At 73.0% G+C, this 57,671-nt stretch carries 39 protein-coding genes and 1 pseudogene (2 of these 40 cut by a window edge); 19 read left to right on the top strand and 21 right to left on the bottom strand.

Features of this window, described 5'->3' with window-relative positions; translation table 11 throughout:
- A protein-coding gene (gene pyrF / locus LXN57_RS36660; protein WP_251802811.1) for an orotidine-5'-phosphate decarboxylase crosses the window boundary here: on the top strand, window positions 1–827 show its 3' portion. It extends 25 nt beyond the left edge of the window; 827 of the gene's 852 nt are visible here — the last part of the coding sequence; its start codon lies off the left edge, out of view; it ends in the stop codon at window positions 825–827.
- On the opposite strand, the gene LXN57_RS36665 is transcribed toward pyrF, so the two are convergent.
- The 12 genes from LXN57_RS36665 to LXN57_RS36720 are packed head-to-tail and all read right to left on the bottom strand — an operon-like array spanning window position 824 to window position 18,888.
- Window positions 824–4,246, bottom strand: a complete 3,423-nt coding sequence (locus tag LXN57_RS36665) for a condensation domain-containing protein (RefSeq protein WP_251802812.1) — start codon at window positions 4,244–4,246, stop codon at window positions 824–826. The two genes, pyrF and LXN57_RS36665, sit on opposite strands and share 4 nt — an antisense overlap.
- Entirely contained in the window at window positions 4,243–4,893 is a 651-nt protein-coding gene (locus LXN57_RS36670) for a class I SAM-dependent methyltransferase (RefSeq protein ID WP_251802813.1), read from the bottom strand. The genes LXN57_RS36665 and LXN57_RS36670 overlap by 4 nt, the downstream gene beginning before the upstream one ends.
- On the bottom strand, window positions 4,890–6,212 hold the full coding sequence (locus LXN57_RS36675; protein WP_251802814.1) for an MFS transporter: 1,323 nt from the start codon (window positions 6,210–6,212) through the stop codon (window positions 4,890–4,892). The genes LXN57_RS36670 and LXN57_RS36675 overlap by 4 nt, the downstream gene beginning before the upstream one ends.
- A gap of 13 nt (window positions 6,213–6,225) precedes the next feature.
- Window positions 6,226–7,266 (bottom strand): ATP-binding protein, encoded by a 1,041-nt coding sequence (locus tag LXN57_RS36680; RefSeq protein ID WP_251802815.1) that lies wholly within the window; start codon window positions 7,264–7,266, stop codon window positions 6,226–6,228.
- On the bottom strand, window positions 7,263–8,513 hold the full coding sequence (locus LXN57_RS36685; RefSeq protein WP_251802816.1) for a DegT/DnrJ/EryC1/StrS family aminotransferase: 1,251 nt from the start codon (window positions 8,511–8,513) through the stop codon (window positions 7,263–7,265). The genes LXN57_RS36680 and LXN57_RS36685 overlap by 4 nt, the downstream gene beginning before the upstream one ends.
- Entirely contained in the window at window positions 8,510–9,262 is a 753-nt protein-coding gene (locus tag LXN57_RS36690) for a thioesterase II family protein (RefSeq protein WP_251802817.1), read from the bottom strand. Before LXN57_RS36690 ends, LXN57_RS36685 begins: the two co-directional genes overlap by 4 nt.
- A 55-nt stretch (window positions 9,263–9,317) precedes the next feature.
- On the bottom strand, window positions 9,318–10,238 hold the full coding sequence (locus LXN57_RS36695; protein ID WP_251802818.1) for a TauD/TfdA family dioxygenase: 921 nt from the start codon (window positions 10,236–10,238) through the stop codon (window positions 9,318–9,320).
- The gene (locus LXN57_RS36700) at window positions 10,235–11,272 is read right to left on the bottom strand and encodes a GntG family PLP-dependent aldolase (protein ID WP_251802819.1); all 1,038 of its coding nucleotides are present in this window, start codon (window positions 11,270–11,272) and stop codon (window positions 10,235–10,237) included. The genes LXN57_RS36695 and LXN57_RS36700 overlap by 4 nt, the downstream gene beginning before the upstream one ends.
- Complete coding sequence (locus LXN57_RS36705; protein WP_251802820.1) at window positions 11,269–13,545, bottom strand: pyridoxal-phosphate dependent enzyme; 2,277 nt, start codon at window positions 13,543–13,545, stop codon at window positions 11,269–11,271. Before LXN57_RS36705 ends, LXN57_RS36700 begins: the two co-directional genes overlap by 4 nt.
- An 8-nt stretch (window positions 13,546–13,553) precedes the next feature.
- The gene (locus LXN57_RS36710; protein WP_251802821.1) at window positions 13,554–14,456 is read right to left on the bottom strand and encodes a GHMP family kinase ATP-binding protein; all 903 of its coding nucleotides are present in this window, start codon (window positions 14,454–14,456) and stop codon (window positions 13,554–13,556) included.
- Window positions 14,453–15,961: an argininosuccinate lyase gene (locus LXN57_RS36715; protein ID WP_251802822.1), complete on the bottom strand. Its 1,509-nt coding sequence runs from the start codon at window positions 15,959–15,961 to the stop codon at window positions 14,453–14,455. Before LXN57_RS36715 ends, LXN57_RS36710 begins: the two co-directional genes overlap by 4 nt.
- Entirely contained in the window at window positions 15,958–18,888 is a 2,931-nt protein-coding gene (locus tag LXN57_RS36720; protein WP_251802823.1) for an amino acid adenylation domain-containing protein, read from the bottom strand. Before LXN57_RS36720 ends, LXN57_RS36715 begins: the two co-directional genes overlap by 4 nt.
- A gap of 199 nt (window positions 18,889–19,087) precedes the next feature.
- Between LXN57_RS36720 and LXN57_RS36725 the strand changes: the two genes are divergently transcribed.
- Genes LXN57_RS36725 through LXN57_RS36735 form a run of 3 tightly spaced genes read left to right on the top strand, consistent with a single transcriptional unit; the run spans window position 19,088 to window position 23,482 of the window.
- Entirely contained in the window at window positions 19,088–19,783 is a 696-nt protein-coding gene (locus tag LXN57_RS36725; RefSeq protein WP_251802824.1) for an FkbM family methyltransferase, read from the top strand.
- On the top strand, window positions 19,780–21,009 hold the full coding sequence (locus LXN57_RS36730) for a cytochrome P450 (RefSeq protein WP_251802825.1): 1,230 nt from the start codon (window positions 19,780–19,782) through the stop codon (window positions 21,007–21,009). Before LXN57_RS36725 ends, LXN57_RS36730 begins: the two co-directional genes overlap by 4 nt.
- A complete protein-coding gene (locus LXN57_RS36735; protein WP_251802826.1) occupies window positions 21,002–23,482 on the top strand; it encodes a non-ribosomal peptide synthetase in 2,481 nt (826 codons plus the stop codon). The genes LXN57_RS36730 and LXN57_RS36735 overlap by 8 nt, the downstream gene beginning before the upstream one ends.
- A gap of 48 nt (window positions 23,483–23,530) precedes the next feature.
- Here LXN57_RS36735 and LXN57_RS36740 read toward each other — a convergent pair whose 3' ends face one another.
- The 5 genes and pseudogenes from LXN57_RS36740 to hppD all read right to left on the bottom strand — a co-directional run bounded on the left by LXN57_RS36740 (window position 23,531) and on the right by hppD (window position 29,151).
- Entirely contained in the window at window positions 23,531–24,262 is a 732-nt protein-coding gene (locus LXN57_RS36740) for a thioesterase II family protein (RefSeq protein WP_251802827.1), read from the bottom strand.
- A gap of 4 nt (window positions 24,263–24,266) precedes the next feature.
- Entirely contained in the window at window positions 24,267–25,766 is a 1,500-nt protein-coding gene (locus LXN57_RS36745; protein ID WP_251802828.1) for an amino acid adenylation domain-containing protein, read from the bottom strand.
- Window positions 25,763–27,088: an aminotransferase-like domain-containing protein gene (locus LXN57_RS48670; protein WP_251802864.1), complete on the bottom strand. Its 1,326-nt coding sequence runs from the start codon at window positions 27,086–27,088 to the stop codon at window positions 25,763–25,765. The genes LXN57_RS36745 and LXN57_RS48670 overlap by 4 nt, the downstream gene beginning before the upstream one ends.
- Window positions 27,083–28,135: pseudogene (locus LXN57_RS48675) on the bottom strand (alpha-hydroxy acid oxidase); the annotation flags it as partial. The pseudogene LXN57_RS48675 and the gene LXN57_RS48670, both read right to left, overlap by 6 nt.
- On the bottom strand, window positions 28,132–29,151 hold the full coding sequence (hppD, locus tag LXN57_RS36760) for a 4-hydroxyphenylpyruvate dioxygenase (RefSeq protein WP_251802829.1): 1,020 nt from the start codon (window positions 29,149–29,151) through the stop codon (window positions 28,132–28,134). The pseudogene LXN57_RS48675 and the gene hppD, both read right to left, overlap by 4 nt.
- 114 nt (window positions 29,152–29,265) lie before the next feature.
- On the opposite strand from hppD, the gene LXN57_RS36765 reads away from it, so the two are divergent.
- The 9 genes from LXN57_RS36765 to LXN57_RS36805 are packed head-to-tail and all read left to right on the top strand — an operon-like array spanning window position 29,266 to window position 40,020.
- A complete protein-coding gene (locus tag LXN57_RS36765) occupies window positions 29,266–30,405 on the top strand; it encodes a Glu/Leu/Phe/Val dehydrogenase dimerization domain-containing protein (protein WP_251802830.1) in 1,140 nt (379 codons plus the stop codon).
- A complete protein-coding gene (locus tag LXN57_RS36770; RefSeq protein ID WP_251802831.1) occupies window positions 30,402–31,373 on the top strand; it encodes an NAD(P)-dependent oxidoreductase in 972 nt (323 codons plus the stop codon). The genes LXN57_RS36765 and LXN57_RS36770 overlap by 4 nt, the downstream gene beginning before the upstream one ends.
- The gene (locus LXN57_RS36775) at window positions 31,370–32,524 is read left to right on the top strand and encodes a sulfotransferase family protein (protein ID WP_251802832.1); all 1,155 of its coding nucleotides are present in this window, start codon (window positions 31,370–31,372) and stop codon (window positions 32,522–32,524) included. The genes LXN57_RS36770 and LXN57_RS36775 overlap by 4 nt, the downstream gene beginning before the upstream one ends.
- Before the next feature lie 12 nt (window positions 32,525–32,536).
- Window positions 32,537–33,775, top strand: a complete 1,239-nt coding sequence (locus LXN57_RS36780; RefSeq protein WP_251802833.1) for an ABC transporter substrate-binding protein — start codon at window positions 32,537–32,539, stop codon at window positions 33,773–33,775.
- Entirely contained in the window at window positions 33,772–35,412 is a 1,641-nt protein-coding gene (locus tag LXN57_RS36785; RefSeq protein WP_251802834.1) for a thiamine pyrophosphate-dependent enzyme, read from the top strand. Before LXN57_RS36780 ends, LXN57_RS36785 begins: the two co-directional genes overlap by 4 nt.
- The gene (locus tag LXN57_RS36790) at window positions 35,409–36,812 is read left to right on the top strand and encodes an FAD-binding oxidoreductase (RefSeq protein WP_251802835.1); all 1,404 of its coding nucleotides are present in this window, start codon (window positions 35,409–35,411) and stop codon (window positions 36,810–36,812) included. Before LXN57_RS36785 ends, LXN57_RS36790 begins: the two co-directional genes overlap by 4 nt.
- Entirely contained in the window at window positions 36,809–37,951 is a 1,143-nt protein-coding gene (locus LXN57_RS36795; RefSeq protein ID WP_251802836.1) for an aminotransferase class I/II-fold pyridoxal phosphate-dependent enzyme, read from the top strand. Before LXN57_RS36790 ends, LXN57_RS36795 begins: the two co-directional genes overlap by 4 nt.
- Window positions 37,948–38,724 (top strand): maleylpyruvate isomerase N-terminal domain-containing protein, encoded by a 777-nt coding sequence (locus LXN57_RS36800; protein ID WP_251802837.1) that lies wholly within the window; start codon window positions 37,948–37,950, stop codon window positions 38,722–38,724. Before LXN57_RS36795 ends, LXN57_RS36800 begins: the two co-directional genes overlap by 4 nt.
- A 21-nt stretch (window positions 38,725–38,745) precedes the next feature.
- Window positions 38,746–40,020 (top strand): cation:proton antiporter, encoded by a 1,275-nt coding sequence (locus LXN57_RS36805; RefSeq protein WP_251802838.1) that lies wholly within the window; start codon window positions 38,746–38,748, stop codon window positions 40,018–40,020.
- Here LXN57_RS36805 and LXN57_RS36810 read toward each other — a convergent pair whose 3' ends face one another.
- Complete coding sequence (locus tag LXN57_RS36810) at window positions 40,021–40,389, bottom strand: acyl carrier protein (RefSeq protein ID WP_251802839.1); 369 nt, start codon at window positions 40,387–40,389, stop codon at window positions 40,021–40,023.
- A gap of 98 nt (window positions 40,390–40,487) precedes the next feature.
- Between LXN57_RS36810 and LXN57_RS36815 the strand changes: the two genes are divergently transcribed.
- Genes LXN57_RS36815 through LXN57_RS36830 form a run of 4 tightly spaced genes read left to right on the top strand, consistent with a single transcriptional unit; the run spans window position 40,488 to window position 44,943 of the window.
- A complete protein-coding gene (locus LXN57_RS36815) occupies window positions 40,488–43,151 on the top strand; it encodes a condensation domain-containing protein (RefSeq protein ID WP_251802840.1) in 2,664 nt (887 codons plus the stop codon).
- Window positions 43,151–43,408 (top strand): acyl carrier protein, encoded by a 258-nt coding sequence (locus LXN57_RS36820; RefSeq protein WP_251802841.1) that lies wholly within the window; start codon window positions 43,151–43,153, stop codon window positions 43,406–43,408. Before LXN57_RS36815 ends, LXN57_RS36820 begins: the two co-directional genes overlap by 1 nt.
- Complete coding sequence (locus LXN57_RS36825; RefSeq protein ID WP_251802842.1) at window positions 43,405–44,547, top strand: winged helix DNA-binding domain-containing protein; 1,143 nt, start codon at window positions 43,405–43,407, stop codon at window positions 44,545–44,547. The genes LXN57_RS36820 and LXN57_RS36825 overlap by 4 nt, the downstream gene beginning before the upstream one ends.
- Window positions 44,548–44,562: 15 nt before the next feature.
- Window positions 44,563–44,943 (top strand): hotdog domain-containing protein, encoded by a 381-nt coding sequence (locus LXN57_RS36830; protein WP_251802843.1) that lies wholly within the window; start codon window positions 44,563–44,565, stop codon window positions 44,941–44,943.
- A 10-nt stretch (window positions 44,944–44,953) separates the two neighbouring features.
- Here LXN57_RS36830 and LXN57_RS36835 read toward each other — a convergent pair whose 3' ends face one another.
- Complete coding sequence (locus LXN57_RS36835) at window positions 44,954–52,960, bottom strand: non-ribosomal peptide synthetase (RefSeq protein WP_251802844.1); 8,007 nt, start codon at window positions 52,958–52,960, stop codon at window positions 44,954–44,956.
- Between the two features lie 338 nt (window positions 52,961–53,298).
- On the opposite strand from LXN57_RS36835, the gene LXN57_RS36840 reads away from it, so the two are divergent.
- The gene (locus LXN57_RS36840; protein ID WP_251802845.1) at window positions 53,299–54,321 is read left to right on the top strand and encodes a zinc-dependent alcohol dehydrogenase family protein; all 1,023 of its coding nucleotides are present in this window, start codon (window positions 53,299–53,301) and stop codon (window positions 54,319–54,321) included.
- A 943-nt stretch (window positions 54,322–55,264) separates the two neighbouring features.
- Here the strand turns inward: LXN57_RS36840 and LXN57_RS36845 are convergent.
- Window positions 55,265–56,752 carry an ATP-dependent 6-phosphofructokinase gene (locus LXN57_RS36845; RefSeq protein WP_251802846.1) on the bottom strand — a complete coding sequence of 496 codons (1,488 nt, stop codon included), beginning with the start codon at window positions 56,750–56,752 and terminating at the stop codon, window positions 55,265–55,267.
- Window positions 56,753–56,821: 69 nt separating this feature from the next.
- Here LXN57_RS36845 and LXN57_RS36855 point away from each other — a divergent pair, with 69 nt between their 5' ends.
- Window positions 56,822–57,181: a recombinase family protein gene (locus LXN57_RS36855; RefSeq protein ID WP_251802847.1), complete on the top strand. Its 360-nt coding sequence runs from the start codon at window positions 56,822–56,824 to the stop codon at window positions 57,179–57,181.
- Between the two features lie 79 nt (window positions 57,182–57,260).
- Here LXN57_RS36855 and LXN57_RS36860 read toward each other — a convergent pair whose 3' ends face one another.
- Window positions 57,261–57,671, bottom strand: partial view of an Ltp family lipoprotein gene (locus LXN57_RS36860; RefSeq protein ID WP_251802848.1) — the final stretch only. It continues 411 nt past the right edge of the window; 411 of the gene's 822 nt are visible here — the last part of the coding sequence; its start codon lies beyond the right edge, outside the window; its stop codon occupies window positions 57,261–57,263.

A 57,671-nucleotide genomic window follows, 5' to 3' on the forward strand; every position in this document is an offset into this window, starting at 1 on the left:
TCGGCGAACGATGGGCCGCGCTGCGTACTCGTCATGGGCAGCTCTGCCTCGGTGTCGCACCCTCTCCCGCCTGGCTGGGCCGCTGGGGGCTCGGCGACGACGTCGCCGGCGCCCGCGGCTGGTGCCGCATCCTGCTGGACGCGGCCGCCGACCGGGTCGCGGTGTTCAAGGTCCAGGTGCCGTTCTTCCTGCGCTTCGGGGCGGCCGGCAGCGCGCTGCTGCGCGAGTTCCGCGACCGGGCGCAGGAGGCGGGCGCGCTGGTGCTGCTCGACACCAAGCTGTGCGACGCCGACGACACCATGGACAGCTGGGCCGACTTCTACCTCGGCCCGCGCAGCGTGCTCGGCGGCGACGCGATGACCGCCGTGCCGTACATGGGCTTCGGCACGTTCGCGCCGTTGCTGCGGCGCGCGGAGCAGCTGGGCGCGGTGGTCTTCGTGCTGGCCCGCACGTCCAACCACGCGGCCGGCCCGGTGCAGACCGGCCGGGGCGAGGACGGCCGCAGCATCGCGGAGAGCGTTGCCGACGAGATCACCGCGTGGAACGCCACCGCAGGGCACCGGATCGGACCGGCCGGCGCGCTGATCGGCGCCCGGCAGCCCGAGTCGGCCGAGCTGATCCGCCGGTTGCCCCGCTCGCTGCTCGAGGTGCCCGGCCTGGGCCGGGCGGACCGCGCTGACGCCGAGGTGGTCGCGCCGCTGCGGGGCTGCCCGGAGCGGGCGCTGATGACGGTCACCACCGGGGTGCTCCGGCACGGCCCGGACGTGACCGCGCTGCGCCGCTCGGTGGCCGGCTGGCAGGAGACGATCGGCGGGCTACTCGGCTAATGGCCCACGGTGGCGACCGCCGCGTTCGGGTCGGCGAGCATCGCCGTCAGGACGTCCCGGATCTCCTCGAGCAGGCCGGTCGCCGCTTCCCCGGTCCAAAGGTTGGTGTTGAGCTCGACGGCCAGCTCCAACCGGTCGCCGCGCGGCGAGGTGGTGAAGTAGAGGTCGTTGCGCGCCGTCCCGGTCACCCCGAAGCTCCAGTCCGCGCGGCATCCGGTCAGGTCCCACCCGGTCGCCTCAGGCTCGTGCCACTCGGTGCCGACTTGGAAGAGCGGCAAGCGGCCCGGGAGCCGCGGTTGCCCGGCGGCCCGGACCAGCTCGGGGAAGGGCAGGCCCTGATGGGCGTATGCCTCGGTGACCGTCCGTTGCGCGGCCTGCCAGAGCGAGCTCACCGCCTGGTCGCCGCGGCAGTCCAGGCGTAGTACGGCTGTGTTCACGGTGCAGCCGATCAAGCCGGATCCCCCGGGCAGCCGCCGGTTGTCGGTCACCGCCCCGAGCACCCCCTCGTCCTGCCCGGCCCGGCGGCCCAGAACCAGGGCCTGGGCGGTGGCGAGCACGGTGAACGGGCTGACCCGGAACGCCGCGGCGGCGGTGCGCAGCAGGCGGGCCGTACCCGGCTCGGTCAGCAGGCTTCGCTGCGCGCCGTCGAAGGTGATCGAGCTCGGTCGGACCAGCGGGGTCGGCACGTCGAACACGGGCAGGTCGCGCAGCTGACGGCTCCAGTAGTCGCGGAGCGCCTCCGGCTCCGGTCCGGCCGCCCACTGCATCTCCCAGCGCGCATAGTCGCCCCAGCTCATCGGAAGGTGCGGCAACCGTGGTTCGCCGCCGACGACCACGGCGTTGTAGGCGGCGCTCAGGTCGCGGCTGAACACCTCGAAGCTGACGCCGTCCATCACCATGTGGTGCACCGTCAGCAGCAACAGATGCGCGGCCCGGTCGTGCCCGGGCACCAGGGTGGCGCGCAGCCCGGGCTCGGTGGCCAGGTCGAACGGGCGCAACACCTGACGCAGGGCCAGTCGGTCGATCTCGGCGGCCCTCTCGGCGGACGGCAGCCCGTCGAGGTTCACCGTCTCCAGCCGGGGCCCGGTGGACCCGGGGTACTGCACCGGACGGTCCACCTCGAACCGGATCAGGGTACGCAGCGCATCGTGCCGCTCCACCACGGCGGCGAAGGCACGGCGCAACGCTCCGATGTCGAGCGGGCCGTCGATGCGAACCCGGATCGGGCTGTGGTAGGTCGGTCTGCTGGGCGCGAGGCGGTCCAGCACCCAGATCTGCGACTGGGCAGCGGTCAGCGGGGCGCCCGCGGCCGGGTCGGCCGCGACCGGCGCCGGCGGGGCCTCAGTGGTCCGCCGGGCCGGGCCGGGGCGGGCCAGGCGCAGGGCCAGCTCGCGCGGGGTCGGGCACTCGAACAGCCAGCGCAGCGGCACCGGGCGGCCCAGCCGGTGGCGCAGCTCGTCGGTGGTGCGGGCGGCGAGCATCGAGTGGCCGCCGAGCGCGAAGAAGTCGTCGTCGGGGTCCACCTCGGACCGGTCGATCACCGTGGCCCAGACCTCGCGGACCAGGGCGAGCAGGTCGTCGCCCGGGTCGTCGGCGGCAGCCCCGATGATCTCGTCCGGCACGCAGTAGCGCGGGAGGCGGGCCTGCAGGAACGCGCTCAGTTCTGCGACTTCCGGCGGGAGTGGTCCGGCCGGGACGACCCGCGCGGTGACCGGACCCGCGGGACCGGCGGTGGTGACGGTCGCCGCGCGAACCCCGGGGTGCACCGACAGCGCGGCGGCGACCTCGTCGAGCGGGACGGTGAGCCCGCCGATCGCCGGCAGGCGCTCGGCCGGCCCGAGGTTCGTGACGACCCCGTCGGGCTCGTAGCGGCCCAACTCCGCCGGGCCGGCGGGCAGCGTGGTGCCGTCGGTGGTACACAGGCGGTCACCGTCCAGGCGTACATGGCGCGGGTTGACGGTGACGAGCCGGCCACGAACGCCGGTCGGGGCGACCAGATCGCCGTCGGTGAGTACGACCTCGCGGGCGGAGGACGGCGCCCCGAGCGGCGGGACCTCGAAGATGACCCGGGCGCGCTCGGCGACCGTGAGCATCGGGATCGCGGCCAGCGGCAGGTGCTCGTCCTCGAGCACCGCGGCCACCACGTTGCGCAGGTGCTCGAACAGGCCCTGGACGAAGCCGGGCGGCAGCAGCACGTCGTCGTGCTCGACCCAGAAGGTGATCGCGCCCGGGTCGGTTTGCGCCTCGACCACCAGGTCGAAGCGGGACCGGCCGCGGGGAACATGCTTCTGGGTGACGGTCAGCCCGGCGCCGGTGATCGTCGTCGCGGCGGTCTCGGCGTGCGAGAAGGTCAGCTGGACGAGCGGGCTCAGGCTGCGGTCCCGGTTCGCCCCGACCGCGTCCACCAACCGCGCGAACGGCAGCCGGTCGTGGTCAAGCGCGTCCAGGCTGACCTCCATCACCTGGCGCAGGAAGCCGGCGAAGGTCTGCTCCGGCGCGGGTCGCAGGCGCAACGGCAGGGTGTTGGCGAAGAAGCCGATCAGCGGTTCGTACTGCTCGTCCGGGCGACCGGTGTTCGCGGTGCCGATCAGGAAGTCGTCGCGCCCGGTGTAGCGGTGCACGACCACGGCGAACGCGGTCAGCAGCACGGCCGCGGGCGTGCTGCGGGTGCGGACGGCGAAGGCACGCAGCTTCGGCGCGAGGGCCGGGGGGAGGTCGATCCGGGTACGCCGGCCGGTCGCTGCCTTGACCCGCGGGCGGATCACCGACGGTCCGAGGTGGACCGCCGTGGTCACGCCCGCGAGCTGCTCGCGCCAGTACGCCTCCTCCTCGGCGAGCGAGCCGTCCCCGGCCTCCGCCCGCTGCTCGCGGGCGAAGTCGCTGTACTGCGCCGGCAGCTCCGGCCAGCTCACCGGCCGCCCCGCGACGATGTCGCCGTAGGCGCCGAGCAACTCGTTGAGCAGTACTCGCAGCGACCACCCGTCGGCGATCATGTGGTGGGTGGCGAGCACGAGCACGTGCTCGGCCGCGTCGTGGCGCAGCATCGCCGCGCGCAGCAGCGGCCCGGTGGACAGGTCGTACGGCGGGTCCGCGACCGAGGCGACGATGCCGGCGACCATAGCGTCGCGCTCGGCCGGCTCGACCGTACCTAGGTCGACCGGCTCGCCCAGGGCGAGGCGCAGGTGCGGCAGCGGCCGGCAGACCGCCACCTGGTCGGCGACGTGGAAGGTGGACCGCAGCACCTCGTGGCGTGCGACCACTCCGTCGAGCGCCTCCTGCAACGCGTCCAGCCGCAGCGGGCCGCGGATGCGCAGCACCCAGACCTCGTTGTAGGTGCCGGGCGCGAGCTTCTCCAGCAGCCAGAGCTGTTCCTGCGGGAAGGACAGCGGCAGGCCCGCCGTGACCGGGCCGGCGGTCACCCCTCCCCCACCGGGCGCCGGGCGATGAACCGGGTCACCGAGTGGTTGTGCGGGATCGGCTGGTCCGCGTGCGACGAGGTGATGTCGTCGTCATGCACCTCGACCAGCTGCCACGGCTGCGGGTAGAGCGCCACCAGGGTGGTGTGCGGCAGCACACAGCGCGGCGGGTTCACATGGTTCTCGAGTTCCTGGTGCCGGTCGTTGAACGAGCAGACGACGTGGAAGCCGCCCGGGCGGGTGGCCCGCCGAAGCCGGTCCACCGCCTCGCGCACCCGGTCGAGCCCGGTCAGCCAGTGCGCCACGCTGTCGAAGACGACGATGTCGTACGCCTCAGCCGGCGGCTCCTCGAGTAGCAAGTCGGCTCGCCGCCAGGTGATGCCCGGCTCGTCCGGCCAGGCCGCGGCGGCGTTGCGCAGGGCCAGTTCGGAAACGTCGGTGGCGTCCACGAGCGCGCCCTGCCGGGCCAGGTGGACCGCGTTGCGGCCCTCCCCGCAGCCGGCGTCGAGCACCCGCGCGCCGGCTAGGTCGGTGAGCTCGGCGAGGCGGGCGACCAGCGGCTCCGGGTCTGTTCCCCACAGACACGGGCTCATCGCGTAGCCGCGGTCGCAGCCCCCGTCGGACGATGGCCGCACCGTGGGGCGGCTCACGACGCCACCCGCTCGGCGTCCTCGACCGTGCGCAGCCGCGGGATGGGCGACGCGATCAGCCAGACCAGCGACAGCGGGATGCCCACCGCGGTGACCACCAGGGTCGCCCGCAGGCCGATCCCGTCGCCGAGCAGACCCGCGATGAGCGCGGCGATCGGCACCAGGCCGCCGATCAGGAACCGGAAGCTGGCGTTGACCCGGCCCAGGATGTTCTGCGGGACGATCAGCTGCCGGAGCGTCATCTCGGCGATGTTGGAGCCGACGATGCCGAAGCCGACGATGAAGTGGATGACACCGAAGAGGATGCCGGCGACCAGCGGCGGGCCGTCTACGACCGGGATGGCCATGATCGGTACGACCGCGAGGATGTACACGAAGATCAGCAGCCGGCCGTAGCCCAGCTTGCCGAGCAGCGTGCCCAGGGACATCGCGCCGAGTAGGCCACCGACACCGAACGCCGCGAAGATGGCGCCGAGCGCGGCCGGGCTGAGGTTGAACTCGCGGGTCGCGTACAGGACGAAAAGCGTGAGCATGAGCACCGAGAAGAAGTTGAACGTGGCGCTGTTGCCCGCCAGGGCACGGATGACCGGGTGCCGCAGGGTGATCTTCAGGCCCGCGCCGATGTCGGCGAAGACGCCGCGCCAGCCGCGGCCGAGGTCCTCGGGGGCGCGCTCGATCGGCGGCTCCTTCTTCCGCACGGCCATGATGCTGACTGCGGAGACCAGGAAGGACACCGCGTCGACGGCGAGCGCGAACGGCGCCCGCATCAACTGCACGAGCACACCCGCGAGACCCGGGCCGGTGATCTGGGAGAGCGAGTCGGTCGCCTGCAGGCGGCTGTTGCCGGCCATCAGCTGCTCGCGGGAGACGATGCCGGGCAGATACGAACGGTAGGCCAGGTCGAAGATGACCGAAAGACAGCCGATGCCGAAGGCCGCGACGTAGAGCGCGATCATGGTCAGCGAGTCGAGGAAGGCGAGCACCGGGATCATGCCGATCAGCAAGAACCGGCCCAGGTCGGCGGTCACCATCAGCGGGCGCCGGCGCATCCGATCGACCAGCACGCCGAAGAACAGCATCGGACCGAGGAACGCGAGCTCCCGCAGCATCGACATGATGCCGAGCTGGGTCGCGCTGGCCTGCAGATAGATGATCGCGGTCAGCGGCAGGGCCAGCGTGGTGATCTCGCTGCCGAACGCCGAGATCGCCTGGCCCAGCCAGAGCTTGTTGAAGTCGCCGTGCCGGGCGAGCGACGGCGAGGGCGGCTCGTCGGGCTCCGGTTCGGTGGCGCCGTCGTGCACGGACGTGTCGGTGCTCATGTGGGCTCCTCAGTCAGTTGATGAGACGCGTTGCGGTGGCGGCCGTCCACGGGTCGGCTCCGGGTGCGGGCCCGCCACCGTGGCGGGCCAGGGCGAGGCCCGCGGCCTCGGGGGTGTCGGCCGCGACGGTCAGCCGCGAGGTGGCGAAGACCCCCGTCCGTGGGTCGTTGAACGGCTCGCCGTCGTAGGGTGCCTCGGCGGCGTACGCGATCGCGGGGACGTCGGCGAGCCGGTAGTCGTGGTGCAGGGAGAACACCGGGACCCCGGTGGCCATGGCGACGAGCCGCAGCGTCCCGCAGATCCGCGGGTTGACCTCGAGCACCAGACCCTCGCCGTCCGGGGTGAGCAGGAACTCGACCTCCAGGTGCCCGCGGACGTCGGCGGCCTCCGCGATGGCCGCGGAGGTCCGCCGAAGCCACGCCTCCTGGGCCGGGTCGAGGCCCGGGGCCGGGCACAGCCGCTGCCGTCGCCAGGGCGGGACCAGCCGGGGCGAGGTCGAGCCCTTCCAGACCGGCGGGAAGGTCACGCAGCGTCCCGGCATCCGGTGCACCACCACGGAGAACTCGACGCCGTCGAGGTACTGCTCGCCGAACACGTCGCCGCCGACCGGCTCGGTGCCGGTCAGCCGGATGCCCCGGCTCTGCGTGCTGTTGCGGCCCTTGACCACCATCGGGTCGCCCGGGCCGCCGGCGAGCGTGCCCTCCGCGCCGTAACGCCAGGGCGCGGTGGCGAAGCCGTGCCGGTCGAAGAACCGCTTCATCGCCACCTTGTCGGTGCCCAGCAGCGCGGCCACCGCCGACTGCACCACCACGGGATGCCCGTCGGCGGCGAGGGTGCGAGCCAGCTCCCGGTCGCGGATCAGGGTGTCGTGGCTGGACAGGAAGACCGCGACCGGCCGCCGGTGCCCGGCCAGCGCGGCCCGGATGGCCGGCAGGTCGGCCTCGGCCCGTTCGCCGATCAGCAGATGCCGGTCGTCAGCCCGGCCGTCGGTGAAGTAGGGGAACCAGCTCGCCAGGCTGTCCGGCGCGACCAGGTAGAGCGTCGAGGCGGTCATGCCGCACCGCCGGCGTCGGCGAGCGCGTGCCCGATCGCCTCCCGGTAGCCGGCCAGGAAGGCGTCGCACGGCTGGTTGAGGAAGGTGCCGGGCAGGCTCACCCAGCGGTCGTGCAGGGCAGCGCTGACCGGGAGGTCCTCGGGGCGGTAGGAGAAATATTCGCGCAGCACAGGTTCGGGGTAGAGCGACCAGGTGGGCGGACGGGCGCCGGTGAAGACGGATGTGCGGTGCAGCGGGCCGGTCATCGGCACCCGGGCACGCACGCCGTGCTGCTGCAGCCGGCGGATCAGCTCGTCGCGATCGAAGCCGGCGGTGTCCGGGTCGACCTCGACGACGATGTCGTACCAGCCGCCCATCGTGTGCCCCGCGGCGGGCGCGGAGACCTCGATGCCGGGCCACCCGGCGAAGGCGGACAGCAGGCGGCCGGCATTGTCCCGTTTGACGCGCACGAGTTCCGCGAGCTGTCGCATGTGCCCCGCGGCCAGCACCGCCGCGATCGGGCTGATCCGTAGGTTGCCTCCGAGCCCCACGTCGGCGAGTGGGCGCAGATCGGGCAGCCTTACGGTGGCCTCGCTGCGCTGCCGGAACGCGGTAAGCAGGCAGGCCAGCTCGTGGTGGCGGGTCTGCCGGGTGGCCAGGATGCCGCCCATGCCGCCGGAGATCAGCTTGAGCCCGCCGATGCTGAACACCGCGGCGTCACCCCAGCTGCCCACCGGACGTCCGTCCACGGTGGAGCCGTGCGCGTGCGAGCAGTCCTCCACGACCAGCAGGCCGTGCCGACGCGCCAGCGCCATGATCTCGTCCATCGGGGCGGGGTGGCCGAAGAGGTGGGTGACCGCGACGGCCCGGGTGCGCGGGGTGATCCGCTCGGTCAGGGTGCGCGCGGTGACTGTGCCGGACGGTCCCGCGCTGTCGCAGAGCACCGGAGCCGCGCCGAGCAGGAAGAGCGGGGACGCGGTGGCCAGGAACGTCAGCGACGGCACCAACACCTCGTCGCCGGGGCCGAGGCCGAGCGCGTAGTAGGCCGCCAGCAGCGCGCTGGTGCCCGAGTTGACGGCGAGCGCGTGCCGGCCGCCGAGGTGGTCGGCGAAGAGGCCCTCGATCTCGCGGATCTCCGGGCCGTGCCGGTAGTCGAAGGTCCGGCCGCGCCGGACCAGCTCGGTGACCCGGGCGACCGATTCCTCGTCGTGCACCGGCCATTCCGCCGGGTGCTCGATGACCGTGGTAGCCGGGCTGGGGGCGGTCATCTGTGCGCTCCGTCCAGCACGGCGCAGAGGTCGCTGTCGACGATGTCGAGCACCTCGCCCACCTTCTCGTGGACGAAGAAATGCCCACCGTCGAGCACAGTGACGTCACAACCGGCGGCGGTCTCCCGCGCCCAGGCTCGCGCCCGCTCGGGGGTCGCATATTCGTCGGCCGTGCCGGCGAACGCCCGGATCCCGATGGGTAGCGGCTGGTCGAGCCGGTAGGTCCAGGTGGCGCCCACCGTGAGGTCGGCCCGGATGGTGGGCAGCATGAGGCGCATCAGGTCGGGGCTGGCGAGCACCTCGGGCGGGGTGCCGCCCAGCCCGGTGAGCCAGGCCAGCAGCTCGTCGTCGGACTGACGCCAGGCCGTCTCGGGCACCTGCAGCCAGGGCGCCGGGCTGGCCGAGGCAAAAAGGCGGACCGGCAGGCGGTCGCCGGCCCCCTGCAGCCGCTTCGTGAGCGCGAAAGCGATGCGCGCGCCCATGCTGTGTCCGAAGAACGCGAACGGGCGGTCGTCGAGGTGCGCGGCGAGCCCGTTGCGCAGCGCGTCGACCAGCCGGTCCATCGCGTCGATCGGGCGCTCCCCGAGCCGGTTCTCCCGGCCGGGCAGCTGCACCGCCGCGACCTCCGCGCCGGCCAGTCGTGGCGCCCACTGCCGGAAGGCGGATGCTCCGCCCCCGGCATAGGGAAAGCAGAACAGTTTGATCGGGGCCTCGGGTCGGGGCGCGGGGTGACTCACCCACCGGTCCATGCCATTGCTCCTCACGCGTTGACAGCGAAGTTACCAGAGTCAACGACAACAGTCATCACTCTGATGCGTGCTGGTCACGATCGCCCTGCATCTCCAGCAGCGGCCACGTTCCGTCGTGCGCCGTGCGGCCGTGGCTGGTGCGGATGTTGTCGACGATCAGCAGATCTCCGGGGGTCCACCGCTGCCGGACGGTGTACGCGTCCACCACGGCCTGCAGGTGCGCCCACTCCGGCTGCGCGATCGGCGTGCCGTCCCCGAAGAAGGTGTTGAACGGCAGACCCTCCGGGCCGTAGGCGCCGAGCAGCACCTCCCGCTCCTCGTCGCGCAGACTCCATTGGCTGAGGAAGCAGATCAGGTTGAACCAGCACGGCACCCCGGTCAGCGGGTGCGTTCGGAACGCGGGCCGCCGCTGCCGGGTGTGCAGCGTGGCGCCTGCCCACGAGGCGGTAACACCGGCGGCAGCGCAGTGCGCGACCACCTCTGCGGGATCGGTCACCCCGAGCGCTTCGGTCCAGCGCATCCCGACGTACGGCCGGTAGTTGCGGACCAGCATCCAACCCTGCTCGGCCAGGCGGTCGCGAATCGGGGTGTCCAGCTCCCGCCAGACGGCCGCGCCGTCGGCAAGCAGCGTGGCCCCGTCCGTGCCGGCTCCCTCCGGCATCGCGAGCAGCAGCGTGCGTGGGAAGACCGACGCGTGCGCCTGCTCGTTGTGCGGGCACATGTCGCGCTCGGCGGGCCACACCGGGGCCGCGGCGACCCGTCCCGCCCCGTCGGGGCGGGCGGCGAACGGCTCCAGGCGCGGGCAACCGGCCGCGAAGAGGGCGTCCCCGGCCGCGGCCACGTCGTCGGCCGAGCGCACCGCCGCCCCGCTCAGGCGCACCACGCCGTCGGCGACCAGCCGGTCACGGATATCCGGCAGGTACGCTTGGATCCACGCCGCGGGGTCCGCGCCCACAGCGACCGTCACGGCCGTCATCGGGCCAGCACCCGGGCGACCACGCCGATCGCCCGGTCCACTTCGGCCGCGCCGATCCCGTGATGAGTCACCGCACGCACGCGGTCGTGCCCGAAGCCCGCCACCGCCAGGCCCTGCTCCCCCACCTCGTCGACGAACCGCTGCCACCCCATCCGCTCCGGGGCGATCCGGAACAGCACGATGTTGGTCTCGACCGTCTCAAGCCCGATCAGCACGCCGGGGATGTCCGCGAGACCCTCGGCCAGGCGGCGGGCATGTTCGTGGTCCTCGGCGAGCCGGTCGGTCATCGTGGTGAGCGCGAGCCGGCCCGCGGCCGCCAGCACCCCGGCCTGGCGCATCCCGCCGCCCAGCATCTTTCGGAGGCGCCGGGCCCGGACCAGCACGTCGTGCGACCCGGCGAGGATCGACCCGACCGGGGCGCCCAGTCCTTTGGAGAGGCAGAACTGCACGGTGTCCGCGACCGCGGCGATGTCGGCGGCGCTGCGGCCACTCGCCACCGCCGCGTTGAACAGCCGCGCACCATCCAGGTGCAGCGCGACCCGCCGGGCGTCGGCGAAGTGGCGGAGTTCGTCGAGGTAGTCCTTGGCCAGCACCCGGCCGCCGCACCGGTTGTGGGTGTTCTCCACGCAGACCACCGCGGGTAGGGCGAACTGTGGATCCTCCGGCTCGTCCGGAAACTCAGCGTCGAGGTCGGCCAGGGCCAGCTCCCCGTTCGGGCGGGTGGCGACCGGCGCGTAGACGACACCGCCACAGACCGCGGCGCCGCCCGCCTCGTAGAGGTAAATGTCCGACTCGTTGCCGACCACCGCCTTGGTGCCGCGTGGGGCCTGCGCCAGCAGCGCGCAGAGGTTGGCCATCGTGCCGCTCGGCATGAGGCAGGCGCTCTCCTTGCCGACCAGGGCGGCGGCCTCCTCCTCGAGCCGGCGCACGGTCGGGTCCTCGCCGTAGACGTCGTCGCCGAGCTCGGCCGAGGCCATTGCGGTGATCATCGCGGCGGTCGGCAGGGTGAACGTGTCGCTGCGCATCTCGATCATGCGGCCACCGCCTCGGCGGGCGCGGCGGCGGGCTCCACCACGACCTGGATGCGGCGTACGGCCTCATCCAGAGCGGCGCGCACCTCGGCCGGGCCGGCACCGTCCGCGATCACGTGGCCGAGCCGTCCGTAGGCATCGCGGGGTGGGCTGACGGCGCTGCCCGGCGCGCGGCCGACCCGCACCGCGCGGACACCCGGGACCTGTTCTGCCTCCGCGGTCCCCGTCACCGCGGTGAGGCGGCCTGTCCGGTCGGCGGTGAGCACCGCGACGCCCGCGCTGCGGACCGCGGTCGCGGGCGGGTCGGCGGGCAGGCCCACGCTGGCCCGGATCTGCTCACGTACCAGGTTGGTGCCGGAGGCGAGGCGGATCAGCTCGGGGATCATGCCACCGGCCGGGCGCGGATTGATCTCGATGACGACCGGGGTCATCCCGGCGAGCCGGATCTCGATGTGCGCCACGCCCCGCCGCAGGCCGGCCGCTTCCAGAGCGCGGACCGCGGCGGAGGCCACCAGGTCGGCACGCTCGGTGTCGAGCGGCGCGGGGAAGAGATGGCCGGTCTCGACGAAGTACGGAGCGTGTCCCACATGCTTCTCGGTGATCCCGACGACCCGGATCCCGGAGTCGTCGGCCAGCGTCTCGACGCTCCACTCCGGACCATCGACGTACTCCTCGACCAGCACCACCGGGTCGACGTGCTGACCTCGCACGTTGCGGGTGATCGCGAGCAGCTCGGTCGCCTGCCGCGCCGCGTCCTCCGTCCGGGCGCAGAGCCGCACCCCGTGCGAGCCGGAGTCGGTGGCCGGCTTCACCACGCAGGGCAGCCCTACCCGGGACACCGCGGCGTTGACCTCGCGAGGGTCGCGCACGACCGCATACCGGGGTTGAGGCAGCCCGGCCCGGGTGAGCGTCGCGCGGGTACGCGTCTTGTCCCGGCAGGTGGCGACCGCCTCGATCGCGTCGCCGGGCAGGTGGAGGCAGCGGGCCAGGGCGGCGACGGTCTCCAGATAGAAGTCGCTGGTGGTGGTGATGCCCGTGGGAGCCGAACCGCGGAACCGGGCGCGGATCGTGGCGCGCAGCGCATCCACACTGCCGGTGTCGCAGACCTGGACCTCGCCGGGCGCGTCAGCCAGCCCCGCGTAGCGGCCCGCGTCAGCGGTCAGCAGCACCGGTGACAGCCCGAGCGCGGCGGCCTCGTGCATCGCCAGCACCCCGGTCCCGCTCGTGTTGGCCTCGACGAACACCACGTACCGGCGGGGCTCGCCGCGCACCGGCGCATACGCCCAGGAGGACACCGGGGTGCCGTACGTGACCTCGTCCGGCTCGTCCGCCAGCGGCAGGTCGTCCAGACCCCTAGCGGCCCACCAGGCGTCGTCGTAGATGGTGGTGGCGTAACGGTCGCCACGGTCGGGCAGGATGCCGACCACGTGCGTCTCCGGGCCCAGCCGGCTCCCCGCCCAGCGCATCACGTGATAGACCGAGCCGGCCGAGTTGCCCGCGAAGATCTGCTGCTCGCGGGCGAGCCGGCGGGTCGCGTGGAACGCCTCCCGGTCGTTGAGCCAGTGCACCTCCTGGATCTGCGCCATGTCCAGGTTCTCCGGGTGCAGGCTGTTGCCCAGACCGCTCTGCAGCCGTCGCGGCACGTCCGGCTGGCCGAACAGGGCGCTCCCCACGCAGTCCACGGCGATCACCCGCAGGCCCGGGTGCCGCACCCGCAGAGCCCGAGCGGTGCCGCACAACGACCCGCCGCTGCCGACCGAGCCAACCAGCACGTCGATGCGCGGCAGGTCGGCGGTCAGCTCACCGGCGAGGGCCTCGTACGCCAAGGGGTTCTGGGGGTTGGTGTACTGCCGCGGCCAGAAGGCGCCGGGCAGGTCGGTGCGCAGCTTCTCGAGCAGGTCGAGCCGGGCGCTCTGCCAGCCGTGCGTGCCCATCGCCTCGACGACGTGCACCGTGCAGCCGAGGGCGCGCAGCTTGGCGAGGGTGGTGGTGTCGATCCGCGGATCGGTGACGATGTGCACCGGGTGCCCGAGGGTTGCGCCGACCAGCGCGAGCCCGAGCGCCATGGTGCCGGACGAGCTCTCCACGATCGGGTCGCCCGGGCGCAGCAGGCCGGCCGCCCGCGCCTGCAGCACGACCCGCTTGGCCACCCGGTCCTTCATCGCGAACAGATTCTGCAGCTCCAGCTTGGCGTGCAGGTGCGCCTCGGCACGACCGGTCCGGAGCCGGACCAGCGGCGTGTGCCCGATGGCATCAAGGACGGAGTCGAATCGCACGCGACCTCCTAGGTCGGGTTGACGCTGAGGGAGTGGTAGAGCAGGACCTGGTCGCCGAGCGCGGCACAGCGGCGGACGGCGAGGTCGAGGCGGCGCTCGTAGCCGGGCGCCTGATGCGGCAGCAGGATCCCGATCGCGGTGCCGCTGTGCGCCACCGCGAGACCGATCCCGCCCACCTCGGCGCAGACCGCGGCCATCGCGGTCAGCGTCCGCTTCGGACGCAGAGCCTGGTTGAGGTACGCGCTGCGGGTCGCGACCCGGCCGAGGGCGACCAGATCGTTCATCGGCACCGCGGCTTCCAGGTCGCCCAGGAGCCGGGCGTACTCCGCCCGGACGTCAGCGGTGAACGGCTTGGGAATGCGGTTGAAGGCGATGGTGTCGACCGTGCCACCCTCGTCGACGCCGACGATGGTGAGCGGGGGCAGCGGGCCGAGCCGGGCGCGCAGCCGGACCACCCGGTGCTCGAACGCGACCACCTCGGGATACATCACCCCGTCGGTGGGCTCGATGTCGCGCAGGAACCGCTCGATGTCGCCGCCGGTCAGGCGTACACCGATCGCGTTGGCGACCGCCCGGGCGGTCGCCACCAGATCGGCTGACGAGCTGGCCAGGCCCTTGCCCTCCGGGATCGTCCCGCTGAGCGTGAGCCGCCCACCCACCCGTACGTCGTAGGCCTCAAGCATCGCGGTGACCAGCTGGTGCGCCTTGGTCTTGTGTGCCGGCCGCACCTCGACGGCCGGCGCCGCGCGGGTCTCGAAGCTGGCCGTGGCCCACCGCGCGATCGGCAATGTGACCAAGAAGTCCACCCCGTCGGGCAGGACACCCTGGAGCAGCTCACCGAACGTGCCGAACGCGGAGCTGACACCCGTGCCGGTCGGCGCCCGGGTGCCGGCCCGGGCCGCGGTGCTCACCGCGCACCCACCCGTCCGTCCGCCCCGGTGAGCGCGGCGGCTATCCGCTCGTCGGTCGCGGCCACCACCGAGCGTCGTTGCGCCCAGTCGCCGGCCAGCTCCCGCAGGGCGACGTCCTGCTCATCGAGCAGCGCCCGGGTTGCCGCGGGCGACGCCGACCCCGCGGACCGCTTCACCGCGAACTGTCCATCGGTGTCCAGCGCGCCCCCGGCAAGAGCTTGCGGGTCGGTCACCGTCCCACCCGCCTCGGCGGCGAGGGCAGCGAGCGCCGCACCGTCGACCGCCGACGGTTCCGCACCCGCGGCGACCCGGCCGGCGATGTAACGCCCGCTGACCACCTGCGCGGTCCGCCACGGCAGCCCGGCGTGCTCGGTCAGCCGGTTGGCCAGCGTCATGCCGCCCAGGAATTCCCGGTCACAGGCCGCGCGCATCACCTCCGGTCGCCAGCTGAGCCCGGTGAGCACCGCGGTGAGCAGCTCCAGGATCGACCGGGTCGCCCGGAACGCGTCGTCCAGCTGCCGGGCTGACTCCTTGGAGACCTCGATCATGTTGGTGTACGGGGTGTTGCGCTGGCCCAGGACCAGGTCCTGATAGGCCGAGGTCAGGTGTGCGGTCCGCCCGCGAATCCGTTCCAGCACCGGGTAGTTACGCTTCTGTGGCATCGCGGCGGAGATGCCGGCGAGTTCGTCGGGCAGGACGACGAAGCCGCAGGTGGCACCGGCCCAGGTCATCAGGTCGGTGAGGAAGCGGCTGAGCCCGACACCGAAGTGGGACAGCTCGCCGACGGTCTCCAGGCTCCATGCCCGCGACGCCACCGAGGTCAGCGCGTGCGGTTGCGGACCGGCGAAGCCGAGCAGGCGGGCCATCGCGTCGCGGTCCCAGTCGAGTTCCTGCCCGCTCATCGCGCCGGCCCCGAGCGGGCAGCGGTTCAGCTCGTCGTAGGTGCCGCGCAGCCGGCGCAGCGTGCGCAGGCCGTGCTCGACGAGGGCGGCGAGGTAGAAGCCTGGGGAGACCACCTGGGCGGCCTGCATCTGGGTGTATCCGGGCATCGGCACGTCCGCCGACTCGCGGGCCTGGTCGAGCGCGGTCCGCATGGCGGTGTGCAGGCCGTCCGCGACGGCGAGCAGCTCGTCGCGGCCGTACATCAGCTGGGCGCAGGCCTGGGCGTCGTTGCGGCTGCGGTCCAGGTGCCATCGGGGTGGTGCGCCGCCCGGGGCGGCATCGACGAGGCGTTCCACGGCGAGGCTGATGTCGGAGAGGTTGCGGTCGGGGTCGGCGACCAGGTCGGTCGCGGCGAGCTCGTCCAGCGCCCCGGCCACCGCGGTCACCTCGGCCTCGCTGAGCACGCCCATCCGCAGGTATTCAACGAGCAGCACGCGTTCGACGCGCAGGTAGGCGGGGAACAGGCGCTCGGACTCCAGGGCGAACTGCGGGCCGAGGGTGTGCTCGTGCAGCAGCCTGGCGGGCGAGGCGGTGACCCGCCCGGTGATGGGCCGGGCGGTCATGCGGCGGCCGACGGGATCGCGTCGAGCAGGAGCTCGACGACCGCCTCCGGGCGGGACCGGAACGGTGCCGGGCCGGCATCCGGCAGCTTGGTGGTACGAGCGGCGGAGGCGATGCGCTCCCAGCCCGCGTACGGCCCGGCGTCGTGCTCACCGAGTACCACGTCCAGCGGCAGGGGCAGCCGATGCCGGGCCTCGCGCAGATAGCGGCCGGCGCTGAGCATGTCGTGCCGGTAGGTCCGTTCGACGAGCGCGGCCCGCTCCTCCTGCCACTCGTCGAGCTCGGTGTAGGCTGACCGGACGGCCAGCCGGTGCCGGATGTCCGCGGCGCTCAGCGTCTCGGTCTCGGCGAGCATCCGGTCGAGTGCGGCCGGGTCGGCGGTGGCCGCGGCGACGAAGACCCGGGTGGGCGGCGCGCCGGCCCGGGCAAGCAGCCGCGCGGTCTCGATCGCGACCGCGGCCCCGGCGCCGTGCCCCCACACGATCAGCGGTCCGGGCACCGCGGTGCGGATCTCGTCGGCGACCCGGGCCGCGATCTCCTCGACGCCGGCGCACTGCTCGTCCGGGCGAGCCATGTCGTGCCCGGGCGGCTCGAGCGCGAACAGCGCGATCCGGCGCCGCCGCAGGCCGTCGGCGAGGGGCTGGAAGTTGAGGGCGCTGCCGGCCGCATCCGGCATCCCGACCACGGTCGCGCCCGGCGAGTCCGGGTCGGACAGCGCCTGCAGCAGGCGCAGCGGCGGGCCCCCGGCCGAGGTGCCGGAGACCGCCGCTGCCAGATCACGCAGCACCGGGTGGGTGGTGAGGTCGGTGAGCGTGATCAGCGGGTTCAGCTTGACCACGAGCCGTACCGCGGCGAGCGAGTTGCCGCCCAGGTCGAAGAAGTTGTCGCCGAGCCGGATGTGCTCCAACGGGATACCGAGGACCTCGGCCCAGGCATTGGCGAGCCTGCGCTGGGTCGCGGTGGTCGGCTCGCTGAGCAGCACCATGGCCGGGCCGGCCTCGATGGCGTTCACCGCGATCGAGGTGAGCGCCCGTTTGTCGACCTTGCCGTTCTCGGTGAGCGGCAGCTCGTCGATGCGATGCAGGGTGGCCGGCACCATATGCGCGGGCAGCGTGCCGGCGAGGGTCTTGCGAAGTTCGGGGATCGGCTCGGCGGAGGCGAAGAACGCCGCGAGCCGCTTGCTGGAGCCGATCGGGACGGCGAGCACACAGGCGGAGCGGACGCCCGGCACCCGGCGGAGATGGTTCTCCACCTCGCCGATCTCAACCCGCATTCCGCTGATCTTGACCTGCTCGTCGCGCCGGCCCAGGAATTCCAGGTGACCGTTGGAGAGCCAGCGCCCGTAGTCGCCGGTGCGGTACATCCGCTGGCCGGGACGGAACGGGTCGGGGCGGAACACTTCAGCGGTGCGCTCGGGATCGTTGACGTAGCCCGCGCCGACGCAGATGCCGGAGAAGACGATCTCGCCGGGCGCGCCGAACGGCACCAGTCCGCCGTTCGGGTCGAGGATGTACGCGTCGACGTTCTGCACCGGGCGGCCGACCGGCACCGGGTCGCGGTCCGGCGCGGTCCGCATCACCTCGTGCGTGGTGTCGTCCGAGCACTCGGTCGCCCCGTACGCGTTGACCATCGGGATGTCGAACCGGGCGAACCACCGCCGGACCAGGGCCGGGGCAATCGCCTCCCCGGTCACGCACACCATCCGCAACGGCGCGAGCCCTCGGCCTGGATGGTCGTCCAGATAGGCCAGCAGCACTTCCAAGTACGACGGCACGAGCTGCAGCACGGTGACGCGCTCCCGGGCGATGGTCTCCAGGAAACCCTCGATGTCAAGGATCACGGCGGGCGGCAGGAGCGTGGTGCGGCCGCCGACCATGAGCGGTGCGAGCACCTGCCACAGCGAGATGTCGAAACACTGCGGCGCGTTCTGGCAGACCGCGTCGGCCGCGGTCAGCTCCAGATCGTCGACCTTGGCGAGCAGGTGGTTGAGCATGCCGTCGTGCCGGCACAGCGCACCCTTCGGTGAGCCGGTGGAGCCGGACGTGAAGTAGATGTAGGCGGGTGCGTCGGCGGCGATGTCCACCGGGGCGCCGGCCGGGGCGGGCGGCGCCGCCAGCTCCAGCACGGCGGCCGGGCAGTCGGCCGGGACGGCCCGCCCGTCAGTGAGCAGGTGCCGCGCCCCGCTGCGCTCCAGCATCTCGGTGATCCGCCGGTCCGGATAGGCCGGGTCGATCGGCAGGTAGACCCCGCCGGCCTTGAGCACCCCGACGATGCCGGCGACCCAGGGAAGGGTCCGGTCGCTGACCACGCCGGCGACGTCGCCCGCACGCAGCCCCGCCGCGCGCAGCCGGGCGGCCACGCCATTGGCGTAGGCGTCCAGCTCGGCATAGGTCCAGCGGTCCGCGCCGAGCACCGCGGCGACCGCCTCCGGCGTACGGCGCGCGTGCTGCTCGAAAATCTGGTGCGGCAGCAGCGCGGGCAGCTCCTGGATCTCGCCGCGCAGCACGTTCAGCTGCCGCCACACGTCCTTGCCGGTGAGCAGGCTGTGCTGTTCGTGCGGGGCGTCCGGGTCGGCGGTGATCGCGGACGCGACGCCCAGCAGGTATTCGCCCACCCGGGTCGCATCCACCGAACGCAGCAGGTCGATGCCGGCGGTCACGGTGACCTGGAAGCCGTCGCCCTGCTCCCCGACGAGGAGCTCGCCGTCCGCCAGGGTCTCGGCGTCGGCCAGCAGGGAGCGCCACGCGCCGGGCGGCAGGTCAGGCTGCCCGGTCAGCGTCGACCGGGTGCGCAGCCAGGCCACGTCGAGGAGGCGGTGCGGCTCGAGGCCCAGCGCGGCCGCGGTGCTGCGGACGGCGGCGGCCAGCTCGGCGGGAACCTCGAATCGCTGACGCACGAGGCCGGCATGGTCCTCGGAGAACCTCGGCATGAATCCCTCCACTTCCGGAGCACGTTGATGACTACAGTAATCACATGACGACTACAGTCAAGATGCGTGTTGACACTCGCCGTCACGGCCCGGTAGGAAAGCGGGCAGCGACGTGCCGAGAAGCGGAGGACGCGTGAAACCCATGCGATTGCCCAACGGCCGAACGGTGATGCAACTCAATGCCCCAGAGACGAGCCTGATGTACCGCAACATCGTCACGGGCCGGAGCTACCTGCAGCACGGCGTCACGATCCGGCCCGGCGACACGGTGATCGATGTAGGCGCCAACGTCGGCATCGCCTCGCTGGCCTTCTCCTGGGAGGCCCCCGGGGTGCGCGTGCTGGCCTTCGAGCCGGCCCGCGACGCGCACGAGGCGCTGGTCGCCAACTTCGCCGAGCACGGGGTCGACGGCCACGTCTTCGACCACGCGCTGTCCGACCACGACGGCGCAGCCACGCTCACCAACTATCCGGAGAGCACCGCGATGACCAGCCTGCACGCCGACCGCGACTACGACGTGGCGCTCACCCGCACGTTCCTCACCAACAGCGGCTTCGCCGGCCGTGACATCGAGGACATGATGCGCGGCCGGCACCGCACCGAGACGCAGGAGTGCGCCACTCGGACCCTCTCCGCGGTCATCGACGAGCAGGGGTTGACCGGCATCGGCCTTCTCAAGATCAATGTGGAGAAGGCCGAGCACGAGGTCCTGCGCGGGCTGGCCGAGCGGCACTGGCCGCTGGTCCGCCAGGTGGTGCTGCAGCTGCACGACATGGGCGGCCGGCTGCAGGAGCTGCGCGCCGACCTGACCGTCCGCGGCCTCCGGGTCACCGTCGACCAGGACCCGCTGCTCGCCGGCACCGATATCTACGAGCTGTTCGCGGTGCGGCCATGACGACCGCCTTCGCCGGGCTGGACCTGGCCGACCCCGACCGCTACGTCGACGACAGCATGCTGGACATCTGGGAGCGCCTGCGCGCCGAGGCTCCGCTCTACTGGAACACCCGCGCCGACGGCTCCGCGTTCTGGGCCGTCACCAGCCATGAGCTGGCCACCGCCGTGCTGGAGGACCGCCACTCGTTCACCTCCGAGCGCGGCATGCGGGTCGGCGGCGAAGGTGTCGGCGGGCGGGCGTCCGCGGGCCGGATGCTGATCGTCACCGACGGGTCGCGGCACCGCTGGCTGCGCGACATCATCGGGCCCTCGTTCGCGCCCCGCTCGGTGCGCCGCCTCGAGGACCGGATGCGCGAGATCGTCGACAGCCTGCTCGACGACGTCCGCGGGCGCGACTCCTTCGACTTCGTCGAGCGGTTCGCGGCCCGCTTGCCGCTCTATGTCACCTGCGATCTGCTCGGCGTGCCGCGCTCGGACTGGGACCTGATGATCGAGCTGACCCGGACGGCTTTCGGCTCGGTCGCCGAACCCGGCGGGCCGGTGATCAGCGAGAAGGAGCAGGAGCGGGCGCACGCGGAGATCTTCCTCTACTCCATGTCGCTGATCGCCGACTGTCGGCGGCGACCGCGAGAAGACCTGGTGAGCGCCATGGTCACCGGCACGTCCCGCGGTCACCGCATGTCCGACGAGGACATCCAGGTCAACATCAACGGCGTCCTGACCGGGGGCAACGAGACCACCCGGCACGCGACCGCGGGTGCGGTCCTGGCGTTCATCCGCTACCCGGAGCAATGGGAACTCTTCCGCGCCGAACCGGCCGCGGTCATGTCCACCACCGTGGAGGAGGTGCTGCGCTGGACGGCGCCGAGCCTGCACGTGATGCGCACCGCGGTGCGCGACGTCGTGGTAGGCGGCCACCTGATCGAGGCCGGTGAGCAGGTCACCATCTGGAACCCGGCGGTCAACCGCGACGAACGGGCGTTCCCGCGCGCCACCACTTTCGACATCACGCGCTGGCCGAACCGGCACGTCACCTTCGGCCTGGGCCAGCACTTCTGCATCGGAGCGAACCTGGCCCGTCTGGAACTTCGGGTGGCCCTGAACGCTCTGGCCCACACCGTGTCGCGGTTCGAGCCGGCCGGCCCCGTGCGCCGGCTGCGGTCGAATCTCATGTGGGGTCTCGACCAACTGCCGGTACGCGTCCGCCCGAAGGAGCATCGTGACTGAACTCTCCACCCCGCCACAGCGCCGGACCCACGTCCCGGACCGGCCCGCCGACCTGACCTTCTGGCACCAGCATCTGCGGACCGCGCCCACCCGGCTCGATCTGGACCTGGGCGGCGCGTCCGGCGACGGTGCCGGCTCCCCGCTGCGCGCCCGCCTCGACCCCGAGGTGTCCGCGGCCGCGGACGCCCTGCAGCGCCGGGAACGGGCCGGCGTCCTGATGGTCGCGCTCGCCGCGGTCACCACCTGGGCCGCGCGGTTCAGTGGCCAGAACGCGGTGGTCGTGCACTCGCCTATCTCCCGGGTGGACACCGCCCCGTTGCCGCTGTCCCTGCCCTACCGCGGCGACCGGACCTTCGTCGACCTGACCCGGGCCATCCGGGATGTCACTCTGGACGCCCTGGCCCACCGCGACGTCACCGCGGCCGCCGTGCTCGCCGGGCTGCCCGCCCCGATCGAGCCGGAGCTCGCGCTCACCGTGGCCGCCGACCCAGCCATTGTCGCTCCCGGTCCGGCGGCCCTGCACCTGGTCGTCTCCGACGAGATGACCGACGTGCTGCTCCACTTCCGCCCGGACGAGGTCGACCCGGCCGCCGCCGCGCGTGTGCTCGACCAGTTCGTCCAGGTCTTCGCCGGGGCGGTCCGGCGGCCGGAGGACCGCCTCGACGCGCTCAGCCTGCTCACCGACGCCGACTGGGCGCTGCTCGACTCCTGGCGCACCGCCGCCGACCGTCTCACGGCCGCTCCTCTGCCGGTGGAGCTGTTCGACGCGGTCGCGGCGCAGGACGGCACCCGGATCGCGGTCCGTGCGGGCGCCGAGGTGCTGACCTTCGACGAGCTCGACCGGCGGTCCGATCGGCTCGCCGCGCGGTTGCGCGCCGGCGGTGCGACCGCGGGCTCGACGGTGGCGGTGTGTGTCGACCGCAGCAGCGCCCTGCCCGTCGCCTTCCTGGCCGCGCTCAAGGCCGGGGTCGTGTACCTGCCGCTCGATCCGCGGCACCCGGTGGACCGGCTACGGCAGATCCTGCTGGACGCCGGGGCGGTCCTCGCCGTGGCCGTGCCCGCGACCGTCGGCGCGCTGGCTGCCTGGGGTGGCGACGTCCTCGAGGTGGGACCGGACGAGGGCCCGGCGGAGCCGGTCGCCCACCGGTCCCGGCCGGAGGACGTGGCCTACCTGATCTACACCTCGGGCACCAGCGGCACGCCCAAGGGCGTCGAGATCACCCACGGCGGGCTGGGCAACCTGGCCGCCTTCCTGCGGGCGACCTTCGAGCTCGGACCGGCCGACACAGTGTCGCTGTTCTCCTCGGCCTCGTTCGACGCGTCGGTGTGGGAGATGGCGATGGGCCTGTTCTCCGGGGCCACCCTCGGCATCCTCGCCACCGCGGACGCGACTCCCGCCGAGATCGCCCGGGAGGCTCGCTCGCTGGGCCTGACCGTCGGCACCTACCCGCCCACGCTGCTGCACACGCTGCGCCCGGCCGACCTGGGCTCGCCCCGGCTGATCGTCTCGGCGGGCGAGGCCTGCGACGGCGGGCTGGTCGACACCTGGTCGCCGGGGCGGCGGTTCGTCAACGCGTACGGCCCCACCGAGGTCACCGTGTGCGCGACGTTCGCCGACTGCACGGCGGGCGCCTCCCGGCGGCCGCCGGTGGGTCGGGCGCTGCCCAACACGACGGTCTACCTGCTCGACGAACGGCTGCGCCCGGTGCCGGTCGGCGCACCCGGCGAGGTGTACGTCGCCGGCGCCGGCGTCGCCCGCGGCTACCGGGACCGCCCGGCCCTGACCGCCCGCGCCTTCCTGCCCGACCCGCTGGGCCCGCCCGGCTCCCGGATGTACGCCACCGGTGACCGCGGCCGGTTCGGCCCGGACGGCTCGCTGCACTTCCTCGGGCGTCTCGACGACCAGGTGAAGCTACGCGGTTTCCGGATCGAGCTGGGCGAGATCGAGCAGCAGCTGCTGCGCCATCCAGAGGTACGCGATGCGGTGGTCGTGCTGCGCGCCACCGGCGACGAGCACCAGCTGGTCGCGTACCTGACCCTGCGCTCCGCCGACGCGGACGGCGCCGCAGTGCGGGCCTCGTTGCGGGCGGCACTGGGCCGGGCGCTGCCCGACTACATGATGCCGGCGAGCTACGTGCTGCTCGGCCGGATGCCGCTGACCACCAGCGGCAAGGTCGACCGCCGGCAGCTGCCCGCGCCGGTGGACACCTCGACGGTCGCCGAGGACGCGCAGTGGCACAGCCCGGTCGCGAAGGCCATGGCGGTGATCTGGGCCCAGGCACTCGGGGTGAGCGCGGTGCAGCCGGACGACAACTTCTTCGAGCTGGGCGGGCACTCGCTGGTGGCGGCCCAGGTGCTCGACCGGGCCCGGCAGGAGTTTGGGGTGGACGCGCTGGCGATGCGAACCCTGTTCGAACACCCCGAGCTGGCCGACTTCGCCGAGGCGGTACGGGCGCAGCAGGCCGGGAACTGACACCGACAGGGAGCCGGCCACCGGTGGCCGGCTCCCTCGCTGTCGGTGTCAGTCGTTCAGGACCGTGAGCATCTCCGGGCCGGGTTCGAGCATCGCCCAGTGGTCGCCGGGCAGGTCCACCTCGCGGACCTCGCCGAAGCGTCGCCAGCCCGCGGTGAGCGCGGGCGGCACGATGCCGTCGTCCTGCCAGCGCAACACGGTCACCGGGAACGGCAGCGGGCCGGGCGGCAGGCCACGGAAGTCACGGTAGGCGCGCAGGTCGCCGCGCACGGCGTCCATCGCGAGCTCGACCATCTCCGGGGTGGGCGTGAGACCGCGCGCCCGCATCATCGCGGTCACCACCCCGGGCAGCTCCTCCTCCGGCACGTCGAGCACCCCACCGAACGGCACCTCGTCCGGCGCCACCATCGAGGAGGCGACGAAACGGCGCGGCGCCGGGGCACCGCGCGTCATCATGTGCAGGACCAGGGCGAGACCGGCGAAGACGCTGTTGCAGTGGGCGAAGATCGTGTACGGCCGGTCGAGCAGCGGGCGCAGGGCGGTGAAGGCGTCGCCGGCGAACGCCGGGTAGGTCTCGTGCGGGGCCTCGACCAGCCGGTTCTCCCGGCCCGGGGGCTGCAGCAAACAGACCTCGGTGTCGCCGATCATCCGCGGCCATCGGTGGTACATCGAGGCGCCCGCCCCCAGATAGGGCAGGCAGAACAGCCGCCGGGCCGAGTCCGGGGCCGGCGGGTGCAGCAGCCAGCGCCCGCCCTGGCGACGCGCGGTGGACACGATCATCCGGTCACCTTTCGGGTAGGGGTACACCGGCCAGCACCTTGCGGTCGATCTTGCCGGTGGTGGTCGTGGGCATGGCCCGGACGACCGCGTAGGCAGCCGGGCACATGTGCTGCGGGAGCCGCTGCCGTACGTGCTCGCGGATCTCGTCCAGCACACGCTCGCGGTCGCTCGCCGCCACCGAGTCGCGCAGCTGGACGAACGCGACGATCCGCGGCGAACCGTCCGCACCGGCCCCGGCGACCGCGGCAGCGGCGGTCACCGCGGTGTGGCCGGCCAGAGCGTTCTCCACCTCGCCGAGCTCGACGCGATGGCCCCGGATCTTGATCTGGTCGTCGGTACGGCCGCGCAGCTCCAGACGTCCGTCCGGCAACACGCGAGCCAGGTCGCCGGTGCGGTAGAGGCGCCGGCCGGGCCGGGCCGGGTCGGGCACGAAACGCGCGGCGGTCAGCGCGGGCGCGTTGACGTACCCCCGTGCGAGCGACACCCCGCCCAGGCAGAGCTCGCCGACGGTGCCGTCGGGCACCGGTTGCATACGGGTGTCATAGACACCGGCGACGGAGCCCTCGATGGGCATCCCGATGGGCAGGACGTCCGGCTGTGGTCCGGGCGGCACGACGTCGCTGACCGAGTACATGGTCGCCTCGGTCGGGCCGTAGAGGTGATGGACCGCCGCGGTGCTCCCGGCCAGCTCGCCGGCGAGGACGGGCGGCACGCGGTCACCGCCGATCAGCACGGTGAGCCCGCGATCACCGGTCCAGCCCGCATGCCGCAGCAGCTGCCAGGTGAGCGGGGTGGCGTGCAGGAACCGCGGCCGGGCGGCGGTGATCATGCCGGCCAGCTCCGGGCCGGTGCGGGCCTGCTGCCGGGAAGCCAGCACGATGCTGCCCCCGCAGACCAGCGGCAGCATCAGCTCCAGCACCGCGATGTCGAAGGTCAGCGGGGTCACCGCGAGCAGGCTCGCTCCCGCCTCGAAGCCGATCGCGCGGCGAGTGACGTCGAGGCAGGCGGCCACCGCGCCGTGGGTGACGGCGACGCCCTTGGGCTGCCCGGTGGAGCCGGAGGTGTAGAGCAGATAGGACAGGCTGTCCGGATGCGGGGGCTGCCATCGGTCCGGGGACAACCCCGGGGCCAGGTCGCGATGCCCGATCACGGTCCGGCCGTCCCAGCCGCCGTCTCCCGCGTGGTCGGTCACCACCACCTTGGCCGCGGCGTCGGCGACGATCAGGTTCACCCGCTCGATGGGATGTGCGGGGTCGACCGGCACACAGACACCTCCGCTGCGGGCCACGCCCAGCAGCACCGCGGGCAGGTCGGCGGTCCGCTCCGGGGCGACGACGACCCGGTCCTCGTCGCGTACGCCCGCCTCGCGCAGAGCGGCCGCGAGCGCCCAGGCGCGGGCGTCGATCTGCCGGTAGGTGCGGGTCTGCGTGCCCGCCGCGCAGGCGACCGCCTCGGGGTGCCGGGCCGCCCACGCGGCGAACGACACCGGGAACGCGGCGGTCACGACCGCTCGTCCTCGTCCCGGACGAACGCGGCCAGCCGCTCGGCCCCGGTGATCACCTGGTCGCGGTCCAGGCAGCTGATCGACAGGCGGATCACCCGGTCGCCGGCGGTGTCCGCGTGGAAGTAGCGCATCGGGGTCCAGAGCACACCGAACTCCTCGGCGCAGCGGGCGAGCGCTTCCGGGCCGGCTGGGAAGGGGACGGTGAGGGCGATGAAGAAGCCGCCGGCCGGATCGTTCCAGCTCACGCCGAGCCGTTCTCGGTCGGCAGGGGGGAACAGCCGGGTCAGCTCGGAGCGAAGCAGGGTCATCAGGCTCGCGTACCGCTGGGCGGCCCCCGCGGTGGCGGGACCCAGGCGCAGGTCCCGGCGGTGCAGCGCGCCGGCCACGACGGCCTGAGCGAGCGGCGGGGTGTTGACCGTGATCATGCTCTTGAGCCGGGCCAGCTCGTGGGCGAGCGTCCCGGTCGTCCCGTCCGGCCGGTGGACGACCTGGTCGGCCACGACGTAGCCGATGCGGGCGCCGGGGAAGAGCGTCTTGGCGAACGATCCGATGTGCACCACCTGCCGGTGCCGGTCGAGCGCCTTGAGCGTAGGCGGATGCGGCGCGGGGCCGAGCAACCGGTAGGGGTTGTCCTCGACGACCAGTACGCCCTCCGGGCGCAGCAGGTCGAGCAGCCGCCGGCGGGCGGAGACGCTCATCGAGGTGCCGGACGGGTTGGCAAAGTCCGGCACCACGGACAGAGCCCGGGGCCGCAGCCCACGCTCGCGTACGTCGCGCAAGGTGGTGGTGAGCGCATGGGGATCGGGGCCGTCAGGGCCCTCGGCCACCGGGTGGACCCGGGCGTCGAGCAGTCGGGCCGCACCGGTGACCCCGACATAGGCGGGGTCGGTCACCAGCAGGACGTCGTGGTCGTCGGCGAGCAGCGCGCGCAGGGTGATCAGCAACGCCTCCTGCGCGCCGACTGTGATCACCAGGTGGTCCGGGTCGACCGGCAGGCCGTCATGCGCCAGGGTTCGCGCCACCACCTCGCGGATGGTGCCCGCGGTCGGACCGTACTGCAGAAGGGTTCGCCGGATCTCCGCCTCGTCGGCGCCTTCGCCGCGCAGGTGCGCGACGTAGGCCGCGAGGTCGCGCACCGGCTCCTCGACGTCGAAGTCGTCCTCGTACGGCCGTCCGGGCGCGAAGCTGATCGCCCGCGGATAGCGGGCGGTGACCTCGTTGAGGAAGGTCATGGTGTCCAGCAGCGGGTCGCGCAGGCTGCCGTGCAGCTGGGCCAGCTCCAGGTGCCCGGCGGGCGGTCCCGCCACGGTGGTCCGGTCGATCGCCCGGACGTCGGGCCGCCCGGCCAGCGCCATGGTGTCGTCCAGCTCGGAGCGCAGTACGTCGAACAGGCCTACCACGCCGTCCTCGCCGCCCGCTGCCAGGGCGTGCAGCACCGGCCGGCCGATCAGCGCAGCGGTGGCGCCCAGCGCGAGTGCGGCGACCACATCCCGCCCCCGGCGCACGCCGCCGTCGACGAGCACCGGGCCGTCGCCCGCGACCGCTGCGACGACCTCCTCGATGACGTCCAGGGTGGCGGGCAGCCCGTCGAGCTGCCGGCCACCGTGGTTGGAGACGATCACGCCGGCCGCGCCCACCTCGATCGCCCGCCGGGCGTCCGGACCGGTCATCACTCCCTTGACGAGCACCGGCAACGGGCTGCGCGCGGTGAGCCGGGCCACCGCTTCCCAGGTCAGCCGGTCGGCGAGGTGCTCGGTGGTGTGCCGGGCGGGGTCGGCCGCGCCGGTGCGGTCGGCGTCCACAAGGTTGACCGGGCGCACGTGCGGTGGCAGCCGGAAGCCGGACCGCAGGTCCCGCAGGCGCCGCCCGAGGCGGGGCGTGTCGACGGTCAGCACCACCGCCTCGAAGCCGGTGTCCGCGGCCCGGCGGAGCAGCTCGGCGGTGGACTCCTCGGACCGCAGCGCATAGAGCTGCAGCCACAGTGGCGCGGCGGTGAGCGCCCGGATGTCCGGCCAGGGCTGCCCGGCCAGCATGCCGACCACGAACGGCACCCCGGTGCGCTCCACCGCGCGTGCGGTGGCGAGCTCGCCCTCCGGGTGCACCAGCGTGTGGTACGCCATCGGGGCGATGCCGAACGGCACCGGCCATCGCCGGCCGAGCACGTCGACCGCCGGTTCGGGCGCCGCCATGCCGGTGAGCACCCGCGGGCGCAGGACGGCCCGGTCGAACGCAGCTTGGTTGGCCGCCAGGGTGTGCTCCTCGCCGGCGCCCCCGTCGATGAAGCCGGTGACGTCGGCGGGTAACGCGAGGCGGGCCGCAGCCGCGTAGTCGGCGCTGGTGAGCAGCGAGCCGGGGGTGGTCTGTGTCATCGCGCCCGGGCCGCGTCGCGGGCGCGGTCGCGCTCCACCGCCTCGTAGAGTGCCTTGATGTTGGCGCTGCCGAAGCCGCGTGCGTCGTGCCGCTGGATGAGCTCGAAGAAGAGCGTCCGCCGCGGGTACGGCGACCGGGTGAAGATCTGCAGCAGGTAGCCCCACTCGTCGCGGTCCGCCAGCACGTTGGTCTCGCGCAGGTCGTCGATGCTCTCGGCGAGGTGGCCGAGCCGGCTCGTGAGCATCTCGTAGTAGCTGTCCGGAGTGCTCAGGAACGGCAGCCCGCCCGCCGTGGCACGCCGCACCGCGGTGACGATGTCCTCGACGAGGAACGCCAGGTGCTGCACACCCGCGCCGCCGTGGTTGCGCAGGAATTCGTCGATCTGCCCGGCGGTGTGCGTCTCGTCCGGCTCGATCAGGGTGAAGGTCACGCCGCCGGAGCTGCTGCGGACCACCACCGAGTCCATCGCCTGGGTGCCGACCTCGATGTACTCCGAGGAGTAACGGCCGAGGCCGAGGGCGGCGCCGTAGAAGTCGGCCGTGCTCTGCAGGGTGCCGCCCGGCAGGCAGACGGCGACGTGGTCCAGGGCGCGGATCGCCAGGCTCCCGCCCGGGCCGGCCGCTGGGCCGGCCGGTTGCCAGCCTCGGTCGGGGGGCAGTGGCTCGGCGTGCGCCGCAACCAGGGTGTGGCGGACCGGGCCGAAGCCGCCGACGGCCGTGCCGCCCGCCGGGGTGGCGCCGGCGGCGATCGCGCGGGCACGGTCGCCCCCGACGTCCGTGCTGCTCATCGCGACGTCCGCGATGCCGCTGCCGTGCGCCTCGAGGTAACGCTCGATCGGGTCGCCCGACCGCGACGGCGCGGTGACGACCACGACCACCGGACCGTTGCGCAGCGCCACCGACGTCTCCCCGGCAGCGGCGAACGGGCGGAACCCGAGGTGCTCCGCCAAGTAATGCCGGGCTTCGACCGGCTCGTCGGTGAACAGCTCCACATAGGGAATGGACTCGATCGCCATGTCATCTCCGTCAACAACTCTAGTTACTATCTATTTACTGGAGTCAAGTTAGTTGGTTAGCATGGCTGCGTCAACGCTCCGGCCATCAGCCGGACCCAGCGATACGGGAGCCCGATGACCAGTCAGTTCCGTCTCTTCCTTCAGGACCCCGACGCCGGACTGGAAGCCTTCGTCGTGGCGGACTCGCTGGTCGGCGGGCGGGCCATGGGCGGCACCCGGATGACCGCCGGCGTGACCGTCGACGAGGTCGCCGACCTGGCCGCCGCGATGACCCGCAAGCTCGCCCTGGCCGGCATCCCGATCGGCGGCGCCAAGGCCGGCATCCGGTGCGGCCTGCCGCCCGGCCCGGCCCGCGACCGGGTGCTGCGGGCCTTCGGCCGGGCCGTCGCCCCGCTGCTGCGCGGCGGCGTCTACCTCGGCTCCGACCAGGGCGTCACGCACGCCGACCGGGACAGGTTCTTCGCCGCCGCGCACTACCGCCCGGAGGACAGCCTGCCCTGGCTGCCCTGCGGCTGGCCCGAGCTGTGGCACGCCTGCGAGGACGTCACCGGCTTCGGAGTGTGCGAGTCGGTCGATGCCGCGGCCACCGACTACCTGCCCGCGGACAGCGGCAGACGGGTGGCCGTCCAGGGCTTCGGCCTGGTCGGCCGGGCCGTCGCCACCGGCCTGTCCCGGCGGGGCTACTCGATCGTCGCGGTCGCCGACCGGGCCGGCACGGTCGCCGCACCCACCGGGCTGCCGGTGCCCGGGATCATCGCCGCGACCGACGCCTTCGGCACCATCGACCGGCACGCGCTGCCGACCGGCGTGCAGATCCTGGACCGGGCCGAAGCATGGCTCGACCTGCCGTCCGACGTGCTGGTGCTCGCCGCCGGCGGGCACGCCGTCCACGAGCGCAACGTCGACCGGGTGCAGGCCAAGCTCGTCGTCGAAGGCAGCAACCTGGGCTGCTCCCCTGGCGCCGAGCGAGTGCTCGCCGCCCGCGGCGTGCCGGTGCTGCCCGGCCCGGTGGCGAACATTGGCGGGGCGGCGGTCACCGGGCTCCTGCTCACCGACGGGATGCCCGCGACCACCGACGTGCCCGGCCTGGTCAACGGCCTGTTCGCCAGGGTGGCGGCAACGGTGCGCGCCAACACCATCGAGGTGGTCCGCCGGGGCCGGGCCGAGGCGCGCTGCCTGAGCGCGGTCGCCGACGACCTCGCGGCCCAGCGCACCGCCGAGCGCGGTATCAGGGTCGAAGTGGTCAGCGCATGAACGGCGACCTGCGGATCTGCGTCTTCCATCCGACGATGGGCCGCGCGACGGCGTCGCTGATCGCCGCGGCCGACCCGAGCGCGACCGTCGACGTCGTGCACGACGTCGACCGCGATCCCCCGTCACCCGAGACGATCGACGTACTGATCGCCAACCGGGTGCCCGCCGGCCTGCTCCACCGATGCGAGCGGCTCGCCTGGCTGCACCTGACCGGATCAGGCACCGACCACGTGCCCGCCCACGAGATTCCGCCCGGCCTGCGGGTGACCACCTCCGCCGAAGTGCCGGTCCGGGCCGTTGCCGAGTTCACGGTGGGCGCGCTGCTCGCGCTCGGCAAGCAGACCCACCAGCTCGTCGACCGGCAGCGCCGCCATGAGTGGAGCGTGCCCGACGCCACGCTGCTCGGCGGCAGCCACCTGGTGCTGCTGGGCCTGGGCCGGATCGGCGGCGCGATCGCCCGGCTGGCCGAGCCGTTCGGCATGCGGGTCACCGCGGTGACCCGTACCGCGCAGCCGTCCGCCTGGGCCGACGCCGTGCTGCCTGCCGCCCGCCTCGCCGACGCCGTCCTTGACGCCGACCACCTGGTCTGCGCGGTGCCGAGCACCCCGCAGACACGCGGGCTGGTGAGCGCACGGGTGATCGCCGCGCTGCCGTCCACCGCCTCGGTGGTCAACGTGGGGCGGGCCGACGTGCTGGACACCGCCGCGCTGGTCGCCGCGCTGACCGCCGGCCGGCTGCGGGGCGCCGTGCTCGACGTCCACGACGAGGAACCACTGCCCGCGGCCAGCCCGCTCTGGGACGTCCCGCGCCTCTGGATCACGCCGCACTCCGCGTTCCGTTTCCCGGCCGAGGAGCACGCCGTCGCGCAGGTCTTCCTCGCGCAGCTGCGCTCGTGGCGGGGCGGCGCGCCCGAGCCGGACGCCGCGGCCCGGTGCCCGGTCATCGGTGCCGGGGCGGGCCGGCGATGACCTCCCGTACCGCGGTCCTGGACGCGGACGCGCTGATCGCGGCGGCCCGGGTCGAGGTCGGCCCGGCCCGGCACACCGCGCTGACCGTGCTCACCGAGGCCCTGCGCACCGAGGCCCGGCTGCACCCGCAGGGCGCGGTCGCGGTCGCCGCCGGCCTGGTCGCGTCGCTGCGGCTGGCCGCCGGCCGCGCGGCGCTGTGGGAGCGCCGGCCCGAGATCGCCGCGACCCCGGTAACCCGGCCGGTCTTCGTGACCGGGCTGCTGCGCTCCGGGACCACGCTGATGCAGAACCTGCTCAATCAGGTGCACGGGCTACGCGCCCCCGCCCTGTGGGAGCTGATGAACCCGGTCGGCGAGCGCACCGACGAGGCGGGCCGGGAGCGGCTGACCGCGCAGGCTCAGGCCTACGTGGACGAGTACTACTCGGTCGCCCCGCTGCTGCGCGCGCTGCACTTCCTCGACGCCCGCCGCCCCGACGAGTGCCACCGCCTGACCAGCCCGGCCTTCACCAGCATGGTGCTCGGCATGCGCTACCGGGTGCCGTCCTACGACGCCTGGCTGGCCGGGACCGGCATGGCGGCGGGCTACAGCGAGCACCGCCGGCTGCTGCAGTCGATCGCGTGGCGGCTGCCTGCCGAGCGGCTGCTCCTCAAATGCCCGTTCCACCTCTGGTCGCTGGGCGACCTGCTCGCCGAGTATCCGGACGCGACGGTGGTCGTCATGCACCGCGACCCCGTGGTGACGGTCGGGTCGACCTGCTTGCTGTGCGAATCGGTCCGCGGCGCCCGCTCCCACGACATCGACCGCCTCGACATCGGCCGTCAGTGGTCGGCCGCGACAGCCGAAGGCATCAGCCGGCACGAGCGAGCTCGTGCCGCGCACCCCGCGGCCGCCTTCCTCGACGTCCGCTACGCAGATCTGATGACCGACCCGGCCGGCGCGGTGGAACGGGTGTGTGCCGCGCTCGGTGTGCCGTTCGGTGAGCCCGACCGCGCGGCCGTGACCGCTCACCTGCGGGCGAACCCGCAGCACGGCACCGGGACCTATCGCTACCGCGCCGCCGACTACGGGCTCGAGGACGCCCTGGCCGACGGCCCGTTCGAGCAGTACCGCACCCGCTTCGGCCTGTCGCCGGGCCGTCCGAGCAGTTGAGGAGCTCAGCAGATGACCGACACTCCCCTCGCCACGGCGCTCACCCTGGTGGACGAGACGAACCGGCGCTCGGGCGTCTCCGGCGCCGCCGAGACCTTCAAGATCGGCCTGTTGACCCCGCTCTCCGGCCCGGGTGACGCGGTCGCCGGCGGGCTCATCGTGCAGGCCGCCTGCCTGGGCGCGGAGTACCTCGCCGAGCGCGGCGGGGTGCGCGGCGGCATCCCGGTCGAGTTGGTCGTGCAGAACGACCAGCCGAGCGACCCCGGCGAGGTCATGCAGCGCAGCTCGGTCGGCGGGGCCGCGAAGCTGGCGCTGGTCGACAACGTGCACGCGATCATCGGCCAGTGGCACCTGCGGACGTCCCCGGGTGTGGCCGACGCGGCCGAGCTCTTCGGGGTGCCGCTCTTCGTGGAGAACGGGCACAGCACGTTGACGATGCGGCAGCGGCGCACGCTGTTCCGCACGTACTTCACCATCGCCGACCGCTCCCCTCTGGTCGCCGACCTGCTGCGGCGGGAGGGCACGCGCCGGGTCGGCATCCTCGCCGCGGACACCGTCTTCGGGCTGATGAACGCGGACGGGGTGGAGGGTGAGCTGCGGGCCCGCGGCATCGAGGTGCTGCGCTTCGACTTCCCGCAGGATGCCACCTTCGACGTCCGCGACCAGCTGCGCGAGATCCGCGACTTCCAGCCCGATGTGCTGGTCAACTGCGGGGTGGTGCGGACCAACTACATGATCATCGAGCAGGCCGCCGAGCTCGGGATCCTGCCCGGCGCCCAGCTCGTGGTGATGTTCCCGTTCCCGATGCGGTCGGCCGACTACTGGCGGCTGGCCGGACCGGCCGGCGCGGGCGTGCTCTGGCCGGCCACCTACTACCGCCCGTCCTGGCCCGGGCTGACCGAGATCGGCCGCTGGTTCACCGACCGGTACAGCGAGCGGTTCGGCTCGTTCCCGCCGGACAACGCGCTCAACGCGTTCACCGACGTCGCGATCCTCGGCCAGGCCGCCGACCACGCGCCGGAGCTGAGCCGCGAAGGACTGCTGACCGCCCTGGAGTCGCACGACTTCGACACCTGGCGCGGCCCGGTCTCGTTCCGCCGGGACGCCGACCACTGGCACCACAGCCCGCCGCCGATCGTGCTCGTGCAGTACCAGGAGGTGGGGCAGACGTTCGACGACGCCACCATCGTCTTCCCGCCCGAGGCCAGCACCGGCACCTACCAGGCGCCGGGCGTACGGGCCGCTCGATGACCACTGCAGCCGGGGTGCTGGCCGCCACCCTGGCCGAGCACGGTGTCGACCGGGTGTTCTGCGTACCCGGGGAGAGCTTCCTCGACCTGCTGGCCGAGTTGGCCCGCCGGGGAGTGGACATCGTCACCGCCCGACACGAGTCAGGGGCGGCCTTCATGGCCCTCGCCGACGCGAAGCTGACCGGCCGGGCCGGGGTCGTCCTGGTGAACCGCGGGCCGGGCGCGACCAACGCGGCGATCGCGGTGCACTCGGCCGACCTGGACGCTACCCCGCTGCTGATGATCGTCGGCGATGTGCGCGTCGCGTCCGCGGGCCGGGGCTGGTTCCAGGAGCTGGACGCGCCCGCCGCGTTCGGCGCGATGAGCCGGCGAGTCCTCACGCTGCGCGAGCCCGAGGCGGCCGGGGAGTTCGCCGCCCGGGCCTGGGCGGCCGCGCACGGGCCCACGCCCGGGCCCGCGGTGCTCTGCGTGCCCGAGGACGTCCTGACCGGCCCGGGCGGCGCGGTACGGCAGCCGGCGCGGCGCTGGCCGGCTGTGCCCGCCGAGAGCTTCACCGACGCGGTCATCGGCCTGCTGAACTCCGCCCAGCGCCCGCTGGTGCTGGCCGGCTCCGCGGTGGACAACGACCCGGACGGACGGGCTGCGCTGCGCGACGCCGCGCACCGGCACGGCCTCGCCGTCGCGGTCACCAACAAACGCCAGGACCTGTACCCCAACGACGACCCCCACTACGCCGGCCACCTGCACCTGGCCACGCAGGCCGAGCAGCGCGACCGGCTCGCCCGGGCCGACCTGGTCGTCGCGGTCGGCACCCGGCTGGACCCGGTCACCACCCAGGGGTTCCGCCTCCCCGCGGCCGGCCAGACCGTGGTCCAGGTCCACCCGGACGCCGCCGCGATCGGCACCGGCTGTCCGACCGCTCACGGCTGCGCCGCCTCCCCCGCCCGGTTCCTGCTCGACCTCGCGCGACGCCCGGCGACCGGCGGGCCGCACCGCGACCGAGGCTGGCACGACGAGCTGGTGGACTGGGAGGCCGGGCAGAGCCGGTGGAGCCCGGTCGACGCGGACGACGGGGTCGCGTTCGGGCACGTCGTCGCCGCCCTGCCGCCGGAGTGCGCGGACGCGGTCGTCACGCTGGACGCGGGCAGCTTCACCTCCTGGGTGCACCGCTATCACCGGGTCACCACCGGCCGCCTGCTCGGCATCGCCTCGAGCGCGATGGGCTTCGGTGTGCCCGCCGCCGTGGCCGCGGCCCTGCGCCGGCCCGACCGGGCGGTGATCGCGATGGTCGGAGACGGCGGGTTCCAGATGACCGGGGCCGAGTTGGCCACCGCCGTGCAACGCGGGGCGCGGCTCACCGTGGTGGTGGCCGACAACGGCAGCCTCGGCACGATCCGGCAGCACCAGGAACGCGGCCATCCGGGCCTGGACCTGGGCACCGGCCTGCGCAACCCGGACTTCGCCGCGCTGGCCCGCAGCCACGGTGCGCTGGGGCTGGCCGTGGAGTCCCCGGACGAGGCGGAGCCGGCCCTGGCCAAGGCACTGGCCTGCGCCGGGCCGGCTCTCGTGCACGTGCGGACCAGCCTGCGGCACATCTCGGCGTACGCACACCTCGACGATCTTCGGAGGGCACCATGACACTGATCGACCGGCTCGCGGCCGCCGTAGGGGCCGAGCACGTCGTGCAGGGTGACGCCATCCCCGCCCGGCACGTGCAGGATCTCTGGGGCAGCGACCGGGTGGGTCACGCGACGACTTTGGTCCGCCCGGGCAGCACCGAGGAGGTCGCGGCCGTGCTGGCCCTTTGCCACGAGGCCCGGCAGCCCGTGGTGGTGCAGGGCGGCATGACCGGCCTGGTCGGCGGCGGGGTGCCGGACGCCGACGAGTTCGTCGTCTCGCTGGAGCGGATGTCGGCGATCGAGGAGGTCGACGACATCACCATGACGATGACCGTGCAGGCCGGCGTGACGCTGTACGAGGTGCAGGACCGCGCCGCCGCGTACGGCCTGATCTTCCCGCTGGATCTGGCGTCCCGAGGGTCGTGCACGATCGGCGGCTGCCTGTCCACCAACGCCGGCGGCAACCGGGTGCTGCTGTACGGCATGACCCGCGACCTGGTGCTCGGCGTGGAGACGGTGCTTGCCGACGGGACCGTGCTGGCCGCCCTGCACAAACTGGTCAAGAACAACGCCGGGTACGACCTCAAACACCTCTTCATCGGCAGCGAGGGCACGCTGGGCGTGGTGACCCGCGCGGTCCTGCGCCTGCAGCCCGCCCCGGCCAGCCACCTGGCCGCGTTCTGCGGGGTCTCCTCGCTCGCCGACGCGCTGCGCCTGCTGGGCCGGATGCGGGCGGCGATGCCGGGCATGGTGAGCGCGTTCGAGGCGATGTGGGACGAGGCATACCGGATGGTGCTGCCCTATCGGTCGAGCCTGCGCATACCGCTGACCGGCCGATATCCCCTCTATGTACTGGTGGAGTGCCAGGGCGGCGACCCGCGCACCGACGAGGCCCGCTTCCTGAGCGCTCTGGAGTCGTGCGAGGACCTGCTGCGCGAGACCGCGGTCGGCACGACCCCCGGCGACGTGGCCGCCCTGTGGGCGATCCGTGAGCGCATCCCGGCCGAGATCCTCGGCGGCGACCTGCCGCTGTTCGGCTTCGACGTGAGCCTGCCCGCGGGGCAGCTGGAAGCTTGCCTCAAACAGATCGACGGCGAGCTGCGCGAGCACTGGCCCGAGGTGGAGCTGCAGGTCTTCGGGCATCTCGGCGACTCCAACGTGCACATCGCGGTGGTCACCGGGGAGACGACCCGCGATCGCAAGCCGCTGGTCGAGACCGTCGTCTACCGCAACGTGGCCGAGTTCGGCGGCTCGATCTCGGCGGAGCACGGCATCGGCTTCGAGAAGGAGCCGTACCTCGCGTTCACCCGCAGCGCCGCGGAGATCAACCTGATGCGCGAGCTCAAGCGCACGCTCGACCCGCACGGCATCCTCGGCCGTGGCCGGATCTTCGCCACGACCCCGCAGGCGCGGTCATGACCGCGACCAGCGCCGGCGCGGGGCAGACCTCGGTCTTCACGCTGATGACCCGGCTCGCGGCCGAGCACGGCGCGGTGAACCTGGCTCAGGGCTTCCCCGACTTCGACCCGCCGCTGGCCCTGCTGCTGGCCGCGGAGCAGGCGCTCGACGGAGGCCACCAGTACAGCGCGAGCGCCGGTCTGCCGCTGCTGCGCCGGGCGATCGCGGCAGACCGGGAGCAGCGCCTCGGCACCGCGGTCGATCCGGACGACGAGGTGACCATCACGGCCGGGGCGACCGAGGCGCTCTACTGCACCGCACGGGCGTTGCTGGGGCCCGGCTCCGAGGCGATCGTGCTCGAGCCGTTCTACGAGCAATACCCGCCGTGCGTGGCCGCGGCGCAGGGAACGATCCGCTATGTCACGTCCCGGTTCCCCGACTTCGCCGTGGACCTCGACGAGCTCGCCCGGGCGTTCACGCCGCGGACCCGGCTGGTCTTCCTCAACACCCCGTGGAATCCCGCCGGGCGGCTGCTCGGCGAGGCCGAGCTGCGCCGCATCGGCGAGCTCGCGGCCGAGCACGGCGCCTGGCTGGTCGCCGACGAGACGTACGAACACATCACGTTCGGTGGGGCGCGGCACATCCCGGTGGCCTCGGTGGACACCTGCCGGGACCGGACGATCACGATCTCGTCGGTGTCGAAGACGTTCTCGGCCACCGGCTGGCGGGTCGGCTGGGCGGTGGCGCCCGCGCCGGTCACCGCCCTGATCCGCGGCGTGAAGCAGTTCGTCACGTTCGCCCCGGCCACTCCCCTGCAGGCGGCCGCGGCCGAGATGATCGCCTCCATGCCGACCGGTTACTACGACCGGCTCCGCGCCCAGTACAGCCAGCGCCGCGCGGTGCTGGCCGACTACCTCGCCCGGCTGCCGCTGGAGCTGGCCCCGCACAACGGCACCTACTTCCTGACCGCCCGGGCCGGCCGGGACGACGTCGACTACTGCGGTGAGCTGATCCGCCGCAGCGGGGTCGCGGCGATTCCCGCGTCGCGCTTCTACCACGATCCGGCGGCCGGCCGTGGCCTCGTGCGCTTTGCCTTCTGTAAGCGTCTCGATACGCTTCGGCTGGCCGGAGATCGCCTGACGACTGAGGAGATCCCATGACCAGTTCCCCCGTCGCCCTGCCGTTGCCCGCCCAGGACCACCTCCGTGCACTGGCCGAGGAGATGGACGCGTTCGCCACCATCGCCGCCAAGGCCGACCTCGGCCTGCCGGTGGCGATCCACCGCAGCTGGGGGCTCGGCGGCCTGGTCGGTCACCTCGGCAGCATCCACCGCTGGGCGGCCGAGAACGTCCGGACCGGCAAGCGGTCGCGCGCCCCGAAACCCGACCACGACGACATGGCCCGGTGGTACCGCGAGAGCGCCGACATCCTGCTCGACCGGCTGGCCGCGACCGACCCGGACTCCCCGTGCTGGAATTTCAGCGTGGTCCCGCGGACGGCGGCGTTCTGGTTCCGGCGGCAGCTGCACGAGACGACGATCCACGGGCGCGACGCCGACCTGGCGATCGGCCCGGCCCGCCCGGTCGACGCGGCGATCGCCGCGGACGGGGTCGACGAGGTCCTGCGCGTGATGCTGGCCGTGGGGCACCGCTGGGACGGCCGCCCGCTGCCCGCCCTGACCGGCCCGATCCTGGTGTCCCTCACCGACACCGGACACGGCTGGCTGCTGTCCCCGTCGGACCGTCCGGTGCCCGACGTCACCGGCCCGATGGCCGACGTGTCCGGTGTGACCCCGGTGACGACCCTTTCCGGCACGGCCGAGCAGGTGCTGCTGACGCTCTGGCAGCGCGTCCCGTTCGCCGAGACACCGGCGCGTGTAGAGGGCGACGACGACCTGCTCCGCCGGTTGCTGCGCGCGCAGATCACCCCCTGACCGCGGCGGCAAGGACAACTGATGAGCCTCGCTCCTACCGCACACGCGCTTGCGCTCATGGCGGTCGCGCTGCTCGCGGCGCACCTGCTCGCGGCGGCCGCCCGGCGCGTCGGCCAGCCCGCCGTCGTCGGCGAGATCGCCGCCGGCCTGCTGCTCGGGCCGTTCCTGATGGCCCTGCTGGGCCCGGAACGCGCGGCGGCGGTGTTCCCGCCGGGCGTACTGGCCGCCCTCGACGTCTGCGCCCAGCTCGGCCTGATCGGCTTCATGTTCCTGTTGGGTCAGCACCTGCGGGCGCATCGCAGCGAGGTCCGCCCGCGCGACTGGCTCCCGGTGGCCGTGGGCAGCTTCACGCTGCCGTTCGCCGCGGGCGCGGGCGCAGCGCTGCTGTTCGGCGCGACGCTGACCGGCCATGCCGGCATCGGGGTCGCGAGCGTGCTGTTCTTCGGGCTCGCCGTCGCGATCACCGCGGTGCCGGTGCTGTTCCGCATCCTCACCGATACCGGCATGCACGACACCCGGCTGGGCCGCACCGCGATGAGCGCGGCGGTGGCCACCGATGGTCTGGCGTGGATGGTGCTGCTCGGCATCCTGGTGCTGGCCGGTACGTCGAGCCCGGGCGACCTGCGGGGGCGGGCGGCCGCGTTGGCGGTCTTCGTGGCCGTGCTGGCGCTGGCCGTGCGCCCCGTGTTCGGGCGGCTCGGGCGGCTGGTCGACGCGGGCCGGCTGACCTCTCTGATGATGCTGGCCGCGCTCGTCGTGGGCAGTGTCGGCGTGGCCGTGCTCGCCGACGTCATCGGGCTGCACTTCGCGTTCGGGGCGGTCGCCTTCGGTATAGCGGTGCCGGCCGGTTCGGTGTCCGTGCAAGCCGCGTGCCGCACGATGAACGAATTCACGGTCAGCGTCCTGCTGCCGATCTTCTTCGTGTCGGTGGCGCTGAAGATCTCGTTCGGCACGGCGACGGGGGCGGGAACGGCGGCGGTGGCCATCGTGGCGATCGTGCTGATCGCCATGGGGAGTAAGTTCGCCGGCGTGCTGCTGGCCTGGCGGGTGCGGCGTGGGTCGTGGTCGACCGGGGTGCGGCTGGGTGTGCTGATGAACTGCCGGGGACTGACCGAGCTCATCGTGGCGGACGTGGGTCTGCGGGCCGGGCTGATCGACCGTACCGGTTTCGCGGTGCTGGTCGTCACCGCGCTGGTCACCACGGCGGCGACCGTGCCGCTGCTGCGCCTGGCCGACCGTCGGGCCGGCCGGCCCGACGGGGCCGACCGGCCGGCGGTCGAGCGGGCGCCCGCCTGATCAGCCCCACTGCTCCAGCAGCCGGTCGACCTCGTCGTCGGACATCGCCTCGACCTGCTGCAGGACCGCGGCGAGCGCTGCGTCGGCCGGATCGCCGGCGTCGAGCGAAGCCGCCACCTGCTCGGTGAGGACGGCCAGCGTCGGCTCCTCGAAGAACCGCAGTGCGTCGAGCTGGATCCCGAACGCCAGCTGGACCAGTGAGACCAGTCGGATCAGCATGATGCTGTCCCCACCGAGCTCGAAGAAGTTGTCCTCGGGGCGGACCGTCACGCCCGGCATCACCTGGGCATAGCACTCCTCGCGCAGCCGGGCCCCGACCGTCGAGGCGTCACCGGCCTGTGCGGCCTTCAGGAAACTCTCGCCATTCATTCGCCATCCCTCCGCCGTATTGACTCAAGCATTGACTACAGTCACGGAGTCAGTCAATGTGGTGGTAGACCCGGTCTTCTCACAGCGAAGGGCAGCCCATGGCGATGGCGGAACCGGCCCCCCAGACCCTGCGCGACCGCATTGCCGAGCTGCCCCGGCAACGCCGGGCCGCGCTCGCCGAGAAGCTGGCACGGCGCGTCGAGACGCGCGGTCCGCAACCGCGCACCGATCCGGGCGCGCCCGCCCCGCTCTCCTACGCCCAGGAGCGCCTCTGGTATCTGGAGCGGCTCTACCGGCGGCGCGACATCTTCGCCTTCCCGACCGCGATCCGGTTGCGCGGCCCGCTGCGGCTGTCCGCCCTGGAGGCTGCGGCCGCCGACGTGGTCGCCCGCCACGAGTCGCTGCGCACGATCATCGAGGAGGTGGACGGCGCTGCGGCCCAGCGGGTGCTGCCCGCCACGACGGTCGACTTCGCGGTCGAGGAGCCCGGTCCCGACCCGGCACGGTGCGCCGAGCTGGCCTCGGCGATGACGCGGGACGGCTTCGACCTGACCACCGAGGCGCCGCTGCGGATCCGGGTCTACCGGCTCGGCGACGACGACCACGTGCTGGTGGTCAACCAGCACGTCGCGATCGCGGACGTGCCGTCGCGCGAGCTCCTGCTCCGCGATCTCTGGAACCGCTACGAGTTGCGGTGCGGGGGCACCGTCGCGGAGCTGCCCCCGCTGCCCATCCAGTACGCCGACTACGCCATCTGGCAGCGCCGGACCACCGAGCGCGGGCGGATGGCCGAGCTGCTCGCCTGGTGGCGCACCCGGCTCGCCGGAGCGCCGCACCGGCTGGCCCTGCCCTGCGACCGCCCCCGCCCGGCCCGGCACCGGGGCACCGGCCGGTTCCTCTACTCCACCGCCCCACCCGGCCTGGCCGAGCTGGTGTCCACCCTGGCCCGCCGCCTGCGCACCACCCCGTCGATCCTGCTGCTGGCCTGCTACCGGCTGCTGCTCTGGCAGCAGAGCGGTCAACCCGACGTGGTGTTCGGCTCCCCGCGCGGCGAGCGCACCCTGGTCGAGACCGAGAACCTCATCGGCTACTTCGTCAACGTGCTGCCGATGCGGTGCGAGATCCGCGACGACGACACCGTACGCAGCCTGATCGAGCGCGAGCACGAACACGCCCTGGGGGCGTACGCGCGGCACGACCTGCCCTACGAGCAGCTCGTGCAGGATCTCAACCCGATCCGCGAGCCCGGCGTCCCGCCGCTCTACCAAGCGTCGTACTCCTATGTGCCACAGACCGCGGCCGAGCTGTCGCTGGCCCCCGCGGGCCTGACCGGCGAGCTGTTCCCGCTGGAGTCCGAGGGCACCGAGTACGACCTGGGCATCAACGTCACGCACGGCCCGGCGGCGCTGCAGGCGCAGTGGCCCTACAACGACGACATCCTTGACGAGGAGTCGGTGCGGGCCCTTGCCGAGCGGTTCTGGGCGCTCGTCGAGGTGTGCCTGCGCGAACCCGACCGGCCCGTCGTCGACCTGCCGGCCGGCGATCCGGAGCCGGTCGTGGCCCAGCCCGTCGCGGTCCGCTGGGACCTGGACAGGGTGCCCGCCGAGGCGCCCGCGATCCGCTGCGGCGACGAGGTGACGTCCTACGGGGAGCTGCGCCGCCGCTCTGCCGGTCCGTCCGAGCCGGCGCTGCGGGCCGCGCGGGCGCTCACCGACCGGGTCGGCGCGCCGCGCCGCGCCCTGGTGGCAGGCGCACCGGACAGCCTGCTGGTCACCTCCGCACTGGCCGCCTGCCTGCTGCACGGGGGCGAGCTCGTCATCACCGACCTCGCGAGCTTCGGGGCGCTGCTGACCGAGGTCGCGCCGACGCACGCCTTCGCCCCGGCCTGGCTGCTCGCCGGGCGACCCGATCCCGGCGGGATCACCCTCGTCGCATTCGGTGAGACGGACGGGGTCGCGGGGCAGCTGCCGGCCGGGACATGGCACGGCCTGCTGCACGCGCCTTCCGGCGGCCCGGCCACACTGCGGCGCACCGGGACCGCCGCGGACGTGCCCAACTCCGTCGGCGCGCCGCTGCCCGGGGTACGGGTGAGCGTGCGCCGCGACGGCCGCCCGGTGCCCGAGGGTGCGTGGGGCGAGCTGTACCTCGACGGGGCGACAACCGGCCGGTACGCCCGCCGGCGGCACGACGGGCAGCTGGAGGTGCTCGGCGCGGCCGCGGATCTGCGGCTGGTCGGGGGTGTGCCGGTGCATCCGGGCGAGCTGCGCGACCTGATCCTGGAGCTGCCCGATGTGGCCGAGGCGGTGGTCACGCCCGGCTTCCGGGCGTACGTCGCCGGACGCGACGTGGAAGCCGCGTCGGTCGTGGCGGCCCTGCGCAAGCGCGTCGTGGCGGCGGCCGTACCGGAAGTCACCGCGCTGGAGAGGATCCCGCGTAACCAGGACGGGGTGGATCTTACCGCGCTCCCCGCGGGGGAGCCGGGCGGGCGGGCCACCGAGGCGGAGTCCGGCATGAACGCGGACGAGCAGGCGGTCGCCGCGGTATGGGAGGATCTGCTCGGCGCCCCACCCCGCGCGGCCACCGACAACTTCTTCGACTCGGGCGGGCATTCGATGCTGCTGGCGGTCCTGTCCACCCGGTTGTCCGCGCTCAGTGGCGCCCCGGTGCCCGTCATGGAACTGCTGGAGCAGCCGACCGTGCGCGACCAGGCGACCCTGCTCGCCGAACTGCGTTCCGCCACGACGGATTCCGGGGTGGAGTGATGGACGACCTGATCGTGCTCGTGGCCACCGAGGTGGCCGTGCCGGTGCTGGGCGAGGTCCCGCCGGACACGGAGGCCGACCTTTTCGAGGCAGGTGCCGACAGCCTGCACCTGCTCCGGCTGGTCACCCGGGCCAACGCCGTGTTCGGCATCGCGCTGGACGCCGAGGCCTTCCTGCGCCGGCCCACCCTCGCCGTCCTCATCGCGCTGGTCGCGGAGTCGCTGGGCGCGGACGACGCCGGGCGCACCGCCGCGTGAGCCGGTCGCTCTCCTGGGCCCAGGTGCATGGCCGGCGCCTGCGCCGCAGCGGCCTGCTCGAACCCGGGCCGGTCGACCGGCTGCCCGAGGTGGCCCGCTCGGTTTGCGGTATCCAGGCTCAGGTGATGGGCGCGGCCGAGTGGGCGCTGGGTGTCCGGGCCGGCGCGAGCACCGTCGAGCAGGTGCGCTCGCTGATCTGGGAGCAGCGGCAGTTGGTCAAGGCGTGGAGCATCCGGGGAACGCTGCACCTGATGACCGCCGGCGACCAGCCGCTGTGGGCCACCGCGATGCTCGACCACCCGAGCGGCGAGGCGCGGCACTGGCACCGGCAGTTCGGGCTCGACGAGGCTCAGGGCACTGGGGTGCTCACCGCCATCGCGGATGCTCTGGACGGCCGTGTGCTCTCCCGGGAGGAGCTCGCGGCCGCGGTGACCGAGCGGCTCGGCCCGCAGATCCGCGAGCCGATGATGTCGCACTGGGGAGACATGCTCGCGCCCGCGGCCTACCGCGGGATCCTGTGCTTCGGGCCGAGCGCCGGCACCAAGGTGTCGTTCGCCCGCCGCGACCAGTGGGCCGCGGCCGGGAGCTGGCCCTACCTGGGCGACGCGCTGGCCGACGCTGTGCTGCGCTACGCCGCGGCCTACGGCCCGGTCTCGGCGGCCGACGTCGGTCGGTGGTTCGCCATGCGTACCGGGCAGGCCCGGGAGCTGCTCGAGAAACTCGCCGACCGGTTCACCACCGTGGACGTGGCGGGCACGCCCGGGCTCGTACCGGCCGACGACGACATCGAGTGGGACGACGACCCGGACGGCGTATGGCTGCTGCCGCAGTACGACCCGTACGTCCTCGGTTGCGGGTTGCGTGACCGGGTCGTGCCACGGCCGCGCTGCGAGCGCATCTTCCAGCACGGCCGTGGCCGCTACGAGGGCGCCGTGGCCCAGAACGTCCTGCTCGTGGACGGTGTCGTCGCAGGCATGTGGCGGCGGGTCGTCCGGCGTTCCCGGGTCCGGGTGACCGTGGAGGCTTTCGTGCCGCTGACCGCCGCCGACCGGGAACGGATCGCCGGCCGCGCCGCCGAGATGGCCGCCTTCCACGGCGCCGCGCCTGATGTGGAGTTCGCGCGCCTCGACGCGCCCTGACCGACGGAGGTTGCCGTGTCCGAGCCCCCCGCTGTCGTCCACCGCCGCTACGTCTCCCGCGCCGACGTGCACTACGCGGGCGACCTGGTCAACGGCGCGTTCGCGCTGTCCTGCTTCGGCGACGTGGTGACCGACCTGGCCATCACCTTGGACGGCGACGAGGGGCTGCTGGGCGCGTACTCGATGGTGGAGTTCCACGCACCGCTGCGCGCCGGCGACGTCGTCGAGTTCCACGCGACGCTGACCCGGCAGCGCACCCGCACCCGCACGGTCGACCTGATCTGCCGGGTCGTGAGCCGCAGTGTCCCTGAGGCGGGTGACACCGCGGCGGTTGTCCTGGACGCCCCGCTGCTCGCGGTCACCGCCCAGGCCACGTACGTCGTCCCGGCGCGGTAGCAGCCGGCGCTCAGGACGCCAGCCGTTCCCGCAGTACCGCGCCCACCTCGGCGAGCGCATCCGGTCCGGTCATCGACCAGTGGTCCCCGCGGACCTCGTGGCGCTCCACCCGCTCGGCGTGGGCCTCCCAGACCTCCGCGCCCGGCGCGTCGGCGGGCTTGTCGGACGCCGTGAACACCACCACCGGACCGTCGAACCGCTCGGGCACGTGCCGACCCATCGCCTCGATGTTGCCGAGCGAGACCCGCACCACTGCCTCGATCTCGTCGTCGTCGAGCGTGGCGAAGGCGGGGGTTGCGGTGCGAACCGCGCGGGCGAGCTCGGGCAGGGGCGGCAGCGCGGCCATCGGCCGTGCCTCCTCGACCGGTTGCCCGGTGAGCATGGCGAACGTCTCGGCCGGGGTGGGTGGTTCGGCCGCCGGGCCGCTGCCCGCGATGGCGTACGCGTCCAGCAGCGCGAGCAGCGCCACCTCGTCGCCCGCGCGCCGCAGTTCGGTGGCCACCGCCTGAGCGAGCAGTCCGCCGAACGACCAGCCCAGCAGGTGGTACGGCCCGTGCGGCTGCACCGTGCGGATCTCCCTGACGAGCTCGCGGGCCTGGTCGGCGATGCCCGGGAATGAGCCGTCCACGGCCTCCCGGAGCAGGCGCGACTGCAACCCGTAGACCGGCCGCCCGGCGGGCACGTGCCCGGCGAGCCCGGCATAGGACCAGCTCAGCCCCGAGAACGGTGCGACGCAGAACAGCGGCTCCCGGTCGCCGGCCGCCCGCAGCGGAAGCAAAGTGCCGAGCGCGTCGTGACCTGCTCCCTCGCCCCGGGCCAGCAGGCCAGCCGGGGTCGGGGCGGCGAGCACGTCGCGCACCCCCAGCTCCGCGCCGGTTGCGGCGCGGATCCGCCCGACCAGTTGCACCGCGAGCAGGGAGTGCCCGCCCAGGTCGAAGAAGCTGTCGTCAGGCCCGACCGCGGTGGCGCCGAGTACCTCGGCGAACAGCGCGCACATCTGCTCCTCGCGCGGCGACCCGGGGCCACGCGAGGACGACCGTGGGCGGGGTGGGCGGGGCAGGGCGGCCCGGTCGAGCTTGCCGTTGCGGGACATCGGGAAGCGGTCCATGAGCACGATCGCCCGCGGCACCGCGTAGGGCGGCAGGGTCTCGGCGGCGGCGGTGCGCAGCTCGCCCTCGAACTCGACGGGATCGCACCAGATTGGCGGCAGCGCGGCCGGGGCGACCGTGCCGCCCGCGGCGGGCCGGGTGGCGTGCACGGTGAGCAGTCCGGTCCCGGCGAGCATCGGCTGCACGGTCTCGGCCACCTGGAAGCCCTGGGCGGTGAGCAGCTCGCGTACCCGGGCCGGCCGATCCTCCTGGTCGTGCACCTCCAGCAGGACCTGCCCGATCCTCGCCCAGTGCTCCGGGCGGACGCCCAGCAGCACGTCCAGCTCGCTCTTCTCCACGTCGACCTTGAGCAGGTCGATCCGGGGCACCCCGGTCTCGTCGATCAGGTCGGAGAGGGTGCGCAGCGGCGCCACGACGGTCTCGGCACGCAACCGGTCACCGAGCAGCTCGGCCAGGTCCGCCTCATCGCCCGGCTGCTTCCCCACGTACGCCCGAAGAAGTTGTTCCTCCTGCTCCCGGTCGGCGAACCGGCCGGACATGATGGACAGCTGCGGATAGTAGGTGAAGGTGGCCTCGCCGGCTCGGTCCGCGAGGCCGGCGCGGTGCAGCCGCACCGGCATCTCGTAGAGGTCGACGTTGGCCTGCAGCATGTCGGCCAGCTCGGGCACCGGCTCCACGGCGTGGATCGTGGCGCCGGGATAGGCGCGGTGCACGGCGAGCGAGAACAGCCCGACGTGCGCGCCCACGTCGAAGACGCACGGCGCGACCGGCAGCGCCAGGTCCGGACCCTGCCGGTCGCCGGCGAACAGCTCCCGATAGAGGAAGGCCGCTTCCCGCTGATTCGGTGCCGCCACGGTCAGCCCGTTCGCCAGCGTCTGCTCCCACTCCGGCCGGATCCGGCCGGTTCGCCGGGCCTGCGCGAGGTTGTGCAGCACCGGCGCGGTGTCGTGGTTGACCGTGACGTAGCCGATCAGCTCCTCGCCGCGCGGCACGACCGCGGCAGCGGTGATCGCCGGGTGCCGGACGAGGACGTTCTCCGTCTCGCCGGGCTCGATCCGCAGGCCGCGGATCTTGATCTGGTGGTCGACCCGGCCGAGGTAGTCCAGGTTGCCGTCGCGACGCCACCGGGCGACATCCCCGGTGCGGTACATGCGCGACCCGGGCTCACCGAACGGGCACGGCAGGAACCGCGCCGCGGTCTCCGCGGACCGGTTGTGGTAGCCGGTTGCCAGTTGGACGCCCGCGATGTAGAGCTCGCCGACCGCGCCCACCGGCACCGGCCGGTGCCAGGGGTCGAGCACGTAGAGCGCACTGTTGGGGACCGGTCGCCCGATCGGCACCCGCTCGCCCGACGCGGCCGGCAGACACTGCCAGGCGGTCACGTCGACGGCCGCCTCGGTCGGGCCGTAGAGGTTGTGCAGCTCGGCGTCGAACAGCTCGAGGAACCGGTCGCGCACGTCGGGAGGCAGGACCTCCCCGCTGCAGAACACACGGCGCAGCCCGGTGCGCGCACGCGCTGACGGCTCGTCCAGGAAGACCCGCAGCATCGACGGGACGAAGTGCGCGACGGTCACCCCTGCCTCACGGATCAGGCCGGCGAGGTAGCGCGGATCGCGGTGCCCGCCGGGTTCCGCGATCACCTGCGTCGCGCCGGTCTGCAGCGGCCAGAACAGTTCCCACACCGACACGTCGAAGCCCGCCGGGGTCTTGTGCAGCACCCGGTCGTCCTCGCCGAGCGGATAGGACTCCTGCATCCAGCGCAGCCGGTTGACGATCGCCCGGTGCGGCACCAGCACGCCCTTGGGCTCCCCGGTGGTGCCCGAGGTGTAGATCAGGTAGGCGGGGCTGTGCGGGGACAGCGCGCGGTAGGGGCGGTCCGCGGGAAGCTGGGCCAGCTGCCCGTGCACCGCCGGGTCGTCGAGCACGGTCACCGGTACGGAGCAGTCCGGCACGGGCACGCCCGTGACGGTCAGCACATGCGTCGCCGCGGAGTCGCGGATCATCAGGGCCGCGCGTCCCGGGGGCAGCTCGTCGTCGATCGGCAGGTAGGCCGCGCCGGCCTTGTGGATGCCGTGCACGGCGAGCACCAGGTCGGCGCCGCGCGGGATCGCGACGGCCACCACGTCACCGGCACGCACCCCGGCGGCGGTCAGATGCCGCGCCACCCGGTTCGCGCCGTCGTCCAGCTGGGCGTAGGTCAGCTCGCGCCCCGCCCCGGTCACCGCGACGCGGTGCGGGGTACGAGCGGCCTGCCCTTCGAACAGGTCCGGCAGGGTCTCGTCGGTGAGCGGGCGCACCGGGCCGGACTGCGCGGGCGGCTGCTCACCGGTGACCAGCTCGATGTCGTGCAGCCGCACCTCCGGGGCCGCGCCCACGGTGGACAGCACGGCCGCGAGGTGCTCCAGCAAGGCGTACGCCGTCGCGCGGTCGAACAGATCGGTCGCGTACTCCGCGGAGAGCAGCATGCCGCCCGCCGCATCCGGCTCCGCGCCCACGACCAGGTCGAACTTGGCCACGTGCAGGTCGATCAGCTCAGGCTCGACGCGCAGCTCCCCGAGCGGCGGCAGCGTGCCCGCCCCGCCGTCGCCGACCTGCAGCATGACCTGGAACAGTGGATGCCGGCCGGGGCAGCGCGGCGGGTTCAGCGCTTCGACCAGCACCTCGAACGGGACGTCCTGGTGGGCGTACGCGGTCAGGTCGGCCTCGCGCACCCGGTCGAGCAGCTCGGTGAAGGCCGGGTTGCCGCCCGTGCTGGTGCGCAGCACCAGGGTGTTGACGAAGAACCCGACGAGACCGTCGAGCTCGCGGTCGGCCCGGCCGGCGGACGGCGTGCCGAGGACGATGTCGGTGCCCGCGCCGAGCCGTGTGAGCAGGGCGGCCAAGGCCGCGTGGACCAGCATGAACATCGATACGCGGCGGTCGCGGGCGAGCCCGGCGAGGCGGGTGTACGCCTCGGCGGGCAGCTCCAGCGTCACGAGGTCGCCGTGGTAGCTGGCGTCCTCGGGCCGGGCCCGGTCGGCCGGTGGTGTGGTCTCGGACGGCAGGCCGTCGAGCACGGCGCGCCAGTGCGAGACCTGGGCCGCCATCCGGCTGTCCGGGTCGTCGAGGCGGCCCAGGACGGCGATCTGCCGTTCCGCGTGCTGGCCGTAGGCGAGCGGCAGCGGTGCCCACGACGGCGCCTCGCCCGCGGTGCGGGCCCGGTAGGCGGTGGCGAGGTCGTCGAGCAGCGGGCTCAGCGACAATCCGTCGCAGGCGATGTGGTGCAGCACCAGGACCAGCACGTGCTCGTCCACCCCGGCCGGGAAAAGGAACGCCCGCACCGGCGGCTCCGCGGCGAGGTCGAACGGCGTGGCGGCGGCCCCCCGGACCGCGGCGTCCAGCTGGCCGGGCGCGGTCTCCCGCACCTCCAGCGCCGGCTGTACATCGGTGAGGACCTCCTGGTAGGGCTCTTCATCGACGGCGGGGAAGATGGACCGCAGCGACTCGTGCCGCTCCACCACGTCGGCGAGCGCCCGGCGCAGGCTTTGCACATCGAGCCGGCCGTGCAGGCGCAGTGCGAGCGGGACGTTGTAGGTGTCGCTCGGTCCTTCGAGCTGCGCGAGGAACCAGAGCCGGCGCTGCGCGTAGGAGAGCGGGTAGCGCCGTTGGGCCTTCACCGGCACGGGCGCAGGCGGGGCTTGCTCCGGCGCGTCCTTCGCCCCCGAGAGATGTCGGGCCAGGCCCGCTACCGTGGGGGTGTCGAACAGAAGGCGCACCTCGAGCTGCCGGCCGAAGTCGGTGCGGATGCGCTCGAGCAGCCGGACCACGAGCAGTGAGTAGCCGCCCAGGTCGAAGAAGCTGTCGTCCACCGATACCGTGTCCACCTCCAGCACCTCGGCGAACAGCGCGCACAGCCGCTGCTCCAGCGGGGTCTGCGCAGCCCGGCCCGCGGTGATCCGGGGTGCGGGCAGCGCCCGGTGGTCGACCTTGCCGATCGAGGTCAGCGGCAGCGCGTCGAGGACGATGAAGCTGCCCGGCACGGAGGTGGCCGGCAGGTCGGCGGCGAGGTGGGTGCGCAGCTCACTCTCGGCGGGCACCCGCTTGTCCGGTACGACGTAGGCGACCAGCCGCGGCCCACCCGGTAGGTCGGAGCGCAGCAGCACGACCGCCCGGCTGACGTCCGGGTGCCCGGCCAGCCGGGTCTCGATCTCCGCCAGTTCGATCCGGATGCCGCGGAGCTTGACCTGCCCGTCGATGCGGCCGAGGAACTGGATCTGCCCGGCATCGTTCCACTCGCCCAGGTCGCCGGTGCGGTACATCCGCTCGCCGGGGCGGAACGGGTTGGGCACGAAGCGGGCCCGGGTCAGCTCGTCGTCGTTGAGGTAGCCACGGGCGAGGCCGACCCCGCCCACCACGATCTCGCCCGGCACACCGACCGGCACCGGCTGGTCCCAGCGGTCGAGGATGTAGACGAAGCGGTTGGGCATGGCCCGTCCGATCGGCGGCTGGGCGTGCCAGTCCTGGTGCTCGCAGGCGTAATAGCTGCACCCGATGGTGACCTCGGTCGGCCCGTACCCGTTGACGAATCGCCGGCCCGCGGTCCGCCAACGGTTGACCAGGTCGCCGGGCAGCGCCTCGCCGCCGACCAGGATGTTGCGCAGCGAGGGGTGCGCGCCGGGCGGGATGAGGTTCAGCACCGCGGGCGGCGCGCCGAGGTAGGTGATCCGTTCCCGGTCGATCAGCCCGGTCAGCGACGCGGGGTCGTTGCGGGTCGCGTCCGGGACGATGACCAGCGTCGCGCCCGAGCTCAGCGCGGCGAAGACCTCGCCCTCGGCCAGGTCGAAGGTGAAGGCGGCGTACTGCATCATCCGGTCGCCGGGTCCGAGCTCGAAGACCGACGTCATCCAGGACACGAAATTGGACAGTGCGCCGTGCTCGATGAGCACGCCCTTGGGGTTGCCGGTCGATCCGGAGGTGTAGAGCAGGTAGGCCAGCGACGCCGCGGTGGGCGTGCCGGCCGAGCGGCCCGCGGTGGGGTCGTCCTGGGCGTCGAGGTGCACGGGACGCCAGCCGGCCGGCTCGGGCAGGCGGCTCGCCAGATCGCTGCGGGTGACGACGAACCTCGCCCCGCTGTCGGCCAGCTGGTAGGCGATCCGGTTGGGCGGGTGCCCGAGGTCGAGTGGCAGGAAAGCCGCGCCCGCCCGCAGGATGCCGAGGAAGGCGATCACTACGTCGGCGCCGCGGGGAAGGCCGACCGCGACGACCTCCTCGCCGGCCACCCCGGCGGCGTGCAGCCGCGCGGCTAGCTCGTCCGCGCGGGCCAGCAGATCCCGGTACGAGTACTCGGTCTCGCCGTGGCGCACCGCGACGGCCAGCGGGGTACGGCGCGCCTGCGCGGCGATCTGCTGCTGGATCGGCTCCGCCCAGTACGGCCGCCGTGGTCCTTGCCAGGCTTCGAGGGCCTGCTCCCGCTCGACAGGAGACAGCAGAGGCAGCTCGGAGAGCCGCAGCCGGGCGTCACGGGCCACCGCGTGCAGGACGGCGCAGAGGTGCCCGACGAACCGTTCGACGCGGGACCGGTCATAGATCTCGACCCGGTAGTCAGCGTTGATCACGAGCTGATCGCCGATCTCGGTGACCGTCATCGACATGTCGAACGGGTGCGTGTCCGGACCGGTGTCCAGCAGCGACACGTCGACGTCCGGCAGGCTCAGCGCGCTGCCGGAGGCGTTGCCGGGCAGCAACTGCAGGCCGACCTGGAAGATCGGGTGCCGTCCCGGGTCTCGCTCCGGGCGGACCCGGGCCACCACTTTTTCGAACGGGACGTCCTGATGACGCCAGGCGTCCAGGATGGTCTGCCTGGCCCGCCCGAGGATCTCCTCGAACGGCGGGTCGCCGGACAGGCTGGTCCGCAGCGTCACCATATTGACGAAGTGCCCGACGATACCGTCCAGCTCGGGGCGGGAGCGGCCGGTTGTGGTGGTGCCGATGACGATGTCGTCCTGACTGGTGTAGCGGGCCAGCACCGCGTCGAAGGCGGCGATCAGCGTCATGAACATGGTCGCCCCGTGGCGGCGGGACAACTCGGCGAGGTCGCGCACCACCGCGCCGGAGAGCGTGGCGGCGACCGTGTCGCTCCGGTCGGACGGCACGGGCGGATGGGGCCGGTCGGCGGGGAGCGTGAGGACCGGCAGGTCGGCGAGGTTGCGCTGCCAGAACTCCAGCTGCCGTTCCGACTCGTCGACGCGGGCCGCGTCGCGCTGCCAGACGGCGAAGTCGGGGTACTGCACCGGCAGCGCCGCGAGGTCGGCGGCGCGGTCGGCCACCGCGGCGGCGTAGAGCTCGCTGAGGTCACCTATCAGGATCTGCGCCGACCAGCCGTCGGCGCAGATGTGGTGCATGACCAGGCACAGCAGATAGTCGCGCGGGCCGAGCAACACTATGACGGCGCGAAAGAGCGGGCCGGCGGTGAGGTCGAACGGCTCGTGCAGGTTCCGCCCGGCCCAATCGGCGGCGACCGCGTCGCGGTCGGCAGGCGCGGTGCCGGACAGGTCGACGACGCGGACAGCGTCCTGGTGCTCCAACGTCACTGTCTGTGCCGGGCTGGGCCCGTCCAGCAGGCGGATGCGCAGCGACTCGTGGCGGTGGATGAGGCCGTGCAGGCCGGCGGCGAGCGCGCCCAGGTCAACCCCTCCGCGCAGCCGGTAGGCCGCGCCGACGTTGTAGGTGCTGCGACCGGGGTCCAGCCGGTCGACGAACCAAAGCTGCTCCTGCAGGAACGACAGCGGCAGCGAGGACGCACCAGGTTCACGGGGCGGTATCCGGTCGCCGGGTCCTGACGGGCGTGCCAGTCGCGCGGTGAGGCGTCGCAGCACTTCGTCGCGGCGGTCCCTGGACAGGCCTTCGAAGTTCTCCGCGAAGCTGGTCACGCCGGCCCCCCATAGTTCACTTCAGTATGCAGAGTGTTGACTACAGTAATCATGAGCCAGTAACACGTCAACGGTCGCGAAGTGCGGCATAAGCGCCCCCACGGAGCGTCACCGCAAGCGTTCTGTCGCGAACCCGACAGAACAGTATTGCTTATTGCATGCATGCGAAGACGCGCTGTAGTCATGTGTGACTGCAGTCAATCATTGGAGGTCACGCCGTGTACCACACTGTCGCTGTTGACTGGCCCTGGTAAATCACCCTCGGCCGACTCCACTTCGCCCCCGGTCGCCACCGGCCGGGGCCTCCCCCACCCACCACAGAGGAGCGGAGGGCGTCCATGCTCGGCGCCGTTCTGCACGGCCCCGGCGACCTTCGCGTCCAGGAGCGCAAGCATCCACGGATCCTGACGCCGACCGACGCGGTCATCCGGGTCACCGCCACCTGCGTCTGCGGTTCCGATCTCTGGCCCTACCGCGGCATCGAGAAGGTCCCGTGGCCCCGACCGATGGGCCACGAGTACGCCGGAGTCGTCGAACAGGTCGGCGACGACGTACACACGATCCAGCCCGGCCAGTTCGTGGTCGGCTCGTTCTTCGCCTCCGACAACACGTGCGATATCTGCCGCTCCGGCTACCAGAGCTCGTGCATCAACCGCGTCGGCATCGGCTCCCTCGGCGCCCAAGCGGAGCACCTACGTGTCCCGCTCGCCGACGGCACCCTCGTACCCACCCCCGGCACGCCACCCGACGCCCTGATCCCCGCCCTGCTCGCCGCGTCCGACGTACTCGGCACCGGCTGGTTCGCCGCGACCGCAGCCCAGGCCGGTCCAGGCAGAACGGTCGTGGTCGTCGGCGACGGCGCGGTGGGCCTACTGGCCGTCCTCGCCGCCCGCCAACTCGGCGCGACCCGCGTGATCGTGATGAGCAGGCACGAGTCCCGCCAGAAGCTCGCCCTCGACCACGGCGCCACCGACATCGTCAGCGAGCGCGGCGACGACGGCGTGGCACGCGTCAAGGAACTCACCGGCGGGCTGGGCGCTCACTCGGTCATCGAGGCGGTCGGTACCCAGGAGGCGATGATGCAGGCCGTCCGGTGTGGCCGCCCCGGCGGCCATATCGGGTACGTCGGCATCGCGCACGACGTCGAGCTGCCAGGCCACGAGCTGTTCTTCGCCCAGGTGAGCCTGCAGGGCGGTCTCGCACCGGTACGCCGCTTCCTGCCCGAGCTGATCGACCTGATCTGGACGGGGCGGATCGACCCGGGCCGCGTCTTCGACCTCGACCTGCCACTGACCCGGGCCGCAGAGGGGTACGCGGCGATGCACGAGCGCCGCGCCGTCAAGGTCCTGCTGCGCCCCTGACCGGGACGGGTCGGACGAGACGTCGGCTGATCTGGTCACCCCATGCCACTCCCCGCGTCACTGGCCGATCTGATCGGGCAGTACCTGCCGCCCGCGACCGGGGTCAGCTACTTCACCGAACACGCCGCCGCGCTGGGCGCGGGCGATGCCGTCTACATCGCCAGCTGTCAGGCCGACCCGCATCTCGACCTGTCCGGGCGCACGCCGGACGAACCCGGGTACCGCCCGTTCACCGACGTGCTCGCCGACTGCCGACGACGACCGGGGCCGGCACGAACTACGCACCGTCCAAGTTCTGCCCGCCCCGCCCGAGCTGAACTTCCCGCACGTCGCCCAGGTGTTCCTGTGGTGGCCCCAGCCTTCAGGTCATGGGCCAGAGCCGCCAGCCGCTGGTGGAAGCCATCGCGCATGATCAGCACCAGGGTCACCCCTTCCGTACCGATCAGCCCGGCCAGCCGGGCGAGAATCTCCTGTCGGACCCGGTCCGGCCCCGCAGCAGGCAGTCTCTATCGGTGCACTCGACCGCCGCTCGGGCTTGTGAACGCCGGGCGGACAGCCTTATGGAAAGCCGCGGCGCTTCTACTGTAGTGGCGTTCTGGTCGTTCGAGACACTCGGGCTCGTCGCCGAACTGGACGGCGCCGGCGCGACGGTGGCCGAGTTCGTCCGGTCGCAGCCGGACGGCGCTCCCGAGTACCTGGTACGCGACGGCCGCGCCTACCGGGTGCTGACAGACTTTTTGATCACCACACCGGCGCGGGCTTCGAGGAACGACATGACGCCCTGTGCGGCGATGCCTGCGGCGAGCGCGCCACCCACTCGGAGCCTGATTCGCTGCAAGTGCCCCGCGCCAGGTGTACTGGTCATAGACCCGCCACGTCGACCAGATCTTCGCCGTTCTTTCGCCTGTCTCGTTCGTGAAGTGTATGCCTGCGATACGGAAACCTACGCTGCGGCGCGGTCCGGGATGGAGAACGACGTCGGCTGGCCCGTCGCCTCCAGCACAGACATCCACAGGTCGCCTCCGGGGTCGACCTGGTTCCTGGAGGCTACGGCCAGCGGTATCGGTACGTGCACGAACCGATTCCGCCAGCTGCCGACCACCATCTCGGTGCGGCCGGCCATCGCCGCGTGCACGGCCGCTTGAGCGAGACGCAGGCAATACACGCTGTCGTACGGGTTGGCGGGGACGCTGCGGATCACGTAGCTCGGGTCGATGTACTTGAGATTGATTTCCTGCCCGGCCGTCGCAAAGTCGGACAGGACACGGCCGCGCAAGTAGATGCCGAAGTCGCCGAGGAGCCGGTTGCCCGAGGCGTCCGCGCCGTCCGCCGCCAGGTACTCCTGGCCGGCGCCCTCGGCGACCACCACGAGCGCGTGCCCGCGTTCGCGTACGCGCCGCCGCAGGTGAGGCAGGAACCCGTCCAGATCGACCGGCACCTCGGGGATCAGCACGTAGTCGGCGTCGTTGTTGGCCAATGCCGCGTAGCAGGCGATGAATCCCGACTGCCGGCCCATCAGCCGTACCAGGCCAACGCCGCCGGGCTGGGCCGTGGCCTCGATGTGCGCGGCTCGGATCGACTCGGTCGCCTTGCCGAACGCGGTCTGGAACCCGAAGCTGTGCCCGATCCACGGGATGTCGTTGTCGATCGTCTTCGGCACGCCGACCACAGCGATCCGCCGTTCGCGGGTCGTGATCTCCTGGGCGATCCGCTGGGCTCCGCGCATCGAGCCGTCGCCACCGATCACAAACAGGATGTTCACGCCGAGGTGGTCGAGGCAGTCGACGATCTCGACCGGATCTTGGTTGCCGCGTGAGGTGCCGAGGATGGTCCCGCCGTGCTCGTTGATGTGCTGCACCCCGGCCGGCGTCAGCTCGAGAATGTCGTGCCCGTGCCGGGCGACCAGCCCGCGGTAGCCGTTGCGGAACCCGACGATACGCGACACGCCATAATGCGAAGTCAACTCCAGGACCAGCCCGCGGATCACGTCGTTGAGTCCCGGGCACAGTCCGCCGCAGGTCACAATGCCCACCCGGATCTTCGCCGGATCGAAGAAGATCTGGCGCCGCGGACCGCCGGGCTCAAACGACGGCGGCTTGCCGGTCCGCTCGCCCACCATGGCAAGGGTGTCGTCGAACAGCACGCGATCTGCCTCGTCGACGTAATGCTCGGTGGTGCCATGCCGATCGAGCAACCCTGGCAACGGTGAGTCGATCCGGCACTCGCCGAGCGTCCGCACCAGCAGATCCGCCGCCTCCACCATGGTCCGAAGACTAGGCGGCCAACGTTTCCGGTTGATGCCACGACGGGACGTAGCTCCGCCCACCGGCTTGCGCTCACGGCACGTGGGCAACACCGGAACCGCGGATTCAGGGGCTCGCTTCCCGACGTCTTCAGGAAGCCGGTGACCGGCACCACCAGGTGGCGCCACCAGTCGCGGCTCTTGTTGCGCACGAGGTTGTGGACCACCACGGCCACGTGCAGCGCGAGGAACGCGGTCATGGCGCCGAAGTTGACGAGCGAGGCCCTGAGACCCGCCCGCCACATCCAATGGATCTTCACGCAACGGCTGGCCGGCATCAGCGCCGCCGGGATCGCTCGCACCCTCAACTCGCTCGGTGTCGTCCCGCCGTCCGCTCACGACCGGACCCCGCAACCCGCACCGCACCGGTGCCGCCTGGACCCTGCGCACGGTCGCGGCGCCGCCGAACACTTCATCTCCGCACTCCGATGCCCCTACAAGCGGGCCGTCGCGGACGGGCTGATCGCCGAGGGAGACAACCCGGTCCTGGCACTGCCACCGATGCGCGATCGTCAGCGCCCTCACCCGTGCACGCACGCGGCCTCTCAACCGCGCTGATCGAGCTGTCTCGCCGTACATAGTCGTGCCGCGGCGTCAGCTATGGTTTCCCGACTGGCGGGTTGTTGGGCGGGGGGTCTTACAGGCCGACTTTCTTGGCGCCGTAGGTGGCCTGGGCGGTGGTGAAGCCCTCGAACTTGAGTTGCCTGATCAGCCCGGACCGGGAGAACGAGCTGGTGTCCAAGTAGTCCTGGGCCTTCTTGGCGGCCTGGTCGTTCCAGTCCGCTTTCTGGGCGTCCACGCCGACGGTGGCGTCCTTGGTGGAGAACCCCTCGAACTTGAGCTGCTTGATCAGCCCGGAGCGCGAGAAGGCCGTGTACGACAGGTAGTCGGCGGCCTTGTCGACCGCGTTCTCCTGGGAGACGGTCAGCTTCTTCTCAGGCTCGGGCTCGTCGACCGGCTCGGCGGGTGCTGCCGTGGTGGGCTTGGCGGCCTTCTTGGTGGCGGTCGGCGCGGCGGCAGCGGGCTTGGAGGTCGCCTGAGTCGTGGC

It is taken from the genome of Paractinoplanes hotanensis (assembly GCF_023717965.1).
In the GTDB taxonomy this organism is placed as follows: Bacteria; Actinomycetota; Actinomycetes; order Mycobacteriales; family Micromonosporaceae; genus Actinoplanes; species Actinoplanes polyasparticus.

Excerpts from the sequence above, each read along its gene's own strand:
- LXN57_RS36675 (WP_251802814.1), bottom strand. The coding sequence starts at position 6,212 with ATGAGCACCGACACGTCCGTGCACGACGGCGCCACCGAACCGGAGCCC.
- LXN57_RS36680 (WP_251802815.1), bottom strand. The coding sequence starts at position 7,266 with ATGACCGCCTCGACGCTCTACCTGGTCGCGCCGGACAGCCTGGCGAGC.
- LXN57_RS36685 (WP_251802816.1), bottom strand. The coding sequence starts at position 8,513 with ATGACCGCCCCCAGCCCGGCTACCACGGTCATCGAGCACCCGGCGGAA.
- LXN57_RS36690 (WP_251802817.1), bottom strand. The coding sequence starts at position 9,262 with ATGGACCGGTGGGTGAGTCACCCCGCGCCCCGACCCGAGGCCCCGATC.
- LXN57_RS36695 (WP_251802818.1), bottom strand. The coding sequence starts at position 10,238 with ATGACGGCCGTGACGGTCGCTGTGGGCGCGGACCCCGCGGCGTGGATC.
- LXN57_RS36700 (WP_251802819.1), bottom strand. The coding sequence starts at position 11,272 with ATGATCGAGATGCGCAGCGACACGTTCACCCTGCCGACCGCCGCGATG.
- LXN57_RS36715 (WP_251802822.1), bottom strand. The coding sequence starts at position 15,961 with ATGACCGCCCGGCCCATCACCGGGCGGGTCACCGCCTCGCCCGCCAGG.
- LXN57_RS36720 (WP_251802823.1), bottom strand. The coding sequence starts at position 18,888 with ATGCCGAGGTTCTCCGAGGACCATGCCGGCCTCGTGCGTCAGCGATTC.
- LXN57_RS36725 (WP_251802824.1), top strand. The coding sequence starts at position 19,088 with ATGTACCGCAACATCGTCACGGGCCGGAGCTACCTGCAGCACGGCGTC.
- LXN57_RS36730 (WP_251802825.1), top strand. The coding sequence starts at position 19,780 with ATGACGACCGCCTTCGCCGGGCTGGACCTGGCCGACCCCGACCGCTAC.
- LXN57_RS36740 (WP_251802827.1), bottom strand. The coding sequence starts at position 24,262 with ATGATCGTGTCCACCGCGCGTCGCCAGGGCGGGCGCTGGCTGCTGCAC.
- hppD (WP_251802829.1), bottom strand. The coding sequence starts at position 29,151 with ATGGCGATCGAGTCCATTCCCTATGTGGAGCTGTTCACCGACGAGCCG.
- LXN57_RS36765 (WP_251802830.1), top strand. The coding sequence starts at position 29,266 with ATGACCAGTCAGTTCCGTCTCTTCCTTCAGGACCCCGACGCCGGACTG.
- LXN57_RS36770 (WP_251802831.1), top strand. The coding sequence starts at position 30,402 with ATGAACGGCGACCTGCGGATCTGCGTCTTCCATCCGACGATGGGCCGC.
- LXN57_RS36775 (WP_251802832.1), top strand. The coding sequence starts at position 31,370 with ATGACCTCCCGTACCGCGGTCCTGGACGCGGACGCGCTGATCGCGGCG.
- LXN57_RS36780 (WP_251802833.1), top strand. The coding sequence starts at position 32,537 with ATGACCGACACTCCCCTCGCCACGGCGCTCACCCTGGTGGACGAGACG.
- LXN57_RS36785 (WP_251802834.1), top strand. The coding sequence starts at position 33,772 with ATGACCACTGCAGCCGGGGTGCTGGCCGCCACCCTGGCCGAGCACGGT.
- LXN57_RS36790 (WP_251802835.1), top strand. The coding sequence starts at position 35,409 with ATGACACTGATCGACCGGCTCGCGGCCGCCGTAGGGGCCGAGCACGTC.
- LXN57_RS36795 (WP_251802836.1), top strand. The coding sequence starts at position 36,809 with ATGACCGCGACCAGCGCCGGCGCGGGGCAGACCTCGGTCTTCACGCTG.
- LXN57_RS36800 (WP_251802837.1), top strand. The coding sequence starts at position 37,948 with ATGACCAGTTCCCCCGTCGCCCTGCCGTTGCCCGCCCAGGACCACCTC.
- LXN57_RS36805 (WP_251802838.1), top strand. The coding sequence starts at position 38,746 with ATGAGCCTCGCTCCTACCGCACACGCGCTTGCGCTCATGGCGGTCGCG.
- LXN57_RS36810 (WP_251802839.1), bottom strand. The coding sequence starts at position 40,389 with ATGAATGGCGAGAGTTTCCTGAAGGCCGCACAGGCCGGTGACGCCTCG.
- LXN57_RS36815 (WP_251802840.1), top strand. The coding sequence starts at position 40,488 with ATGGCGATGGCGGAACCGGCCCCCCAGACCCTGCGCGACCGCATTGCC.
- LXN57_RS36820 (WP_251802841.1), top strand. The coding sequence starts at position 43,151 with ATGGACGACCTGATCGTGCTCGTGGCCACCGAGGTGGCCGTGCCGGTG.
- LXN57_RS36840 (WP_251802845.1), top strand. The coding sequence starts at position 53,299 with ATGCTCGGCGCCGTTCTGCACGGCCCCGGCGACCTTCGCGTCCAGGAG.
- LXN57_RS36855 (WP_251802847.1), top strand. The coding sequence starts at position 56,822 with ATGGCGCCGAAGTTGACGAGCGAGGCCCTGAGACCCGCCCGCCACATC.